This window comes from Sphaerospermopsis sp. FACHB-1094 (assembly GCF_014696195.1).
In the GTDB taxonomy this organism is placed as follows: domain Bacteria; phylum Cyanobacteriota; class Cyanobacteriia; order Cyanobacteriales; family Nostocaceae; genus Sphaerospermopsis; species Sphaerospermopsis kisseleviana.
This window is the reverse complement of sequence record NZ_JACJPT010000031.1, coordinates 1-50,490: the sequence shown is the minus strand read 5'-3', so window position 1 is coordinate 50,490 and position 50,490 is coordinate 1. Positions and strand designations below refer to the sequence as shown.

Sequence of the window (50,490 nt, the reverse complement as noted above, 5' to 3'; positions counted from 1 at the left end):
TGCACAGTTTTTAAGGTATACCCTTCAAAAATCTTGCACTTTCTTTCCTCCTGATCAGCCTCAAACCTTTGATTTACGAGTATTTTGGGTTTATTCAGCAAGCCCTAAATACTGGTGCTGATTAATAGCAGCTAAAAAGTTGACAATGCTGGAATTGGGCAACAAAATCTGCCAAAAAAATATCTACATTAGTAACAACTCTAAATATCCTTTCAGATAAAGAAATGCAAAACCAACCTCAAGACAAAGATAATCTGTTAACCAAAAGCCATGATCATGCGCCTTGGAAAAAAGCAGCGGCTTCTTTATCCTTGGTGTTGCTGGGATCAGGGATGACTTTTGCAGGAGGCTATTTAGCAAATAACCAACAGCAAGTGGCTGAAACTGCATCTAAACTAGCTGTACAAAGTGTAAACGCAGCGCCGCCATTACCAGGAAACACAGATCCGAATTTTGTGACTCAGGTTGTACAGAGAGTAGGACCTGCGGTGGTGCGAATTAATTCTTCCCGCACTGTGCAAAGCAGGATACCGGAAGAATTTAATGATCCGTTTTTCCGGCAGTTTTTTGGGTCAAGATTACCGCAAGGAGGAAACCGGGTAGAAAGAGGTGCGGGTTCAGGTTTCATCATAAGTGCGGATGGTCGTATTCTTACCAATGCTCATGTGGTTGAAGGTGCGGATAGGGTGACAGTCACTTTAAAGGATGGACGCACTTTTCAAGGTAAAGTAGTAGGAAAAGATGAATTAACTGATGTGGCAGTGGTAAAGATTGAAGCGAATAATTTACCGACGGTGACTTTGGGTAATTCTGATCAGTTACAACCGGGACAATGGGCGATCGCTATTGGTAATCCCTTGGGTTTAGATAATACTGTAACTACAGGTATTATTAGCGCCACAGGACGTTCTAGCAACCAAGTAGGTGTTCCTGATAAACGAGTAGAATTTATTCAAACCGACGCAGCAATTAACCCTGGTAACTCTGGCGGTCCATTGCTAAATGCTCGTGGAGAAGTGATTGGTATGAATACAGCAATCATTCAGGGAGCGCAAGGTTTAGGATTTTCAATTCCTATTAATACAGCAAAACGAATTTCTGATCAATTAATCACTACAGGTAAAGCGCAACATCCATATTTAGGCATTCAGATGGTAGGGATCACACCTGAGTTAAAGCAACGGATTAATTCAGATCCCAACAGTGGTTTAACTGTGAATGAAAATCAAGGAGTATTAATAGTTAGAGTTATGCCCGACTCACCCGCAGCGAAAGCTGGAATACGTGCTGGGGATGTGATTCAAAGGCTAAACGGTGAAGCAGTAACAGAAGCATCTGCTGTACAGAAAGCGGTAGAAAAAGCACAAGTGGGAGGGAATTTACGCTTAGATTTACGTCGCAATGGACAAAGTATTAATATCGCTGTTAGACCTGGAACTTTTCCCACAAATCTCCAATAATTAGAGTGGGCAGGAAGCAGGAGTTATTTATTTTGGATTTTGGATTTTGGATTGTTTTTGTTATCTCCAATCTCAGAGGATGTTGGAAAAGTATTAGAATTCATGGAGATACACCCAACCACCCTTACAAAGCAGGGCGTTTTCATTCTCTAAATTTGCGATCGCTAGAACCTTTTGACCATCAATATTTGGGCTTGTTTTTCATATTAATTAATCAAAAATTAGAAAAAAAAGCCTCTATTGACCTGTGGAAAAGGGTTTTGGGGAAATGATTTTGCAATTTACCCCCGACTTGGAAAATGCCCTGCTTTTTCAGGGGGATAATGGGGAATCTGCGGGTGTCAAATCCCACACGAAAAAGTTTTCAAACAACCTCTAAAATCTAAAATCTAAAATTATTTTGCCTCTTGTCTTTTGCCTTCTGTTACCTGTTACCTGTTACCTGTTACCTGTTACCTGTTACCTGTTACCTTTCCAAACAGATATGATAACTATTCAAAGAGAGGTGATATAGTAGGAAAAGCTAAGAGCAAAAATAGCTAAAAGCACAGGAATTATAGTATTAGATTCCAATTGGCGATTTTTGAGGATTTTGAAGCAAGATATGGGAATAATTACAGGCCAGAAAATGGTAGTGATTACAAACATAACAAAGGATAAAAATTTATCCTCTGGTGTATATGTAGGGTGAAGAAGGGAAAACTTTAACCAATTGGTAAAAAAATAGCAAGTCATTAGTAGGTAACTAATCACTAATGTTAATTGGATCTGGGTCACTATTTGCACTCCTAAATAATTTTTTGGTTCTGATTACTTCCTCTCATACATTTTGCGCCAAGTCTTTCACAATGGACAATTATCAATTGATAAGGTAGTTAGGATAGCAATTATACATATAAATGTTAATCAGCTATTCCTTTTTTGGTATAGCACAGGTCTAAAAAAGTGGCAAATAAAATGCAGCATCAGCTACATCCTCATTAGATGTACTAGAACCAGTTAATTTGGAACAGACAAAATAGCTGGGAAAATGCTGACCTCAAAATTCAGGAGTGAAGAGTCAGTAGTTAAAGTAATTAAATGGGAATTTAAAGTTGGGAAGTAGACGAAGACCGATAAGTATAACCGACTTGAGAATCTTTTTGAATGTACTGTTTAATACTGTCGAAATCAATGAAATAATCAGCCACATCAATCAGGCTATCACTGGTCATGCTTTGTAGGCCAATTACTTCTACTCTAGATCCCAAGCTGGTAACTGCATTGACAGCATAGGCTAAATCTCCATCTCCACTGACTAACACAGCAGTATCGTAGTAGGGAGCTAGAGTAATCATATCCACAGCAATTTCCACATTGAGATTGGGTTTTTTACCATTCTCGGAAACTGCAAGTATATCTTTGGTGACTACACGATAGCCATTGCGACGCATCCACAACAGAAACCCCTGTTGCTTTTCTTTGCTGGCATCAACACCAGTATAAAAGAAAGCCCGTAAAAGCCTAGAGGTTTGAGTTAAACGACAAAGTAATTTAACATAGTCAATTTCAATGCCTAGTTGCAAGGCACAGTGAAATAAGCTTAAACCATCAATAAAAATGGCTACTCTACCGCGATTAAGATCATCACCAATGCTCATATCGTTAATAGCCTCTTGTGGCTTGATATCTCGACCTTTGACAGTTGTTTTGATTGCAGTTGGTCCTTGCCAATGTGGTTTTTCTTTAAGTTCTTTATATTCGTTTGTTTTTTTGTGAAGATTAGTAAAATTCATTGATGCCTCAAGATTTTAAATTGGGATGTCTTTGATAAATTGCTATTATCTAGTATAGTCGCTGCTAAGTTCATAACCTTTGTAGTAAACTTAGCAAGAAACTCTCTCAAGAGAAGATTTGCAAATAAACTTAACTTACAGCAGAATTCATGAGTCAGTAGAGAAGTTTGGGCGGAATGTCTGTGCAGTAAGTAGTCAGGAGTAAACCAGGCTTGATACTGGATTTTGAAGGGAAATTTTCTAAAATTCTGTAGTTCATTTACCTGCACTGGTGTATTTGGACTTATGGCTGATATTGAAGTGATAACCCAGAATTTGGGAGTATTTCAAGATCCCTGTTGGCACAGGGACAAATATTAAAAAAATATTAAAAAATTGTGATCATTTCAGGTGGAAGTTACTTTTGTATTTTCGGTGTTTTCTATGGTAAGAGGCGTGAGGCCTTGTATGGTGAGAACAGAGCAATAAGCATGATGTAAAACGTAGTTGCTGACGCTGCCTAATAAAACTTCACTGATGCCAGTACGTCCCCTGCGACCGACTATAATTAAGTCAGCTGGCCAACTTAAAGCTAATTCACAGATCACTCGGCCTGCATCACCTACTGTTTGGGTAAATTCAGTTTTGACACCTGCCTTAATTGCCGTTTGAGTTAGCGATCGCATCCAATCTAGTCTATCTTGTTTTAGTTTATCCCAAGCTTGCATATATTGATTAATAGTTTCAGTATGCAAGGTAGGATAAATTGTTTCTGGTTGCAAAAATATGGGATTGATGTAAGGATCTTCTAAGGGGGATAGAACGTGAAGCAACATCATTTCTGCCTCACTTGCCTGAGCCAAAAATAGAGCTTGATCAAAAATATACTGACTTCTTTCTGAGTTGTCGAGAGCAACTAAAATTTTGTGAAACATAGTTAGTCTTCCTTGGGGAGTATTTTAAATCTATACCTATTGTGGTTTTTATCTGATATAACTTCGGCTATATTGGCCATGTTAATCAATTTTTGGGAAATATGCAGGAATAATAAATCATCAACTCGCTGAGTATCAATATTGTAAACTTGTTGTAAGAATTCAGGAGTCAGGAGTCAGGAGTCAGGAGTCAGGAGTCAGGAGTCAGGAGTCAGGAGTCAGGATCAGAATTTTTAAATCAGGAATTAGGAATGAACTGATTCGAGATTTTATAAGAAAATAGGCTGTATCTTTAACAGTGCAACAAGGATCACAAATTTAAAAGTTTTCTGTCTGTTACGAAGATTTACAAAAATCATAGGTAATAGTTAGGGGAAAAGATTGATTACCAATCACCAATTATCAGTTACCCATGCAAAATCCTTGCAGCTAAAATCCGAAATCCAAAATCAGTATCAGGAGGTGATGGTGATGGTGTTAAGATTTCGCAACCGTAAAGAAGCAGGAAAAATGTTAGCGCAAAATTTGACCGCTTATGCTAACGAAGAAAACTTGTTGGTGTTAGCTTTACCGCGTGGGGGTGTGCCAGTGGCGTTTGAAGTAGCGAAAGCTTTAAATGCACCTTTGGATGTTTGTATAGTGAGAAAATTGGGTGTACCTGGTCATAAAGAATTGGCAATGGGGGCGATCGCTTCTGGGGGAATAGGGGTACTAAATTCTGATGTGATAAATACGTTGGGAATAGATAAAGAAGCGATTCAGGCAGTTGCGGCTGAGGAGTTGCAAGAATTACAGCGGCGCGATCGCACTTATCGCGGGGATGCTCCACCTCTAAACGTCGAAAATAAAACTGTGATTTTGATAGATGACGGTATTGCTACTGGTTCAACTATGCGTGCTGCTATTGCGATTCTTCAACAACAACAACCTAAAAAAATAGTTGTTGCTATACCAGTTGCACCGACAAGCACTTATAAAGAATTGCAGTCAGAAGTAGATGAAATAGTGTGTTTGCAAATTCCAGAAATCCTCTCTGCGATTGGATTATGGTATGAAGACTTTTCCCAAACTACTGATGAGGAAGTGAGAGAAATTTTAGATTTACAGAGTGTAAACTTCCTCAATTAATGCTGCTAAATCTTTGTTTCTGCCATTATCAGCTGATTATTGATTACTGATAGCTGAATACTTACGATTTTAGATTTTACCAATCACCAATCACCAATCACCAATCACCAATTACCAATTACCAATCACCAATCACTTAAAAGGTTAAACCAATGAAAGCTCAAGAATCTGGGAATGTTTTAGAGCAAATAGTTACTATTGAGGTAGGACTACTAAGACTCAAAGGAGAATTAGTTGTACCGCCAGAAGCTCAGGGAATTGTTGTATTTGCTCATTGTAGTGGCAGTAGTCGCTATAGTAGCCGCAATCATTATTTAGCTCATTTGTTGCGTCAGCAGGAAGGATTGGCAACTATATTAATAGATTTATTGACGGAAGAAGAAGATGCAATTGATCAGCGTACTCAACATTTACGTTATGATATTAGTTTTCTGGCTTCGCGGTTAATTACCGTCACAGACTGGTTGTTTGAAAATACCCTGACTCGTGATTTAAAAGTTGGTTACTTTGGTGTAAATAGAGGTAGTGGGGCAGCATTTTTAGCTGCATTAGCTCGTCCGATGAATGTGGGGGCGATTGTTTGCCGTAGTGGTTATACTGATTTGGTAATTGAAAGTCTTGGTTATGTACAAACTCCAACTTTGTTGATTGTTGGTGGTCATGATTGTGCGATAATTGCTATGAATGAGGATGCAATAGTAGAAATTCCCACTCAGCATAAACAATTAGAAATTATTCCTGAAGCTAGTCACAAGTTTAGCGAACCTGGTGCTATGGAGGAAGTAGGAAGATTAGCGAGTCAATGGTTTAAATATTATCTTTCACCTGTTGAGGAAAAGGAATTGCATTTACACGCAATGTCGTTATTAATTGATAATTGACAATTGATAATTGATAATTGTTTCATTCAATGTTAAAAACCTCCCCTAAGTTCATTCCTCAATTAAATTCAATTATTTCACTTAGTCTCTGATTGAAAACACTTATAGTTAAGATTCAGCTAAGGAAATAAGAGTAAATCAATAGTTGATATAATTAATTGTTTTAATTTTCCAAATTCCAACCCAAGGCAGATGCTACTTGACCGGCTAATTCTAGAGGATTAAATGGTTTGGCGATCGCACTTTTCATACCTAACTGAGCATAGCGACGACGATCAGCGGCTTGAATTTTGGCAGTTAACAAAATCACAGGAATTTCTTTTGTATTTGGATTTGCTTGTAAATTTGCAAAAGCAGCAATTCCATCCATATCTGGCATCATGACATCTAGTAAAATAGCATCTGGTTGATGATTTTCTGCTTGTACTATTCCCTCTTTCCCAGAACTAGCTGTCAGCACTTCCCAACCTGCAACAGTTTCTAAACAAATTTTGGCTACTTCTTGAATATACTGCTCATTATCAACTACTAAAATTCGCTTTTTGTTCATAATTTCTATCCCCTGATAAATTTTGGATTTTAGATTTTAGATTTTAGATTTTAGATTTTAGATTGGGAATGTGAGATACTGATGTTGATTGTAACATCATTTTCCCGATCTGACTCTTGACTAATGATTATGGGTAATTCTTTGTAGCAGATCCATCACCCGTTGTTCAAATTCTTGGGTAGTAACTCTTCCTTTAGTCAAAAATTCTGTATGTCCTAATTTTAGTCGATGGCGTTCCGAATCATCCAAATCCTTAGCAGAATAAACAACTACGGGAATACTAAAAAGTTGATTATGTTGTTTTAACCAATCTACAACTGTAAAACCATCACTCTCTGGCAAGATTAAATCAAGAATTAGTAAATCAGGATTTACCTTTTGACTGAGATGAATAGCTTCTCTACCAGTTTTAGCCAGGAAAGTTTCAATATCATGTCTAGCAAACAAAGTTGCTAATAAATCTGCCAAATCATGATCATCTTCAACAATTAAAATCTTAACTTTGCGAGAAGGTTCAGATACAACTTTTCTCAAGGAATTTAACAGGGAATTTTCCTCTACTGGCTTGCTTAACCAATCAACAAAATTAGCACTGGGTTGATTATTTTTATTGGGTTTGTAGACACTACAAATCACAATTGGTATATCCTGAGTATCTGGACGTTTCTTTAATAGTGCCATTGTTTCCCAGCCATTCATACCGGGCATGACTAAGTCTAATACAATGACATCGGGATGTTGAGCAACGGCTTGAGCGATCGCCTCTTCACCACTATCTACTGTAATTACCCGATATCCCCCTTGTTCCAATAAGTTTTTTAATTCACTACGAATTACCGCATCATCATCACAAACTAAAACCAAAGGAGAATGCTGATTATTAATGATAATTTCTTCAGTTTCTTCAGTGGCTAAATTTTCTAATTCAAGTGTTTGATCAATCTGGCCAATTGGCAGTGTAAAATAAAAACTACTACCTTTGTTTAACAAACTTTTTACCCAGATTTGTCCGCCGTGCTGCTGTACAATACTCTTACAAATCGCTAACCCTAAACCAGTACCATCGTGGTTGCGTGAATCTGAAGAATCAACTTGTTGAAATCGTTCAAAAATACTATCTAACTTATCAGATGGTATTCCCCGTCCAGTATCTGTAACTGTCACCAGCACCTCATTTTCTTTTAATTCTGTCAGCAAGGAAACTGTAGCCCCAGATGTGGAAAATTTAATCGCATTACTCAACAAATTTGTTAAAGTTTGAATGATCCGATCCGGATCAGCCCAGAGTTTTACAGATACACTAGAAATAGATAATTTTACCCCAGCTTTATTGGCTAGAGGCTGCATAATATTCACAGCCGAGTTAATTAAATCTTCTGAATTACAAGTTTCCCGTTCCATTTTGACTTTACCCGACTCGATGCGCTCAATGTCGAGAATGTCATTAATTAATCTTACTAAACGCTCGGTGCTATCAGTGGCTATTTGCAACAAGCGTTTACCCTGTTCTGAATCTGTTGGTAATAAACCACTAGCTAACATTCCTAAAGATCCGTGAATTGATGTTAGGGGAGTACGCAATTCATGACTAACAACAGAGACAAATTCATCTTTCATTTTTTCCACTTGTCTACGTTCAGTTATATCTCGCAATATTACTGTGTAAACACATTCTTCACCCACTTCTAATTTAGAAATAGAAGCTTCTGCGGGAAATTCAGTACCATCTTTGCGGCAACCAAATATTTCTCTTCTTTCTCCCATTCTGCGAGCAGAACCTGAAGATTTACCAAAATCAGATACATGATGGCGATGTTGTTCAGCAAAGCGCATAGGTAAGAGTAAATCTAGTTTTTCTCCTAGCACTTCTTGAGCAGAGTAGCCAAAAATCTTTTCTGCACCTTGATTAAATAAAGTAATTTTTTGATTACTATCAATAGAAATAATGGCATCATCAGCTATACTTAAAATGCCTTCAAATCGAGTTTGAGAAATTCGCAGGGCTTCCTGTGTCCGTCGTCTTTCATCGAGTTGTGATTGTAATTGGTGATTAACAGTAATTAACTCGGCTGTACGTTCTGCTACTCTTAATTCTAGTTCGTCTTTAGCTTTGTGCAGTGCTAATTCTGTTTGCTTGCGTTGAGTAATATCACGAGCAAATATTTGGGCTGCTGATTGACCTTGGTAGGTGAGAGAAGCAACCACTATTTCTACATGAATTTTCCTACCGTCTAATCTGACAAACTTAACTTCATGCAAGGAAATTGATTGTTTATTGATTTGGATATTTTGCAGTTCTTTGTTCATTTCCCTGTGAAAATCGGGATGTACAAAGTCAATAAATTTCTTACCTAATAATTCTGCTGTTGATGTAACACCAAAAAGTTTCACTGTGGCACTGTTGACAAAGACAAATTTATCTGCACTGACAATCAAAATTGCTTCTGGATAAACTTCTACTAAATTGTGATAACTTTCCTGAATAAATCTACTTTGATTTTCTAGGTTATTAACTTGCTTGTTTCGATTTTGCGCCATTCTTCTTAACAGTTTCACCCGTTCTAATCTGTTAATAATGCGGTTAACTAGCTCCGATTCTATGATGGGTTTGCTGACAAAATCATCAGCACCTGCGCTAAAAACTTGATTCACTATTTCGACATCGTTATGGACAGTAAGAAATAAAATTGGTAGTTCACTACCTTGGGGATCATTGCGAATCATTTGACATAATTCAATCCCATTTGTACCAGGCATTTCTATATCTAAAATTAGCATATCTGGCTGGACGCTTTGCCAAGTTTGCCAAAAATGCAGGGTATAATTAAGTGGAATAATTTCCATTCCCCAAGGTGTAAGTAATGTTTGTAATAATGCTAAAATTTGTGGGTCATCATCTACGACTAATATTTTGGCTTTAGTGGTTGTTTGGTCTAATGGTTGTGGTAAATTTAAAGAATGTTTATGGTTATTATTATGGCAGGGTAGATTTTCCTGATTTTTGCTATCAATTTCTTGACGGAGTAATTTAACCCAATTTTTGAGATTGGTTGTATCACTTGTAGTTAGGGTTTTACCAGATTTGAGTAATTTCTCAATTTTTCTCGCTAATTCTGAACCATTAGGTAAACCAAAAGTGCCTAAAGATCCCGCTAAAGTGTGGGCTTCTTTAATAGCCTGTGATAGCGCAAGTGATGAATTTTCAGTTTGCACTTCTGAGTTTAAGCTTGAGTTTAAGCTTGAATTTACAATTTGTTGTACTGCCTGTTCTATGATAGTAACTTGTTCCTCTACCCGTCCACGAAATCGCTGCCAAATTGCCCCAATAGCTGTCAGAGTTTGCTGAGATTTTAAATTCCTTTTCTGATCCTTGAATACCCCTGTTTCTCCTGTTTCTTTGGTCTTTTTATTTCCCCTGTTTCCTAATTGCTTTTCTTCATCTTCCTGGGGTTTAAGACGATAACCAATACCATATACTGTTTCTACTAAATCGTGAGGCGCTCCCACTGATTTTAGCTTCATACGTAAACCTTTAATGTGGGTGCGAACGGCTTCTTCTCCCGGTGTGTCTTCATAGGACCAAAGATGCTCTAAAATCATGCCACAGCTAAAGACTCGGCGATTATTTCGCATCAAGAGTTCTAACAAAGCATACTCTTTTGGTGTGAGTGAGAGGAGATTCTGCTGATATATTACTTCACAACTACTGGGATCTAATCTTAAGTTACCCCATTCTAATACAGGTTGTGAAGCGATGCTTCCCCGTCTTAATAATGCCCTAACACGAGCTATAAGTTCTTCTTGATTGAAAGGTTTAACTACATAATCATCAGCACCTGCATCTAAGCCAATGGCTTTATCGTGAGAGCTATCACATCCTGTTAATAATAAAATCGGTACTTGCCGACCACTAGAGCGGATTTTCTTACATAAACTAATACCATCCATTTTGGGTAGTATAACATCTAAAAGAATTAAATCATAGTCGTAAGTTTCGACTAAATCCCAGCCTGCATCACCATCATTGGCCACTTCTACTGCATAATTTTGCTCAGTGAGAAAGGTGGTAAGTGCATAGGCATTTAACTGGTCATCCTCGATCACTAAAATCTTCATATTAAAAGCTTCCCTAATCTAGTAGCTTTAAAAGCTGGTAATAGTGGAAAACAACTTAATATTAAATTATGTTTTCCTAGATATAATTTAAACAAGTTTAACTCTATACATTAAATAGTAACATAGTAACATTGATGTAGAAATATAAATTTATATCAAGCTGAAAATATATATTCTGTAATAATTCGGTGCTAACAAGTCAGAATAATTGATAAATCAGTAGATGATGAAATATAAATTAAATATAAATTAAATATAAATTAAATATAAATTAAATATAAATTAAATATAAATTAAATATAAATACTAGCCTGTAAATTGCTTTGATTATCAGTAAGCATTCAGCTAACAGCCCTCAGTAGTCAGCTTTTTCAGGCTTACGCCAAACATACCTATTGGATACAGCAGATTGCAGATCAATGAGGCTTCGCCGTGAGCGTCAGCCGATAGAGTAGCGTGGCGTTAGCCATACGGTACAGAATCTAAATTAAAACCTATACACAAAGCCAGTTTTACTCCTGACTCCTGCTGTAATTAACCAATTTCTCAGATGAATACTGACTGAATTACCAATAATCCAGGACTTACGCAAAAGGGAACGAAAGTAGGGGTAATTCATGAATTACCCCTACGCAAGAATAAGGTTTTTAGTCATATCTTGCGTAAGTCCTATAATCTATCCTCACAAGTTCCTCAAATTGTTTGCCTATAAGCATAAGTGTAAAACCAAGTCACAGGGCAGGTGTGAAAAATTAACGAATTGTGAAGATTAGTGTCAAGAAATCCAAATGAAATAAACATATTTTGACTAACCAAGAATCTAGAAAGCAGAAAGAGCTATTTTCAATAATTGGCGAGCTAAGATGGGGGTAGCGATGTTTAACAAAATTTTAGTTGCATTGGATCGCTCGGACATGGGAAAGCAAGTTTTTGAACAAGCCCTGTCTTTAGCAAGGTTAACATCAGCCAAATTAATGCTATTGCACGTTTTATCACCTGATGAAGACGGCATTCATGATGTAATGGTTATTTCTCAGATGGATTACTATCCAGGCTGGGGTGATGACAGCATGAAAAGGTACTTGCAAAAGCTGGAAGTGCGTAAAGACGAGGGTTTGGAAATGTTACAAAAATTCTGCGCCCAAGCAAATTCTGAGAACATTAATACTGAATTTTCGCAAAATGTTGGTAGTCCGGGTAAAGTAATTTGTAACTTTGCCAAAGAATGGAATGCGGATTTGATTGTGATTGGACGACGTGGACTGTCTGGAATCACCGAATTTTTAATCGGTAGTGTTAGTAATTATGTTTTACATCATGCACCTTGTTCTGTGTATATTATACATTTTGAGGGAATAGGGAATAGGGAATAGGGAATAGGGAATAGGGAATAGGGAAGATTTTTAAATATTACCAATTACCAATTACCAATTACCAATCAATCAACAATTATCAATACTTATGAAAACTACAGATTCACCTCCTAAGAATCATCCGAGTGGAGATAAACGTTTGAAAATGTTGGACGCAACTATCAAACGGCATCAATATCAACAAGATGCACTGATTGAAATTCTCCATCGGGCTTCAGAATTATTCGGTTATTTAGAACTAGATTTATTGTTGTACATTGCCCACCAATTAAAATTACCACCCAGTCGGGTTTATGGGGTAGCAACTTTCTATCATTTATTTTCCCTTGCGCCCAAAGGTAAACATAATTGTGTAGTTTGTACAGGTACTGCTTGTTATGTAAAAGGCGCACAGGAGATTTTAACAAGTTTAGAAAATACCACCAAAATTAAAGCTGGAGATACAACACCTGATGGGGAAATTTCCCTGTTAACTGCAAGATGTTTAGGTGCTTGTGGTATTGCACCGGCGGTAGTTTTTGATGGTGCTGTTTTAGGAAATCAAACTTCAGAAACAGTTTGTGAAAAAGTGGGAGAATGGCAGAATGGAACTAAATGAATTATTAGAAATTGCCAGAATAGAACGTTCTCAGGCGAAACCTGTACAGATTCGTTGTTGTACTGCTGCGGGTTGTTTGTCTTCTGGTTCTCAAATGGTGAAAGATAACTTAGAAAAATCTGTAAAAGCTGCGTGTTTAGAGGATGAAATTCATGTTTCTGGTGTGGGTTGTATGCGGCTTTGTTGTCAAGGTCCTTTAGTTCAGGTGGATCAAGAAAACAACAAAGAAACGAAACTTTATGAACAAGTTACCCCAGAGGATGCAGCAAAAGTGATTGAGGCTGTACAGGGTAAGGAAACAGATTTAAAACAGCAAGATTTGAGCCAACCATTTTTTACTAAACAATTACCCATTGTGTTAGAAAATAGTGGTAAAGTTGACCCGGATAGGATTCAATCTTACATTGTGGAAAATGGTTATCAAGCCCTTTACCAAGTGCTAAGAGAAATGAAACCTACTGAAGTAGTAGAAACTATTACTAAAAGTGGGTTAAGAGGAAGGGGAGGTGCTGGTTATCCCACAGGTTTAAAATGGGCGACAGTGGCAAAATCTCAAGGTGAGAAAAAGTTTGTTATTTGCAACGCGGATGAAGGTGATCCGGGTGCATTTATGGACAGGAGTGTATTAGAAAGTGATCCTCATCGAGTATTAGAAGGAATGGCGATCGCTGCTTATGCTGTGGGGGCAAGTCAAGGTTATATTTATGTGAGGGCAGAATATCCCACCGCTATTAAAAGATTAGAAACTGCTATTCGCCAAGCCCAAAGATTAGGACTTTTAGGGTCACAAATATTTGAATCACCCTTTGATTTTAAAATAGAAATTCGTATTGGTGCAGGTGCGTATGTTTGTGGTGAAGAAACAGCATTAATGGCTTCTATTGAAGGTAAACGTGGTGTTCCTCACCCCCGGCCACCTTATCCGGCGGAATCTGGTTTATGGGGTTATCCCACCTTAATTAATAATGTAGAAACCTTTGCGAATATTGCACCAATTATGAGAAATGGTGCGGAATGGTTTGCGAGTATTGGCACAGAAAAAAGTAAAGGGACAAAGGTTTTTGCACTAGCTGGAAAAATCCGCAATACAGGGTTAATAGAAGTACCTATGGGGACAACTTTAGAGGAAATTGTTCAAGAAATGGGTGGTGGTGTTCCTGATAGTGGTATTGCTAAAGCAGTACAAACTGGAGGACCTTCCGGGGGATGTATACCTGCGTCAAAATTTGCTACACCTGTAGATTATGAATCATTGACTGCTTTGGGATCAATGATGGGATCTGGTGGGATGATTGTCATGGATCAAACCACAAATATGGTAGATGTGGCGAGATTTTTCATGGAATTTTGTATGGATGAATCCTGTGGAAAATGTATTCCTTGTAGGGTGGGAACTGTGCAACTTCATGATTTATTAGTGAAGATTGGTGATGGTAAAGCTGCACAAGCTGATTTGCAATTATTAGAAGAATTGTGTGACATGGTGAAATATACCAGTTTATGTGGTTTAGGACAGTCTGCACCAAATCCAGTTTTTAGCACTTTGCGATATTTTCGAGATGAGTATTTAGCTTTGATAATTGATAATTGACAATTGACAATTGATAGTTACTAATTGCAAAATCTAAAATTCGTATGACAGTAAAAACATTAACAATTAACGGGCAAATGATTAGCGCCCGTGAGGATGAAACCTTACTAGAAGCAGCACAGGAAGCGGGTATACATATTCCTACACTTTGCCATTTAGAAGGTGTGGGAGATGTGGGTGCTTGTCGTTTGTGTTTGGTAGAAATTGCTGGTATGAATAGACTTTTACCAGCTTGTGTTACCAAAGTTTCTGAAGGAATGGAGGTGAATACAAATAGCGATCGCCTCCAAAAATACCGCCGGACAATTATCGAAATGTTATTTGCCGAAGGTAATCATATTTGTTCTGTTTGTGTTGCTAATGGCAATTGTGAATTACAAGATTTAGCCATAGAAATGGGCATGGATCATGTACGTTTAGAATATCAAAATCCTAAACGTTCTGTTGATACTTCTCATGATAGATTTGGCATAGATCATAATCGTTGTGTGCTTTGTACTCGCTGTGTTCGTGTGTGTGATGAAATTGAAGGCGCACATACTTGGGACATGGCAGGTAGAGGATCAAAATCTCACGTAATTACTGATTTAAATCAGCCTTGGGGAACTTCTCAAACTTGTACTTCTTGTGGTAAGTGTGTAAATGCCTGTCCTACAGGTGCGCTGTTCTATCAAGGTTCTAGTGTGGGAGAAATGGTACATGATCGAGGCAAAATTGAATTTTTAGTCACTGCCAGAGAGAAAAAACAATGGAATGTTTAGAAGGTTGGGTATCGGGGAATATTTCCTACCAATTACCAGGAGGTAAAACCAATGTTAAACCGTATTGGCAACATCTTTTTACGGTTGCTATTCCTGGGGATATTGACAACATTGATATTCCTGGGTTTAGGAAGTTTCACCTTCCAGACTGCAATTGCTGTTGTTACGCAAATAGAAGAAACTCCAGGAGAAGTTCTTTATCGCTCACAAACAAAATTAGATGATCACTTAGGTAAAGTTTGGCAAGTTGTTTTGTTTAAACAAGTTTACTCTGGGCAAACATCTAATATTAATTTGCGCTTAGTTGGTTTTCCTGGTTCTGCGGAATTAATTCACCCCCAACCGTTAAGAATTACCTCAAAAACTGGTCAAATTTGGAACGCTCCTGATATATTTTTAGATGAAGCACCAGCGCCCACAATTGGTCAATATAATTTCACTGAAATATTGCCCCAATTACCGACCGAACCTTTAAATTTGGCAATACCTTTACCTGGTGCGAAGTCTATTGATATTTCAGTTCCAATTAATGTTGTGAAAGAATGGAAAATATTACTTACAAGTAACAAATAAAAAATAAAAAGGTACAAAGATGGATAAAATAAAATTAGCAACAGTATGGTTAGGTGGATGTTCTGGATGTCATATGTCCTTTTTAGATTTGGATGAATGGTTGATAGATTTAGCTGCCCAAGTTGATGTAGTTTATAGTCCCATTGCTGATATTAAAGAATATCCCGAAGGCGTGGATGTGGTATTAGTTGAAGGGGCGATCGCTAACGAAGAACATTTAGAATTGATCCACAAAATTAGGAAACGCACCAAAACAATTATTTCCTTTGGAGATTGCGCTGTTACTGGAAATGTAACCGCTATGCGTAACCCAACAGGAAATGCAGATGTGAGTCTGCAATTAGCTTATATTGAAGGTGCAGATGTTAATCAACAAATACCCCATTCACCTGGTATTGTTCCACCCTTAATTGATAAAGTTGTACCCGTTCATTACATAGTACCAGTTGATATTTATTTACCCGGTTGTCCTCCTTCAGCCCCTCGCATTCGTGCGGCACTTGAACCATTATTAAAAGGAGAAATACCAGTAATGGAAGGACGGGAAATGATTAAATTTGGCTAATAGTTGATAGTTGATAGTTGATAGGTAAACATCAAATTAATTACCCAATCACCAATCACCAATCACCAATCACCAGTCCCTATTTTTTAAGAGGTGAATTATGTTAAAAGCAGCAGATGTAATGACAAAAGATGTAGCAATGATTCGCGGTTCTGCTACAGTTAAAGAAGCAATTGATTTAATGAAAGCTAGAGACTGGAGGGCGTTAATTGTAGATCGTCGTCATGATCAAGATGCTTATGGAATTGTAACTGAAAGCGACATTGTTTATAAAGTCATAGCCTACGGGAAAGATACAAATAAAATCCGTGTTTATGAGATTATGACTAAACCTTGTATTGTCGTCAATCCCGAACTAGGTTTAGAATATGTAGCCAGATTATTTGCTAATTATCGTTTACATCGTGCGCCGGTAATTAGTGGCGAATTAATAGGAATAATCTCATTAACTGACATCTTAGCTGGTAGCAGTGCTTTAGAAAAACCCCATGCAATTTTGTTAGAACAAGAATTACAAGATGAAATTAGAAAAGCTCGTCTTGTTTGTTCAGAAAAAGGAATTAATTCCCCCGAATGTGCAGCCGCTTGGGATGTGGTAGAAGAAATACAAGCGGAAATAGCCCACCAACGGGCAATGAAACCTTTAAAAACAGCTTTTGAAGAATACTGTGAAGAGTTTCCAGAAACCGAAGAAGCTAGGGTTTATGATCTCTAGGTGATTGGTGACTGGGGACTGGGGACTGGGGACTGGGGACTGGTGACTGGTGACTGGTGACTGGTGACAGTGAATAGATAATTATTTATTCCCAATTCCCAATTCCCAATTCCCAATTCCCAATTCCCAATTCCCAATTCCCAATTCCCAATTCCCAAATAATATGAAAAAAATCGTTATTGATCCGGTTACGAGAATAGAAGGCCACGCCAAAATTAGTATTTATTTAGACGATGACGGTCAAGTAAATGATGCGCGGTTTCATGTGACAGAATTTCGCGGTTTTGAAAAGTTTTGTGTGGGTCGTCCTTTCCCAGAAATGCCTGGAATTACTGCAAGAATTTGCGGTATTTGTCCAGTAAGTCATTTATTGGCATCAGCAAAAACAGGTGATCAAATACTGGCTGTCACTATCCCCAAAGCCGCGACAAAATTACGCAGGTTAATGAATTTAGGGCAAATTGTCCAATCTCATGCTTTGAGTTTCTTTCACCTTAGCGCCCCAGATTTATTATTAGGAATGGACAGCGAACCAGCAAACAGAAATGTGTTTGGTTTGATAGCAGCCGACCCAGAATTAGCTAGAGGTGGTATTCGTTTACGGCAATTTGGACAGGAAATTATTGAACTATTAGGAGGTAAAAAAGTCCATCCTTCTTGGGCAGTTCCTGGTGGTGTCAGTGATCCTTTAACCCAAGAAAATCGCACTCATATTCAAAACCGCATTCCTGAAGCAAAAACCACGGTTTTAAATGCCATAGATTTATTTAAAGGTTTACTAAAAGATTACGAAAAAGAAGCGCAAACTTTTGGTAATTTTCCTAGTTTATTTATGGGTTTAGTGACTCCTGATGGTCTATGGGAAACATACGATGGACATATCCGCTTTGTTGATAGTGCAGGAAATATTGTTGCTGATAAATTAGATGCTGCTAATTATCCTGAATTTATCGGTGAAGCTGTGCAAGCTGATTCTTATTTAAAATCTCCTTACTATCGTCCTTTAGGTTATCCTGATACAAGCGATCATTGCCGTTTAGATAGTGGAATGTATCGCGTTGGACCATTGGCAAGGTTGAATGTTTGTAGCCACATTGGTACACCGTTAGCAGATAAAGAATTAAAAGAATTTCGCAGTCATGGAACTGGTACTGTTAAATCTTCTTTCTTTTATCACTATGCACGGTTAATTGAAATTTTGGCTTGTATTGAACACATTGAAATTTTACTGGATGACCCAGATATTTTATCAACTCGTTTGCGGGCGGAAGCTGGTATTAATCAATTAGAAGCTGTGGGTGTCAGTGAAGCACCAAGGGGGACTTTATTCCATCATTATAAAGTTGATGAAAATGGTTTGATGGCAAAGGTAAATTTGATTATTGCTACTGGTCAAAATAATTTAGCAATGAATCGTACAGTTGCCCAAATTGCCCGTCATTTTGTCAATGGTAGTGATATTCAACAGGGAATGTTAAACCGGGTAGAGGCTGGTATTCGGGCTTTTGATCCTTGTTTGAGTTGTTCTACTCATGCGGTGGGACAAATGCCTTTATTGATAGAATTGGTGAATAAAGATGGAAATGTGGTAAATCAAATTTGTCGAGATTAATTACATTATCTTATAGATCCCCAAATTCTTTGAGAATTCGGGGATCTTTTAGTTGTATAAAAAAAAGCGGCTGATATAGCCGCCTCAGTATGTATACTGTTATTCGCTCATCTTGATCCCCGCTTGCATTGGGTCAAAGTTGTGGGGAAAATGGGTGTTATGGTTACAGTCAGCATTCTCTAAATGGGTTCCCTGCAAGTCAGCTTGACGTAGATTCGCAGAAAACAACATTGCACCCCGCAAATCTGCATTCTGTAAATTAGCTTGACTCAAATCAGCGTAGCTAAGATCACAACCGCGTAAATTAGCACCGCTAAGGTTAGCTGTACTTAAATAAGCATAACTAAGATTAGATCCTTTTAAGTCAACATCTTGTAGATTAGCATCACTTAATTCTGCTCTTTCAAAGTCTCGTTTCCCCACTGCGTATTCTTTTACAATAGTAGCAGCACTATTAATTGGCTGTTGAAAATTGACTTCAGGCATAAAACAGCCTCACAACTTATCTAAATTTTTTTAACTGTCTTTATTCAGTTACCGCAATTGATTATACAACCAATAATCTATAAATCACATTTATTATTAACATAAGTTTGTGTTTGTTTTCGTGGAGTTTCTTCACAAATTCCTCAAGTTTTGATGCTATTTTAAAAAAAATTAATCTGTTGCTAACGAGAACAAAATTTTCCTTGGTATGAATAACCATTTGTATTAAGAACTTTTAATTTTCGTATAATTTCTTATGTTGTCAGGTTGAGATATTAGATAGGTGTGGGAACATTAAAGAAAATTAAAAACATAATCATAATATAGGATCAGCTTTTATGACACTAACTGAAAAATTCTCAAGTTATGCAGCTTTGAAACAAGGAGAGAACCTAGAGAAATGGGAGTATGAAACCGCAGAATTAGGTCGTCAAGATATTGAAATTGAAGTGACTCATAATGGTTTGTGTCATACCGATATTCACATGAGAGATAATGACTGGAATGTGAGTACATTTCCCTTAGTTGCTGGCTATGAAGTGGTGGGAAAAGTAACAAAAATTAAAGAAGATGTGACTTCATTAAAAATAGGCGATCGCGTTGGTTTTGGTTGGATTCGTAACTCTTGCAGAACTTGTGACGCTTGTTAATGTAGGGGCAAACCCCCGTGGTTGCCAAAAAACGTCCTTAATTTCATAACATATATGATAAAATGACTAATAGAACTTCAAGATTAAAAAGGAGAAGTTAGTGAAACAACAATTAGAACAACAACAGTCTAATAACTCGTTAAATCTTTATGAACAAGATTTTCAACTGTGGATTGAACAAACGATTAACTCCTTAGAAACCAAACAATTTAACTCATTAGATATTGAACATTTAATTGAGGAGCTTAAAGAGTTGGGGAAATCAGAAAAAAGAGCATTAGAAAGTAACTTAATGGTTTTATTGGCACATCTACTAAAACTGATGGTACAACATGATGCTCCTGATTCCATGACACAAAGTTGGTATCGTTCCATCATTGAACATCGTCAACGGATTTTAATTGCTCTGAAAAATACTCCTTCTTTGAAATCCTATTTAGAAACAGCATTAGAAAGAGCCTATCCTGACGGGCGTAATTTAGCCATTCAAGAAGGGAAAAAAGCCTCTTTTGGTGTGCGTATTCCTCCAGAAAATGAATATCCAAATATTTGCCCTTTTTCCCTAGAACAAATATTAGATCAAGACTTTTTCAATCTTCCTAACGAATAATGATCACAACAACAGTAATTGGTTATGGTAATGATTTACGTGGTGATGATGCCATTGGACAACGAATAGCAAATACTATTCAATCATGGCATTTATCCAATGTGAAATCCTATGGTGTTCATCAATTAACACCAGAATTAGCTGCAAATTTAGCCCAGACAAATATAGTAATTTTTGTTGATGCTGGTGTTAATTGCCAAACTGAGGATGTACAGGTAGAATCTTTATTACCAGCGATGGGTAAAGAAATAAATGGACATATATTGAATCCAGAATCATTGCTTTATTTGTCTCAATACCTGTATAATTATTGTCCAGAAGCCTGGTTAATTACAGTCCCAGGAGAGAATTTTGAATTGTGCGATCGCATTTCACTAACAGCACAAAAAGGCATTACCACTGCACTTTCAAAAATCATGCAAATTCTAGAACAAAATAACAATTCATGGATGAATTCAGAGTGAAAAATGGGTAATGGGTAATTGGTATAACTTTTAATCAAGAACTAATAACCAATGACTAATGACTAATAACAAATAACTGATTAAGGAGTAATTATGCAAGCATCTATCACACGAAACCCAGACAAAGCTTACGACATCTTACAAACTGAGAGACTAAACCCCTTAGACGCGATTTTTGCACCTCAAACCGTTGCTGTTATTGGTGCTAGTGAAAAACCTGGAAGTGTGGGTAGAACTTTACTTTTGAATTTAATTACAAATCCGTTTAATGGAACAGTTTTTCCTATCAATCCTAAGCACAATAGTGTATTAGGAATTAAAGCCTATCCTACTATTTTTGATGTTCCTGAAAAAATAGATTTAGCGGTAATTGCTACCCCTGCGCCTACAGTACCACAAATTATTACTGATTGTGTGCAAGCTGGAATTAAAGGGGCAATAATTATCTCGGCTGGTTTTAAAGAAGCAGGAGAAAAAGGAATAGCTTTAGAAAAAGAAATTCTCGACATAGCACACAAAGGAAAAATTAGAATTATTGGACCAAACTGTTTAGGAGTTATGAGTCCAATTTCCGGTTTAAATGCCACATTTGCTAGTAAAATGGCACAACCAGGAAACGTAGGTTTCCTCAGTCAAAGCGGTGCTTTATGTACATCAATTCTAGATTGGAGTTTACAGGAAAACGTTGGTTTTAGTGCCTTCGTTTCTATCGGTTCAATGTTAGATATAGGTTGGGGAGACTTAATTTATTATTTGGGAGATGACCCCAATACAAAAAGTATTGTAATTTATATGGAATCCATCGGTGATGCGCGTTCTTTTCTATCCGCAGCGAGAGAAGTAGCATTAACAAAACCGATAATTGTTATTAAAGCCGGTCGTACCGCAGCAGCAGCAAAAGCGGCCGCTTCTCATACAGGTTCATTAGCAGGAAGTGATGCTGTTTTAGATGCTGCATTTAGAAGATGTGGAGTATTAAGAGTTGATAGTATTTCTGATTTATTTGATATGTCAGAAGTATTAGCAAAACAACCGCGCCCCAAAGGGCCACATTTAACAATTTTAACTAATGCTGGTGGTCCTGGAGTCTTAGCCACCGATACATTAATAGAAAGTAAAGGCAAACTCGCACCAATTTCCCAAGAAGTCATTAATTCTTTGAATGAAATTTTACCACCACAATGGAGTCATAATAACCCGATTGATATTTTAGGAGATGCCGATCCTCAACGTTATACAAAAGCTTTAGAAATTGCAGCTAAAGATCCTAATAGTGATGGGTTATTAGTAATTTTAACACCCCAAGCAATGACAGATCCAACAAAAATTGCTGAGGAATTAAAACCCTATTCCCAAATGGCGAATAAACCAATTTTAGCTAGTTGGATGGGTGGGGAAGATGTGGCAGAAGGAAAACAAATTCTTAACCGTCAAGGTATTCCTACTTATGCTTATCCCGATACAGCAGCGCGGATATTTAGCTATATGTGGCAGTATAGCTATAACCTCAAGGGTATTTATGAAACTCCGGTATTACCAAGTTTAGAATGTGATATAAATACCCGTGATTGTGCATTGGTGGAAACCATTATTAACGATGCCAGAAAAGCCGGAAGAACAATTTTAACAGAGTTTGAATCTAAAGAAATATTAGCTGCTTATGGTATTCCAGTTGTCGCTGGAAGTATTGCTAAGAGTGCAGAAGAAGCAGTAGAATGTGCGGAGAAAATCGGTTATCCCGTGGTTTTAAAATTGTATTCCCAAACAATTACCCATAAAACAGATGTGGGGGGAGTACAGTTAAATTTGCGAAATGCCGAAGCTGTAAAAAGAGCTTATCATTTAATAGAAACTTCGGTATTACAAAAAGCCAAACTAGAAGATTTTTTAGGCGTAACCGTGCAGCAAATGGTCAAAACTAGCGGTTATGAATTGATAATTGGTAGTAGTTTAGATCCGCAGTTTGGACCAGTATTATTATTTGGTGCTGGGGGAGAATTAGTCGAGGTTTTCCAAGATAGCGCCATTGCTTTACCACCTTTAAATAGTACCCTAGCACGGCGAATGATGGAACAAACTAAAATCTACAAAGCTTTAAAAGGAGTGCGGGGTAGACAAAGTATAGATATGGCAGCTTTGGAGGAATTGTTAGTAGTATTTAGTCATTTGGTAGTTGAACAACCAGCGATTAAAGAAATAGATATTAATCCTTTATTAGCTATTCCTCCCTCTCCTGATCATCCTGGTGGTTTAATAGCATTAGATGGTAGAATAGTTTTACATTCTGCTGATGTAGGAGAAACGGAATTACCAAAATTAGCAATTCGTCCCTATCCTCACCAATATGTTAGTGATTGGACATTAAAAAATGGTACACCAATTACTATCCGTCCGATCCGTCCAGAAGATGAACCATTAATGGTAAAATTCCATAAAACACTATCAGAGGAAAGTGTTTATTTGCGGTATTTTCACATGGTTAAATTAAGTCAAAGAATAGCTCATGAAAGACTGACAAGAATTTGTTTTATTGACTATGATCGAGAAATGGCATTAGTCGCAGAACATCACAACCCAGAAACTCAAGCAACGGAAATTTTAGCCGTAGGAAGATTGAGTAAATTACATGGTAATGATGGGGCAGAATTTGCTATGTTGGTGAGCGATCGCTATCAATGTAATGGTTTAGGTACAGAGTTAGTCAAGAGATTAATAGAAGTAGGTAAAAACGAGAAAATATCCTCTATTTCTGCTGATATCTTAGCTGATAATTTAGGAATGCAAAAAGTATGTGAAAGACTCGGTTTTAAGGTGTCACATAGCAATGATGCAACGGTGTTAAAAGCTGAAATTGATTTGTAATCAGTCAGTATACTGTAGGGGTTTAGCATTGCTAAACCCTTACTATTTTTACTTCCTTAACACTCAAAGCTTACTAATATTTTTTTCTGTATCCTCTGTGTCTCTGTAGTTCGTTATTAAAAAAATATGCTGCAAAACAATATTAATCAAATTTGGCAAAATCTGGAAAATACCAAAACAGAAAAACAGCCATTTACCCAAGATGTAATTAATAACTTACCAGAACCAGTACAACGTTATTTCTTACACGCTATTACTCTGGGAACACCCTTAGCAACTGGTGTGAAGTTAAAAATGCAAGGTTATTTTCAACCTAGTAAAGATAAAAAATTACCCATGCAAGCTACAGAAATTTTAACTGCTAAAGGATTTGTTTGGCAAGCAGTAATGGGTAATAAATTTTTTAATATTAAAGGAGCAGATTATTATTATAATAATTCAGCAAAAGTAGAGTTTAAAATTTGGGGGTTAATCCCATTAGTCAAAGAAGAAAATCCTGATATTAACCGTTCTAGTATTGGTAGATTTGCAGGTGAATTATTCTGGTTGCCATCTGCTTTATTACCACAAAATCAGGTAAGTTTGCAAGCTATTGATCACAATACAATTCAAGCAACTTTCAATATTGAGGGTGAAACAGTTAATCTCACTTTTATCATTGATGAAAATGGTAGAGTTTTAGAAGTAAAATTACCACGTTGGGGAAATCAAACCACAGATAAAAGTTGGCAATATATACCCTTTGGTGGTACATTTTCTCAAGAAACTAGTTTTCAAGGTTATACTATTCCTTCCCAAATAAATGCAGGATGGTGGTTAGGAAGCGAACAGTATAATGGTTTTTTTCAAGCAAGTATTGAGGAAGCGGAATTTTTTTAAGTTGTTTTTAAGCATTTGGGAAAGTTTAGATGTTAAAATATTATCAAAGAGCCAAATTTATGGAAATGTAAATACTCAACTATGACTAAGATTATTTTAGAAGATTTAGATCCCATTATTATCGAGACTTTAAAAACTCGCGCCGAAAAACATGGTAACTCTTTACAGGCAGAAATTAAGACAATTTTACAACAGGTAATTCAAGCAGAAGCGGAAAAAATAAAAAGTTCCGAAGATGAGATAATTCAGCAAAAATCTGTTTTAATGCTGCAACAAATTGAAAATCATGCTCGTCTAAATGGTAAAGAAATTAATTCATTTAGCAATGTTGCCACCATCATAAATGAACCTGAATTACTAGAAATTAAAAATCAATTAAAAGAATTAAAACAAGAAATGTCTCTGGGGGAATTATCCATTAGAGAAGCAAGAGAAGAAGGAAGAAGATATTAATGTTATTTGTTTTAGATTGATCCGAATGTATAATAATTTTGATTTTAGATGTTTTTTTAAGAGCTTATTGGGGTAATTTCTCTAAAATCTCCCTCGTAATATTCGCCCTATATTCGTCGTTATATTCAATAAATATATCTAATGCTGTTTGTAAATTTACCCTCGCTTCTTGATCATTTTCCTGTAAGTGTGCCAATATACCTAAATTTTGATAAGTTAAGGCTTGAGAATAGCGATCACCATATTCGATATAGATAGCTAAAGCTTGTTGATAAAATTCCCGTGCTTGGGCATATTCTCGCATTTCTTGGGCTATATATCCCAAATTATGGTAGGTTCTAGCTTGAGAATATCTATCTCCATATTCGATTTTGATAGCTAAAGCTTGTTGATAAAATTCCCGTGCTTGGGCATATTCTCGCATTTCTTGGGCTACTATTCCCAACTGGTGGTAGGTACTAGCTTGAGAATAGCGATCGCCATATTCGATTTTGATAGCTAAAGCTTGTTGATAAAATTCCCGTGCTTGGGCATATTCTCGCATTTCTTGGGCTACAATTCCCAACTGGTGGTAGGTACTAGCTTCGTTATCATGATCATCTAATTCTTGATCAATTGTTAGACAGAGTTGATAATAGTTTCTAGCTGCTGAAAAATGCCGTAAATTCAAATAAGCATTACCTAATTTAAATAAAACATAACCTTCACCATTACGGTTTTCTAATTCTTGGGCAATATCTAACCCTTGTTGATAAAAATCAATCGCTGTTTCAAACTTCCTTTCCTCACTATAAGCATCACCAATTTTATTTAAAACCTGACTTTTAAAATTTACATCTGCTAATTTTTCCGCAATTTGTAAAGCTTCCTCTAAACATCCCCTCGCTATTTCCGGTTGATGCTGACTAATATAAGCTGTTCCCAACTCCAATAAAATATTCCCATACCTGCGTAAATTACCATCATTTACTTGCTCACAGGTAGGCTTATATTCCATTAATAAACGTTGTAAAATCCCAATCCTTTCTTGCTTTTCCGGTGGTTCTACTCTGTCAATTTTGATTTCAGCTTGCAGAGTTTGAGCAATGGCATTTTCTCTGGTTTTTTCTAAAGTTTTAAATCTAAACACACCAGAACGCCAAGCCCAAAAGTCAGGGGCAAATTTCGCTAATCTATTAATAGCGTAATCTGGTAAAATAAATAAAATAGGATGAGGTACGGTTTTTTTATAAGCATCCCGGACAAAATTTAAATCTTGTAAAACTGGCGGATATTCCCCAGAAAGACCAATAGATTTTTCTAAACCTTGAATAATTAATACTAACTTTTTATTTGCTTCTTTTTCAACTTTTGGCAATTCCTGAATAATTGCATCTCGTAAAAATCGCAAATTCGGATCGGGAAAATTGAGAGTTACAAACTGAACTTCCTGACATTTATAATCGGTTTTTAAAGCATTAATTAATAACTCTGCATCGGTAGGAAAGTTAATTTCAATAAATCCCAAAGTTAACTTTTCGGAAAAGTCAACGAAAGTCAACAATTCCGCAAAAATATCCTCATTCAAAGCGATAAATTGCCCCAATTCAAAATTAAAATCAGGCTGTAATTTCTGCCAGTGCTTGTCTGAAAAATTCATTTTGCATTACCACTGGGTTAGGATAATTCCATCGGTTATCACCGTTATATTCTAAAACCGAAGTATTAAACAGCATTAACTGTCCAATATCATCTTTACTCACATCTTTATTAATACAAACTTGCACTAACAATGGATAATGGTCATTGGGAATAAATCTTTCAAAACTAAATTGTTGTTGTTTGACAGCATAAACAATATCTTCAGCTTGAATTTTATCATGATCATTAGTGCTGGCACGTAAACAAGCAGCCCTCATAATTTGCATAAGTTGACGTACATGGCCACCACTAGCCTTTGCTAATTCTAGCAATTCATCACGGGAATTAAACACAGCATCAATATCTACCCTTTTTTCAATTAAACTAGCTAATGCCTCCAGTCCTGTTTGATTATCTTGTAAATGGGAACTTTGCCGATCAAATTGGTAAATATTCACCATTGGTACAATATGAGGATTACCATCAAACAAAGATAGGGGATTTTTTGGCGAACACAAAACCGAAATAGGAACTGTATAAATAATTGTACAATGCAGTTCTTGTAATTGTGCCGCATATTCAAAAAATAAATGATCTGCAACTCCAGGAGGAACACGATCTAAATTATCAAAAATAATTAGTAAACCCTTGTAGTCTGGATACTTTTTCCGCAATTTAGCATAAGCGTCATCTAGTAAAAGGTTAATATCTGCTTTAAGTCGAGAAATATCTTTTTCTAAAGTTTGACGAATAGACGTTTTTTGTTTATCAGATCCTTTAATCTGTGCCAATAACTTCACCATTAATTTAGCAATAAATGGCGCGTCTGCGCCCAAGCTGGCTTCTGATTCTACACTGACAGATTTTTCTACACTCTCTTCATTTTCTTGAGTAATTTCTTTAAACCAATTCTCAAAACTTTTTAATAGTCTTTCATCAAATTTTAAACCTAATTTCCGCAAAGTAAATTCAACTTGTTTAATGACTATTAAATATAAATCTGTGAAATTAGCATCATTAATATCTGTTTCTTCATTCACTTCTAAATAAATCACATGATAATTTTCCTCCCAGATATTTTGAATCCTTTTTAACTCTGTACTTTTTCCTGAACCACGATGACCGGTAAATAAAATAGTAGTGTAATTTCCAGCTTCCTGAAAATCCAAAATTGTACTTACACCCTTAACGGCTGAAGATTTTCGCACTGCTGATAAATCAACATAGTATTTTTCTATATCTGGACCTTCTAGCGGTTCTAAACTACAAGCATTATAAGCAGCTTTGAGAGTATTAGCACGTTGAAAATTAAGCTGATTCATAGATATTTTTATTGATTTTATCATATCAATATAATTTTACAAGCCTAATATCTTAGCCTATTTTTAAAATAAAAGCAATATAGCAATCTTGAATTAAGCTGTTGGACATTTAACTTGCATATTATCTAAAATTGAAACTCTTGTGGGGTGGGCATCCTGCCCGCCTTGGTGCAAATTAAAGGTTTAAGCTGATGTGCAGCTAAACTGTATAATTAAAAAACCTGAAGTTACAGTAGCACAAGCATCTTGCTTGTATTAATTATTCAAGTTAAAGGCACAACAAACAGCTTATTTATAAACACGAAAATACCCAACTTATTCAAGAAGTCAGAGATTTAAAAATATCATCATTTGTTATCCCTTAACTGAAAGGTATAGAAATATTGCCTTCAGGCTGATTTTGTCTATTTACTGGATATTTCATCCACTGATAAGCCACAAAAATCAACAATAACCCAATCAAAAATAAAAACACCATCAAAGCAATTTGATACCAAATAACTTGGGGTAAAAGTAAATCTAAAACTAGGTGGATTAAATTCATTACACCATAAAAAATAGTTAAGCCAAAATGAATAAATCGATAACGTTTATTTTCTGTAAATGTATTCCCAATAATTGCTAACATCGGCAATATAAAGAAGCCTAACATTAACCAAAAAATACCCGATACTTCATTAAGTGATGTTGCTGGTTGGGATTCTACTACATCTAACCCGTGAAATAATGGCATTAAACCCAACTGTGTATGAAACAACGTACCTAATAAAAAAACTATCCATAGATTAATAATTTTTTGTCTATAATTAATTGCCATTTTTCTTGCACAATTACTACATTTTATAACCAAATTTACGCAGTAAATCATGACGTGATTTTATATCCTCATTTCCTTCTACACCCTTGGGTAAAAATCCATCAATCACACCAATAATACCCCTTCCTTGTTCGGTTTCTGCCAAAATTACTTGTACAGGATTAGCAGTAGCACAATAAATATTGCAAACTTCTGGACATTGTTTAATAGCATTAAGAAAGTTTATCGGATAAGCATCTTTTAACACAATTAAAAAACAGTGTCCAGCACTTATAGATTTGGCATTTTTAGTAGCTACTGCTTGCAAAGTATGATCATTGCCAGCCATTCTAATTAAACAAGCGGCGGATGCTTCACAGAAAGCAATACCAAATTTAACCTGTGAGGATATTCCTACCATGATTTCATATAAATCCTCTACGGTTTTGATAAAGTGAGTTTGTCCTAAAATCAGGTTACAACCTACAGGAATTTCTAAAGTTACGGTTTTTAGTTCCATTTTGGGTTACAATTTGATTTGTTAAGTGTAGCAAAGTATCAGTTTATGGAACGTCAAGCATTGAAAGAAAAATTACAAGTATTAATTAAGGAACTTAAAAAACAGGATGATGGTTCTCCTATTACTAATTTAAAAATTGACCCAAAGAAAGCCGCAGAAATAGAAAGTTTAACAGTTGAATTAGAAAATCTCAATCCCCATCCTCAACCACTCCAGAATGCTATTAATTTATTAAATGGAGTCTGGCAATTACAATACTCTACAGCTAGAGAAATTCGCGCTTTGGATTCTCTCCCATTAGGATTAAGAATAGGTAAAGTATTTCAAGTAATTAATGTTGCTGATGCACAATTTTTTAACCTTGCTTATGTCAAACATCCCCTAAAATTTATCTCAGGATATGTAAAAGTAACAGCTAGATTTGAACCTGATTTAGCTCAATCTAACTTACCAGATAAGCGAATTAATGTTTATTTTGATAAACGTTATTTAGCGATTGATAAAATTATAGGTGTTAACACTCCTCAACTAAATCCTTTTAAAGTTGTAGATGCTAAAGGTCCCAAAGGTAGAGTTGCAACTCTGGATATTACTTACTTAGATGAAACATTAAGGATTGGTAGAGGAGGTGATGAAAGTTTATTTATTCTCCAGAAAGCTAATGATTTACCTGATTTACAGCAGATTTTTTGACAATCTGCACCCTCAAGGGACGCAGATTGTGGGTTCAAAGAGTCTACTTAGATTAGATTCCCAATTTTTCTAACATTGGTTTTGTGGAAACAATGTGACGTTCTAAACCCAGTAATTCAGGACTAACTCCTAAAGCCAAAGCAATTAATTGTGGTAAATGTAAAATAGGTAAACCTAATTTTTTACCAATCACCTTTTCTACCTCTGGTTGACGAGAATCTAAATTAAGATGACACAGGGGACAAGGTGTAACAATACAATCAGCACCACTTGATAAAGCTTCTTGAATGTGCATACCTGCCATTTGGAAAGATTCGGTAGTAGCATAGCTAGAGAGAGGCCAACCGCAACATTGGGTGCGTCCACGATAATATATGGGTGTTGCTCCTATAGCCCGAAACACATTTTCCATTGCTTCTGGTTGGAATGGATCATCATAGGGCATGGATTTTTGAGCGCGGAGGAGATAACAGCCATAAAAAGCTGCACACTTGAGTCCGCTTAACTTGCGGGTGACACGCTGGCTGATTTTGTCTAAACCATAATCTGTAACCAAAGCGTAAAGTAAATGTTTGACCTCTGTACTACCCCGATAAGGAGAACAACCTTCTTTTTCTAGTAAGCCATTGACTTGATGGAGATAAGCTGGGTTAGTTCCTTGGCATTGCTTGAGACGTTCATCAACATGACCAATCACACCTTGACAGGTGCTGCAATGAGTAAGAAGAGGTAGATTTAATTCTTCTGCTAAAGCTATATTCCGAGCGTTAACTGTATCTTCTAACAATTGAGAATCTTCTTTAAATGTACCAGAACCGCAACAAGCAGCTTTTTTAAGTTCAATGAGTTCAATACCCAAAGCTTGGGTAAGTGATTGAGTAGAGAGATAAAGCTCCCGACAAGCTCCTTGAGCAACACAACCGGGGTAGTAAGCGTATTTTAAGGTTTGAGATAGCATAAAATTAAGTTTTGTTTACAGGCGTAGCGATCGCCCTGGTAAGACAAATTTAGCAGTTTCATTATCTCCCAACATAAGGCAGGGGAGCAGGGGAGCAGGCGAAGCAGGGAGCAGGGGGAAATATTTGTATTTTCCCAATCACCAATCACCAATCACCTTTTTCTGATAACTGTACTCAGGAACACCCTTTCCGATAAGATGTATATGCTCAAAGCAAGATTGCCCATAGAGAGCAGATCATAGCAACTGGTTAAGGACTTTTATATATGAGTGAAACAAAAACTACTTTTGACCGGGTTAAAAAAGTTATCGTCGATCAACTAGAGGTTGATGAGGAGAAAGTTGTACCAAACGCCTCATTTACAGATGATTTAGGGGCTGACTCTCTAGATATCGTGGAACTGGTAATGGCTTTTGAAGAAGAATTTGATATTGAAATTCCTGATGAAGCCGCCGAAAAGATTTTAAAGGTTCAAGAGGTAGTAGACTACATCGAAAATCAATAACTTTGCTACATCTACCTTTTAAGTTGTGAGGGAAGGGGTATCAGGGACTGGGGAGTGAGAAATATTTGATTTTGAACTGTCCCTAATTTTGATACCAATTATCCTTCATCCCTCAGCCCCAGTCTTAATATTTTTCTACCTGCTGCTTTTTCGTCACCTTTAACTGAATCATGACAGACTATAAACGTAAACGCGTTGTTGTAACAGGTGTAGGCGCGATTACACCTATTGGTAACAATCCATCTGAATATTGGGAAGGACTGTTAAGCGGACGTAATGGCATAGACTACATCACAGCTTTTGATGCGTCTAAGCATGATTGCCGCATTGCGGGGGAAGTGAAGAACTTCGATCCGCATGAATACATGGAGCGCAAAGAAGCCAAGCGCACTGATCGGTTTGCCCAATTTGCGATCGCAGGTGCTAAACAGGCTATATCAGACGCACAATTAGTTATCAATGACCTCAACGCCGAGCAAATAGGTGTCATGATCGGTTCAGGCATTGGTGGCATTAAAGTATTAGAAGACCAGCAAACAGTCTATCTAAACAAAGGACCAGACCGCTGTAGTCCATTCATGATCCCGATGATGATTGCCAACATGGCAGCAGGATTAACAGCAATTCATACTGGTGCAAAAGGTCCAAACTCCTGTTCTGTGACAGCTTGTGCCGCTGGTTCTAATGCTATCGGTGATGCCTTTCGCTTAATTCAAAATGGATATGCCCAAGCAATGATTTGTGGCGGATCAGAAGCAGCCGTTACACCATTGTCTGTAGCTGGATTTGCCGCAGCCAGGGCGCTATCCACAAAAAATGATCCAGAAAAAGCTTGTCGTCCCTTTGACAAAGATCGGGATGGCTTTGTCATGGGTGAAGGTTCAGGAATTTTAATTCTGGAAGAATTGGAACACGCAATCAGTCGTGGTGCGAGAATTTATGCAGAAATGGTCGGCTATGGGATGACCTGTGATGCTTATCATATTACTTCCCCCGTACCTGGTGGTTTAGGTGCAGCTAGAGCAATGGAACTGGCACTCAAAGATGGTCAGCTGACACCAGAAATGATTACCTATATTAATGCTCATGGAACCAGCACCCCAGCCAATGATGTCACAGAAACGGCAGCTATCAAAAAGGCTTTAGGCGATTATGCCTATAAGATAGCAATTAGTTCCACCAAATCCATGACAGGTCATTTGTTAGGTGGTTCAGGAGGAATAGAAGCAGTAGCTACAGTTTTGGCGATCGCTAATGACCACATCCCCCCCACCATCCACTTGGATAATCCTGATGAGGGTTGTGATTTAGATTATGTACCCCACACCAGCCGCGCTCAAATCGTAGAGGTGGCTTTATCCAACTCCTTTGGGTTCGGTGGTCATAATGTCACTTTGGCGTTTAAGAAACATCGCTAATGGTGACTGGTGATTGGGGATTGGTGACTGGGAAAATACAAATAATTTCCCCCTGTTCCCCTGCTCCCTGCTCCCTGCTCCTCTGCCTCCTGCCTCCTGAAGTGACCCTGTGGAACATATTATATATATCATTCCCAGCTAAACCAAGGGTTTGGCATGACCAAATTATTAGCTCTATTCATCACCTAAAACTCAGAAGATCCCGCTTGTCCTTATGCTAGTAGGAATGGGATGATGTAAATTGTGGGATCACTTGATAATGAACCCAAAAACAGAAAGCTACAAAGAGTCCTAACCCGTCGTTAACAATAAAAAATTATGGCTGTTGCAACCAAATCCATCGAAGAACTTTGTATTAACTCAATCCGTTTTTTGGCTGTTGATGCCATAGAAAAATCCAAGTCGGGACACCCTGGACTACCTATGGGCGCTGCTCCTATGGCGTTTGTCCTGTGGAACTCCTTCATGCGGTATAACCCCAAAAATCCTAAATGGTTTAACCGCGATCGCTTTGTTCTCTCTGCTGGTCATGGCTCAATGTTGCAGTATGCCTTGCTGTATCTGATGGGCTACGATAGCGTTACCATAGATGACATCAAGCAATTTCGTCAATGGGGGTCTAAGACCCCAGGCCACCCAGAAAACTTTGTGACAGATGGTGTGGAAGTAACTACTGGTCCCTTGGGTCAAGGTATTGCTAACGCAGTTGGTTTAGCTTTAGCAGAAGCACATCTAGCAGCTAAGTTTAACAAACCCGGTGCGACAATTGTAGACCATTACACCTATGTAATTCTGGGTGATGGTTGCAACATGGAAGGTATTTCTGGTGAAGCTGCTTCTATCGCTGGACACTGGGGATTAGGTAAATTAATCGCCCTGTACGATGATAACCACATCTCTATTGATGGTTCTACCGATGTAGCTTTTACAGAGGATGTTTCTAAGAGATTTGAAGCCTACGGTTGGCACGTACTTCACGTTAAAGATGGTAACACCGATTTAGAAGGAATTGCCAAAGCGATCGAAACAGCAAAAGCTGTCACCGACAAACCCACCATGATCAAGGTGACAACCACCATTGGTTATGGTTCTCCCAACAAAGCAAATACTGCAGGTATTCACGGTGCTGCTTTAGGTGCAGATGAAACAGCATTAACCCGGAAAAACTTAGGTTGGGATTATGCACCCTTTGAAATTCCTCAAGACGTTCTTGATCACACCCGCAAAGCAGTAGAACGCGGTGCTGCTTACGAAGCAGACTGGAAAAAAACCTTAACTGAATACAAAGCTAAATATCCCCAAGAAGCGGCAGAATTTGAACGTTTCCTCAGTGGTGAATTACCAGAAGGTTGGGATCAAGTTCTTCCCACCTATACCGCCGAAGACAAAGCACAACCCACCCGCAAACACTCAGAAATCTGTCTCAACAAACTAGGGGTTGTTTTACCTGAATTAATTGGTGGTTCTGCTGACTTAACCCACTCCAACCTCACCGAACTCAAAGGTGCTGGAGACTTCCAAAAAGGACAATTCCAAAACCGTAACATTCACTTTGGTGTACGGGAACACGCAATGGGCGCGATCTGTAACGGTATAGCCTTACATCGCTCCGGTTTAATGCCCTACGGTGCAACCTTCTTAATTTTCACAGACTATATGCGGGCTGCTATTCGTTTAGCTGCGCTCTCTGAAGCTGGTTCAATTTGGGTAATGACTCACGACTCCATCGGCCAAGGTGAAGACGGTCCTACTCACCAACCCATTGAAACTTTAGCTTCTCTGCGTGCTATTCCTGATTTAACAGTAATTCGTCCCGCAGATGGAAATGAAACTTCTGGTGCTTACAAAGTAGCGATCCAAAAGTCTAAAGAAAATGCTTCCACTCTCTTAGCTTTCACCCGTCAGAACGTCCCCAACTTAGGTGGTACATCTGTTGATGGTGTGGCTAAAGGTGCATACACCATTGTAGATTGTGCTGGTACACCAGACATCATTTTAATTGGTACTGGTTCAGAAGTTAGCCTCTGTGTAACTGCTGCTGAGAAACTCACCGCCGAAGGTAAGAAAGTCCGCGTTGTTTCTATGCCTTCTACAGACTTATTTGATGCTCAAGATGCAGCTTACAAAGAATCTGTACTACCAAAATCTGTTACCAAGCGTTTAGCGGTAGAAGCTGGTTGCAGTTTTGGCTGGCATAAATATGTTGGTACTGAAGGCGATACCGTCAGTATTGATAGCTTTGGTGCTTCTGCTCCTGGTGGTACTTGTATGGAGAAATTTGGCTTTACCGTTGATAATGTTTTAGCTAAAGCTAAGGCATTGTTAGGTTAATTAACAACAGAATATTTCTCTAAATAGTTTGAAGGTGGGGTGAAAATCCTACCTTTTTTGTTTTTGTGATTTGCAATACGAATTGACACTCTGCGTTCTAAAGGAGCGCAGATTCTTGATTCAACGTTTTCATATTCATTATTGCCAAAATTACCAAAAAAATAGTCGGCTTCAGCCGACTTTTGTTATGAGACTGGGAATTCATTCCCAGACGGTTATTCATTTTCAAACGGTTATATCAATCATGCGATCGCATCATGTAGAGAAACTGATTCTAATAATCACATCATTGTAATCGAAATCTCCACCATCAGGTAAATCTTTAAAACCAAAGATGTTATTTCCTAACAAACGAATGTGATCTACTCCGTTATTTAATCCCAAATAAGGGAAATAAACTTGCGGATCATTGTCAGTATTATTATCAAGTAATTGGGATAAAGTACCATTGACAACTATCATGGGAGCTAAGATTGAACCAGTGGCAATGATGGCGCTATCTGTAAATTTACCTTGGTTATCCCCAGAGATAGCGACAGCAACAATGCTATTTGCTGTTCCTGTTCCTGGTCTAACCGCTACACTTTGGATTCCTGCGCCTAAACTAGAAAGATCAATTTGATTAATTTGTTGATTAATTTGTGTAAGATGCTGTGGATCTGAAATATCAACTACTTGCAGAACAGGTTTACATCAACTAATAATAATAAATCTGTTGGGTTGCATTTGATTTAACCCAACCTACAAATTACTATTATTAAAAACACCAGTATCAATAATAGCTTTGCACAATTTATCAATGACGGGGACTGAAACACTATTTCCAATTAGTTTCATCCATCTTGCTCGGGACTCTGGTAATTTAAAATCATGGGGAAATCCCTGTATTAAACAGGCTTCGCTTTTAGTAATTTTTCTAAATTCTCTTGGTTCATAAACTTCTTTGATGAATTTGTTTTTAAAATCATGATGATTTATAGCTACAATTGTTTTTAAGGTGATAAAATCATTTGTATCACTTGCCACTAAAGTTGGGAAAATATCAGAAGTTGGCAAAAAAATACGACTAACACCAAATAATCCTGTACTTATTTTCGTATTTTTAAAATCATAGCGAATTTCCACACACTCAATAATATGCTTTTGTTTGAGAGAATCAATTGTTTTTTGGATTGATATTTTTTCTAATTTAAACACTTTTTGTACTTTTAAAGTATCAATTATTATTTCTCCATTATTGGTAAATGAAAGCAGTATTTCTTCAGCTTGAGTCAAATTCTTAATATTATCTTTAATATTAGACTGTTTGATCATAAAACGATATTCTTCTGATTTGAAAATTTCTAATGTTACCAGTTCATCAATTTCTGGTTGTGTAATTGATGAATCTAGACTTTGAAAATGTGCTAATGATAATGGGTTTCCGTCTAATTGTCCGTAATTACTTTTGCGTCTGTTTTTAAGTAGTAATAAACAAATATTTTTCTGTCTTTCAGTAGTTTCAATAATATCCCATGAGTGTATTGTGGTATGACCATTTCTCAGGTCATTAAATAAAAAGTAATCATTAAATCCGTTGGTATGTGAAAGACTCATACTTTTAGAGGAAATAATATTACCAAATATATCTCTCTCAATAACCTGGTTATCTATTTTTTTCTCTGATGTAATACCTAATATATCGCCAAGTGTGCGTTTTTTATCTGTTGGTTTTGGTAAAGCGAACTTTTCTAAATACTCTTGTTTATGAAATCCAATTATATATACACGGATTCTATTTTGTGGTACACCATAATCAAAGGAGTTAATAACAAAATATTTAGCATAATATCCTGCTTTTGCTATTCTTTCTAGGATGTATGCTAAGGATTTTTGATTCCGAGGATCAACTAATCCTTTGACATTTTCAAAGATAAATGCTTTGGGTTGTGATTGTTGTAGTAAATAAATTGTATCGTTCCATAATTGTCCTCTATCATCATCAAAACCTAGATTTTTACCTGCAATTGACCAACTTTGACAAGGAACTCCAGCAGTTAATAAATCATGGGGTGGTAATTCTTTAATTTTGGTAATATCTCCTAAGTTATAACTAGATTCAATTTGAAAGTTATCACAATATGTATTTATGGCATCTTGATTTATTTCGCTAAATCCTAAACAATGACCACCATTGTTACTTAATGCCATTTTAAATCCACCAATTCCCGCAAACAGGTCAATAAAAGTAAATCTTATCTTCTGCATTTTATGTCTCTTATTCTCAATCAATTATTTTAAAAATCCTTCTTCAAAATCTTGAGGAGGTTCAATTCCTAAAAATTCTTTATAAATTCTTTCTTTGTAATCCTTACCTAATACATTAATTTCTTTAATGAAATTACTATAAGTACCTTCTCCTCCAATCAGTTCCCAAAATTCATCCCCTATTAACACTGATTCATCTTCATACATATTGAACCATCTCATAGGAAAAGTCCATTTATAATCTTCTTTTTTACCGTAAGGATTATATGGCAAAGCATAGTAGGCATAATCAACAACTGTTGGATTCATTGCTAAAAGCTTAAATAATTTTTCTTTACTTACTTTTGTTTGATCACTATTTGGTAATGGAGCTTTTAATTCAAAAGCATACCTTGTTCCATGTTCTTTGTTTTCTATAAAAATATCACACACAACACTTACAGGAATAAGTTGTCCACCTCCTGCCTTAATATATTTTAATTCTTGTTCCCAATTAGGTTTTATTTTTTCCTTACCTTTACTATGTTCTAATTTATTTAAAATTTCTTGAATCCTTCTTAAACTTTCTTGTCCAATTGTTCCGTTGATTGTATGTCCCATTTGACAATTACCATGAGCTTCTAAAGCAACTACTTGTGCAAGTTTTTCCCATACACTACCAAATGGAGTGACAAATCTTCTTTCAAAATGTGAACCTTTAAAAATTTCATCAGGTACTAAGGCTGCATACATAGGTTTACTTGAACGGTGATTTTCTTTAATAAAAGGATCGGTAATTAAAACACGCTCCATTACTCGTTCCATCATTTCAGATATGACATCTTTTATGGCTTTTGAAATTCTTTCCTGTTTATTCATGGCAATATTTTATACTTTTCTATTTTTCAAGGATGAATTTTTAACGTCCACCCATTAACCTTCATACAAACATGAAATCCTCTGGTAATTCTTCATCCAGATCAGTTTCCATTCCTTCTGTAAGCATAGATGCACGATGATATATTTCTTCTGTAAGTGGTTCAATATTACTGGGATTTTTTTTGATATCTCTAGCAAGGAAATTTAAAAACGCCTTGACAAAATAATGCTTTGCCATAGTTGGTGACAATATTCTATTCATTCCTGGTGTTTCTCCTTTTTTCTGATGAATAATTATGTACTTACTGGAACGATTTACACCAGTGCGAGAAGCGCGTATATTTTTGCGAACCCTCAGTTTCATGATTCTAATTCGTTTGTGTTGAGGTAATGATATTGATACATATATTCTTAATGATACCATATTTTTTAAAGACTGGGAATTAATTATGTAGGTTGGGTTGACGTAAGGAAACCCAACATCAACTAATAATAATAAATCTGTTGGGTTGCATTTCATTTAACCCAACCTACAAAAAAAGCTTATTTCTCAATTAGTTTATATAACGTCTTAAAGAAACAAGGAATATGATTTTCCACACTTCCATCTAGCTTTGAATAAAATTTACCAATTTCTAAAGATAACTGTTCTCTAAACTTATGTTCTGAATGAGGCCAATTATTATCAGGTAAAATTTGCTTCCAATATTCCTTAGATTTCACCAACATTAATAAAGCATTGATTAATTTATTTTTATCATCTGAACTTTGATAATTACAATACTCTTGATTCCATGAATATTGAAATTTATCTATTTCCACACCATCCAAATTAGGAAGATAACTAATTCTTTGAATTACCCTTGACCAATGAATTTGTAAATCTTTATCATCAGTCATATCATTAACCATATCTAAATAAATATTTTCTAAATTCACCAAATTTTCTTTATATAAAGGATAACTAACATAATGATTATCAAAAACTTCCTGAATACCAGGTGATAAAAAATAAGCCTCTTTATGAATTAAACCAGTTACCCAAATACGATGATGGTCTGTGTTAGATTCATTGATATTTCCTTGCTGATAAAGACTATAAAAAATATCTTCTGTATTTTTAAAACTGTAATCTTCCTCAATTTCAGCAAATTGAACATCTAAATCTACAATGGCAAAAAGTAGGTCAGGATTTAAAAATGATTGACTGCTATCAGCATTATGCAAATCTAAAATTTTAAAATATGTATTTAATACATCATTTCTATCACCACAATTAAAAAATTGCGGTCTATATTCTTTCCACCATGTAGGTACACAAGCATTATAAAAATTAGCATCTGGCATCTGTTCCATTTGCTTGTATAATTGCGGTGAACGTCTCCCTTGTACTTGGGAAATAACACCTTCACAAAGAATTACTATTCTATTTCTAATTCTTGCAGATTTAATAATATTTAAACAATGTTCTTTTAGTTCAGTTTCATTTAAACTCATATTTTGTTTTACATTAATTATTGAATTGTTTTTGATGGTAATTTTGGTTCTAATTCTTTAATATGAGCAGGTGTAACTGCTTGACAAATTTCATAGGAATGGGTAGCTAAAATATATTGATTAGTCGCACCCCATTCTTCTAAATCTCTTACTATTTGATATTGCCAATCTGGATGAAATGATATTTCTAATTCATCCATCAGAACAATTGCATCTTTGATATTATTATACTTTAACCACATATAAATACATAATCTTTTTAATTCTCCATGACTTAAATCTTCTGGATAAAGTTCTGTATCATCACCATCAATTTTAAAATTAATTCCAGATAAATCTGGTTGTACGTTAATTTTTTTATTGGTTAAAAGATTATTCAGTTCAGCTAATAGTTTTACATAATTATTACCATAATTTCCCTCTTGTTCTACAGCTTGTTTAAAATCTTCATCCCGTGCTTTTTTGAATGCTTCAATCAAAATATCTATTGCTAGAAAATCATAAGTAAAAAAGCCAGGTAATTTAGAATTAGCTGTTTTAATTTGTTGGTAATAGTTTGTTTGATTATTTTCCTGTTTTTTAAATAGAGATTTTCTGTTGTCTGGTTGTAGAAATAGGAATATTTGTGAAATATGAGCAGTTAGAAATATTTTGTCTGAAATGTTTTTAAAAAACTCATCTGCTTCATTTATATCATTAATGCCATCAAAAACACACATTAATTTTTCTTCCACATGATTAATCTCATTATAAATATCACATATATATACAACATTATTGTTTCTTAAAATTTCGTTTAGTAAATTACGATATTCTTGCAATAATGCTTTTACGTTGTTAATTTCTATTTGTATTTCTTGTATTTCTGCATTGATTGTCTTTTCTAATAATAATTCTTCTGGAGCTAATGATTTTTCAGCCCCATTCTTTGTAACTTTACGTTTTAAATTTAATAAGCCCATTTTTTTAGTTCTTATTTCTTGCTCTAAAGGTAATATATTTTCATGTATAAAATTTTCTTTATGAAAATTGCAAACTATAAAATTTTCCTTGTCATTAATAATCCCAGATTCTAAATCTTCTAGAGTAGTAAATTTTGTATTTACATAATCCATAACATCTTCCAAAACATATTTTCCATTACCTATAAAAAATTCTATTTTTACCGTCTTACTACCATCCCAAATATCAATGATAGCTAAAGTCCTTTTCCCAGACTCATCATTAACCTGAAAACCATAAAGTAAATTTTGAATAAACTCGACTCTATCAGGATTACCAGCACAGTGCAAAAGAACAAAAATCAACTGTAACAATGTACTTTTACCTCCTCCATTTTGACTACCAAGAGGAAAAATACGCGGAGTAAATTCCTTTTCAAAAGTAATATCTACATTTTTCAAAGCCCGAAAATCAGGTATTTGGATTCTTTGTATGTGCATAAATAAATTAATATATTGCTTTAACGTCACAAATTTATTATACCTATTATACTATCTTCCCAGTCTAAAATTACTTATCTTCTTCTTTCTTCCTTCGTGTCCTTCGTGTCTTCGTGGTTTAATAACTCCGTAAGTTGGGTTGACATAAGGAAACCCAACATCAGCCAATAATAAATGTGTTGGGTTGCATTTCATTTGACCTAATCTACAAATTAAATTATTGAAAAAAGTTAATTTTATCACCAAGCTACTAAGTCGTGATCTTGAATTTCAGGAGAATGTTCTATAAATTGATATTCATCTATGGGATATAAAGGGGTCATTAATTCCCAAATAATATTAGTTTCAGTATCCTTGACAACTGAATGTGATATTAATTTAGCTTTATCCCCTGCAAATTTAATAAGGTAGCCTGAAATTACTACCAAATTTTTATTTACAACCGAAAATTTCCTTGCTGTCGCATGGCAAGCATCATCCCACTTCAAATCATGAGGAGCTTTATATAGATTGTTGTCAGCAGTTAGTTCTCTTCTTATAGAGAAATTACTGTTATTTAGAGCAGCCAAAATTTCTTGGAGTTCACTTTTACTTGGTTGTCTAGTAGCAAAAGGAAATTCACCAACTATTTCAATGTTTGTAAAATTCATGGTTGTAAATGTCATGTTTGTAGTTGACAATAATATGATAGAGGATTGCAGTAGTTTATCAATATGTAGGTTAGGTTTTTTGAAATCAACCCAACCTACAAAAAACCTAACCCAAAACGAAATTCACCAACTTACCAGGAACAACGATCGCCTTCTTAATTTCCTTCCCTTCAATATAACGCTTCGCCACCTCAGACTCCCGCGCATACTTCTCCAACTCAACCTTATCTAACTGCGAAGGAACTTGAATAGCACCGCGAGTTTTACCCATAATTTGAATTACTAAAGTAATCTCATCAGCTATCAAAGCAGCAGGATCAAAACTCGGCCAATTTTCAATATGTACCGTCCCCTTATTCCCCAACAAATGCCATAATTCATCAGCAATATGGGGTGCAAAAGGTGCTAACATAATCACCAAAGTTAGAATCCCTTCCGCATAAATTGGCGAATTATTACACTTAGCATCAGTCAACGCATTACTTAACTTCATCAATTCCGAAATAGCAGTATTGAATTGATATTCTTCCTCCACATCTTCCGTAATTGCTTGAATCGCTAAATGAATCGCTCTCCTTAAATCTTTTTCCTCTTTACTTAACTTCTCCAAATCAGCTTGTTTCTTACAAACTCCCGCCGCAGCGTAATCTGTAACCAACCGCCAAACACGGTTTAAAAATCTAAATTGTCCCTCAACATCAGCTTCATCCCATTCTAAATCTTTTTCTGGAGGTGCTTTAAATAAAATGAACATCCGCGCTGTATCAATGCCATATTTATTAATCACATCTTCCGGTGCTACACCATTTCCTTTAGATTTAGACATGGTAGCATAAACCTTTTCTAAAGGTTCTCCAGTTTGCGGATCTACAGGATTATTAGCATTAACTAAATTTGAAGGAATCCATTTATCTTTACCGCTTTTTTTCGGGTTCATGTATGTTAAACCCTGTACCATTCCCTGAGTTAATAACTTTTGAAATGGTTCATCAAAATTCAACAAACCTCTATCTCTTAATACTTTGGTAAAGAAACGAGAATACAACAAATGTAAAATCGCGTGTTCAATACCGCCCACATATTGATCAACTGGCATCCAATCATTTACTCTACCACCATCAAAAATTTTTTCTGCATTTGTGGCATCAGTAAACCGCAAGAAATACCAAGAAGAATCAATAAAAGTATCCATTGTGTCGGTTTCTCTTTTTGCTGGAGTACCGCAACTTGGACAAGGAACATTTACCCAACTTTCTAAATGTGCTAAAGGTGAACCACCACGGCCACTTAATTCAATTTCTTCTGGCAATTGTACAGGTAAATCTTTTTCTGGTACGGGTACAATTCCACAATTAGGACAATGAATAACAGGGATAGGTGCGCCCCAATAACGTTGACGAGAAATTAACCAATCTCGCAAGCGATATTGTACTCTTTCTTTACCAAAACCTTGTTTTTCTGCATATTCAGTAATGGCTTTTTTTCCATCTACAGAATTAATGCCATTAAAGTCACCAGAGTTAATTAAAATTCCCGGTTCTGTGTAAGCTGATTTTATATTTTCATCTGCTCTAATTTCGGGAACAATTACCACTTTAATTGCTAAATTCTGCTCTTGGGCAAATTTGAAATCTCGCACATCATGGGCGGGTACTCCCATCACCGCACCTGTACCATATTCATAGAGTACATAATCTGCAATCCAAATCGGTACTTCTTCCCCAGTGAAGGGGTTGATAGCTTTCCCCCCGGTAGGAATACCCCGTTTTGGTTTGTCTTCTGCGGTTCTTTCTAATTCGCTTTGGTTGCTTACTTCTTTAATAAAAGCTTCTACCGCTGTTTTTTGGTCTGAAGTGGTGACAAGTTGAGTTAAAGGGTGTTCTGGAGCTAATACGACGTAGCTAACGCCATAAACGGTGTCGGGACGGGTAGTATAAACAGCGATTTTTTCATCTAAACCGACTATGGGAAATTCTAAATATGCACCAGTGGATTTTCCGATCCAGTTAGCTTGCATTACTTTAACTCGTTCTGGCCAACCAGGTAATTTATCCAAATCATTTAATAATTCTTCGGCATAATCGGTAATCTTTAAAAACCACTGCCGCAATAATTTACGTTCTACAATTGCTCCGCTACGCCAAGAACGTCCTTCACTGTCTACTTGCTCGTTTGCTAATACCGTTTGATCAATGGGGTCCCAATTTACAGCCGCTTCTTTTTGATAAGCTAAACCTGCTTCTAAAAATTGCAGAAAAATCCACTGTGTCCACTTATAATAATCGGGGGAACAGGTAGCCAATTCTGCATCCCAATCTAAGGATAAACCCAGACGCTTTAATTGCTGTTTCATCTGGTCTATATTTTTATATGTCCATTGGGCAGGAGGTACACCTCTATCAATGGCGGCGTTTTCTGCGGGTAATCCAAAGGCATCCCAACCCATAGGATGTAATACTCTATACCCTTGCATTTTTTTGAGGCGGGCGATTACATCTGTAATGGTGTAGTTACGGACGTGACCCATGTGTAAGCTACCAGATGGGTAGGGAAACATGGAAAGCGCGTAAAATTTAGGTTTGTTTGGGTCTTGATTGGTTTTATCTAATCCCAATTCTAACCATGTTTGCTGCCATTTTTCTTCAATTGCGGCCGGGGTGTATGATGCTTTTGGGGTGGACTCCACAATTAAAAACTCCTAATATTTTTCCTAGTTTCGCTATTGTGGCATAATCCTAGATATCAAGTCCGGCTAATTTATGCAGTAGTTATAGTTGTTCTAGACTTTTGATTAAGTCTTCCTTCTCCAAAACACGATCATACATCTCTGGTCTGATCTATCGGCTGTGAATGTCTTTCTTTACAGACAAAATGAACTTTACACTACAGCAATTATTTTTATACTACAGCATAGTGACTTTTTGGCTGAAGTGCTAAATGTATAAAAATTTTCTTAATCCCTCATCTACCTGTGCTTGTAAATGATTTGATAGCTGAAACTGTCACCTGTCACCTACTTCAATTTCCCATAGGCATAACGAGTTAAACTACCCTCATTCAGATTATTCCACGCATATATACCATCTCTAAAGGGTTTCCAAATTTCATAAACCGCTTTAAAATCTGCATCCTTCGCCGCAAACTCATCATACAAAGCAAAAGATTCTTTTTCCGCTGCTTCTAATATTTCCTGACTGTAAGCACGCACTTGTACCCCTGCTTTTAATAGTTTATCTAAAGCTTCACTATTACGTGCATCATAACGGGCTAACATTGTGGTATTTGATTGATAGGCGGCTGTTTCTAAAGCTGCTTGATATTGAGGAGGTAGCTTTTTCCACTCATCTAAATTAATTTGTACTTCTAAGGTTGGACCCGGTTCCCACCAACCAGGATAATAGTAATATTTAGCAACTTTATTTAAGCCTAATTTCTCATCGTCGTAGGGTCCTACCCACTCAGCAGCATCAATAGCGCCGGTTTGTAAAGCTTGGAATATCTCTCCCCCTGGAAGTGTCTGTACTGTTACCCCTAGTTTGGACATGACTTGTCCGCCTAAACCGGGAATACGCATTTTTAGTCCCTTGAGGTCATTCAGTGTTTTCACTTCCTTGCGAAACCATCCCCCCATCTGTGTACCCGTATTTCCCGCAGGAAATTGAATCACATTAAATTTACGGGCGTAAATTTCCTGAAGTTTGGCTAAACCGCCTCCTTCATATAACCAAGCGTTTTGCTGTTGGGCATTCAATCCAAATGGTACGGATGTTCCAAAAGCTAAAGCCTGACTTTTCCCAATGTAGTAATAAGCTGCTGTGTGTCCTGCTTGGACTGCACCTTGAGAAACCACATTCAGAACTTCTAAACCAGGGGCTATTTCTCCTGCTGCACGGGGTTCGATGATAAATTTACCATTGGTTAGGGCTTTGACCCGTTCTGCCAAAACCTGCGCTCCGCCAAAAATTGTTTCTAAGGATACTGGCCAACTGGTGGCCATTTGCCATCTAATGGTGGGTAGGTTGCTAGTGTCTGCTTGTCCTTTTGTAGCTGGGTTTGTGGCTTTTTGACAACCACCAACTATTGCCACTCCTGTAGCAGCGATCGCACTTTGAGATAATCTGTTAACAATAGCTCGACGTTTCATAACAGTTAATACTATTGACCTAAAATTAAGATATTCCCACAATATCATAATGATGCAACAATTCAGAAATTCCGATGAGATTTATTATTTCTGATAATTTTGTCAATTTCCCATCATTTCATATTAGTATAAAAATATTAAGTAATTTCTAACTAATATTTAACAGCTATGTTAGAAACTGTTTTGGCCAAGCCTAGCATTAAACTGCCACCCACCCAGGCAGAACTTCCTTGTGATGATGGTATCCCGATGGAGACACAAAGACATAAATTACAAATGGATATTTTAATTGATACGATTCAGCCTTGGTTAGATCAAAGGGCTGATGGATATGTAGGAGGCAATATGTTTGTCCACTACAGTTTAGCACAATTAAAAAATCAAGATTTTCGCGGTCCAGATTTCTTTGCTGTTTTAGGTGTGCCGAAAACAGAAAGATTATCTTGGGTGGTTTGGGAAGAGGGAAAACCGCCAGATGTTGTAATTGAATTACTGTCAGAAAGTACAGCTAATAATGATAAAAATGCGAAAAAATTGATTTATCAAAATCAAATGCGGGTATCTGAATATTTTTGGTATGACCCTTTTAAACCAGATGATTTTGCAGGTTTTGATCTAAATAGTGGTGTATATCAACAAATACCATTAAATGATCAAAAGCAACTGGTAAGTAAAGTCTTAAATTTGGCTTTAGTGCGTTGGCAAGGTAAGTATAGAGGTGTTGAAACAACATGGTTACGCTGGGCAACTTTGGATGGTGAGTTATTTCCTACTTCTCAGGAAATCGCAGAAATTGCAAAACAAAAAGCAGATGAAGTAGAACAAATTGCAGAACAAGAAAAACAACGTGCAGAACAAGAAAAACAACGTGCAGAACAAGAAAAACAACGTGCAGAACAAGAAAAACAACGTGCAGAACAAGCTGAACTGCAATTAAGAAAAGTTGCGATGAATTTATTACAGAATGGAATGTCTGTAGAACAAGTAGCACAGTTAACAAATTTGGATATTTTCGATGTGGAAAGATTGATTAATTAAATAGTAGGGGTTTAGCAGTGCTAGACCCCTACAGGACTGATAAATAGATTAAATATTGTGAAATATCATCTTGTAAAAAATTTTTTATAACTGAATTTTGAACAATATTTAAAGGAGGCAGGAGTTGAAAGGCAGGAGGCAGGAGGCTGTCTTAGTGGGGGATTTAAACCCGCCTCTAATCGTAGACCGCCCTTGCGGGTTCGCCAGTCACCTACAGAAGAAAACCTTCTTGCAGTGCTGGCTCACCAAATCACCAGATTATGGCGGTGGACTTAAACCCAAATGGGCGAGTCAAAAAGGCTTTATTCTTAATTCAAAAATTTTCCTTCTGCCTCCTGCCCTCTGCCTCGCCCGATAGCGCAGCGTGGCGTTAGCCATAGGGCAGTTAAAGTATTAACGTAAGTTGCTAGTTACAAATATTCAGGTTTATTTCTCGATTAGATCCCCCGTCACCCCCCTTAGAAAGGGGGAAATTAATCAAAGTCCCCCTTTTTAAGGGGATTTAGGGGGATCTAGAAGGCTTATGCTTATAGTTATAACTAGCAACTTGGGTTATTATTGAGACTTAATCCTGCATTCTCAATTCTTACCCTGAATTTATTATGTTCTATGCGTAACTCAAGAAGATTCACCTTCATCAGCAAGCTGTTAAAAGTATCCCAGTTTATTGACAAATGTGCTGATAAATTGGGATGGTTATCCAATTGGCTAGTTTTACTCACCATTGGCGTTGGTTTCTTTAATGTTGTCGCCCGTTATCTAGGGCGCTTCATCGGAGTGCAATTATCTTCTAATGCCTTATTAGAGCTACAATGGTATCTATTTTCTCTCACTTTCTTACTAGGCTTTGCGTACATTTTACGTCATGGCGAAAATGTGCGGGTTGATTTTCTCTATACTAATATGAGTGAAAAAAGACGCGCCTTAGTTGATTTTTTAGGAACAATTTTATTTTTAATTCCCTTTTGTTTAATTGGTATTTGGGTGACATTTAACCCAGTTTTACAGTCTTGGGGAAGACTAAGTGATGGTACTTGGGGAAATTGGGAAGTATCTTCTGATGCTAATGGTTTACCCCGCGCTCCCATTAAAACAATGGTTCCCATAGGTTTATTATTTCTGCTTTTACAAAGTATTTCTCAAACAATTAAATATGTAGCCGTACTATTAGGCTATGAAGAAGTAGCAGAAAAAATTCGTTTAGAAACTTCAGAAAATATCAATATTGAGTAGGTAAAATTATGGGTTTTCAATGGTTATCCATTTTCATGTTTGTTGGCTTTTTCGTTATCTTAATGAGTGGCTATCCTGTAGCTTTTTCCTTTGCCGGTACAGCCATTGTTTTTGGAATCATTGGTACAGCATTAGGGGCTTTTAATCCTGCCCGTCTCCTACTATTACCCAATAGTTGGTTTGGAACAATGTCTAATTTTACTCTACTAGCTATTCCGTTTTTTGTGTTTCTGGGTGCAGTATTAGAAAAATCAGGATTAGCGGAAGAATTATTAGAAACTATTGGCATTCTTTTTAGTCGTGTCAGGGGTGGTTTAGCCTTAGCAGTCGTTTTAGTAGGAACTGTTTTAGCCGCCACAACTGGAGTTGTAGCAGCTACGGTAATTGTTATGGGAATGTTATCTTTACCTGTAATGATTCGCTATGGCTATGATAAAAAATTAGCTGCTGGGGTGATAGTTGCTTCTGGTACTTTAGCCCAGTTAATTCCTCCAAGTTTGGTATTAGTAATTCTCAGTGATCAAATTGGTGTTTCTGTAGGAGATTTATTTTTAGGGGCATTAATTCCTGGTTTAATGTTATCTGGTTCTTATATTCTTTATATATTAGGATTAGCTGTTTTTAATCCAGAAAAAGTTCCCTTGATTCCTGCGGATGTGGAAATTCCTCAAGGTAGTCAATTAATTAAAAAAGTTTTTAAAGCAGTTATTCCCCCTATTTTCTTAATTCTTGCAGTATTAGGAAGTATTTTCTTTGGTGTTGCTACTCCCACGGAAGCAGGGGCAGTAGGTGCAGTTGGAGCTACTATCCTCGCAGCTTTTAATAAACGTTTGACTCCCCAATTAATTCGTGATGCGGCTCATTCTACAGCGGTAATTACTGCTTTAGTGGTAATGATTTTATTTTCTTCTTCAATGTTTAGTTTGGTGTTTGATGCTTTGGGCGGAAAAACTCTGATTACTGAATTATTAACTGGTTTACCAGGAGGATATTGGGGGTTTATAATTGTTAGTAATTTAGCAATTTTCGCTCTGGGTGTTTTTCTCGAGTTTATGGAAATATGCTTTATTGCTATGCCTTTATTTGTACCTGCTGCCCAAGCTTTAGATATTGATATGGTCTGGTTTGGTGTGGTAATGGCAATTAATTTACAAACTGCTTTTATTTCGCCACCAGTAGGATTTTCTTTGTTTTATTTACAAAGTGTTGCCCCTAAAGAGGTGAGTACATTTGATATTCATAAAAGTGCAATTCCTTTTATGATTTTACAGTTTATTGTTTTGTTAATTGTGATTAATTTCCCCCAAACTGTTCGCTGGTTAATTGATGTTTCCGCAACTACGGGAACTTGAAAAAATAGAAGCGGGGTGCGGGATGGGTAACAGAGGTAGGTATTTTACTTTATCGTGAGGGCAAGACAAGGAAGGACGGTGGACAAGGGGGTAAAAATGTGATTAAAAATTCAATTCTGGAAACTGTTCCCTGTTTCCTGTTCCCTAGCCTCTAACGATCACTTTTTCGGCAAGCCCTAACTAAGCAACCACAGTAATGAATGTTTTTGTATACGGTACTCTAAAACCAGTTCAAGCTAATTATCACCTGTGTGAACATAAAGTATTAACATCAAAAAAAGCGATCGCGTTCGGTAAAATATATGCTTTACCAATGGGATATCCGGCGATGACACTCGGAGATGAGAAAGTTTACGGTTATTTGTTGTCTTTTGCTGACTCCCAGATTTTACCCGCATTGGATGATCTAGAAGATTACCAGCCCACAAAACCAGTGTCATAAAATCTTTACACTAGGGTTAGTAGCTAGTTACTGTTTTCTTAACAAATACTAACAAATACTCACATTTACTGAAAATTTCCTGTCATCTTTTGCTTTGTGACAGAATTACAGTAAAATCACTGTATGCTACTAGGATTCAAAACCCAACTCAAAGTTAACAAGCAACAACGACTACTACTGGCGCAACACGCAGGAGTAGCCAGACACGCTTGGAATCAAGGGTTAGCACTGTGTCAACAGGTATTATTACATAACAAACTGCAACCAGAAGACAAAATCAAATTTCCCACAGCCATAGATTTACACAAATGGTTAGTAGCAGCCATTAAATCTACCCATCCTTGGTATTATGAAGTGTCTAAATGCGCCCCTCAATACGCATTAAGATATTTGTCAGATGCCTTTAA

At 36.6% G+C, this 50,490-nt stretch carries 48 protein-coding genes; 28 read left to right on the top strand and 20 right to left on the bottom strand.

Annotation, left to right across the window (positions count from 1 at the left end):
- Positions 1-224 precede the first annotated feature (224 nt).
- Both H6F47_RS12085 and H6F47_RS12080 read left to right on the top strand, forming a co-directional pair.
- A complete protein-coding gene (locus tag H6F47_RS12085) occupies positions 225-1,460 on the top strand; it encodes an HhoA/HhoB/HtrA family serine endopeptidase (RefSeq protein WP_190649329.1) in 1,236 nt (411 codons plus the stop codon).
- A 32-nt stretch (positions 1,461-1,492) separates the two neighbouring features.
- The gene (locus H6F47_RS12080) at positions 1,493-1,732 is read left to right on the top strand and encodes a hypothetical protein (protein WP_190346145.1); all 240 of its coding nucleotides are present in this window, start codon (positions 1,493-1,495) and stop codon (positions 1,730-1,732) included.
- 816 nt (positions 1,733-2,548) lie between these two features.
- On the opposite strand, the gene H6F47_RS12075 is transcribed toward H6F47_RS12080, so the two are convergent.
- Both H6F47_RS12075 and H6F47_RS12070 read right to left on the bottom strand, forming a co-directional pair.
- Entirely contained in the window at positions 2,549-3,235 is a 687-nt protein-coding gene (locus H6F47_RS12075) for an NYN domain-containing protein (protein WP_096571648.1), read from the bottom strand.
- Between the two features lie 386 nt (positions 3,236-3,621).
- Positions 3,622-4,149: a universal stress protein gene (locus H6F47_RS12070; protein WP_137666156.1), complete on the bottom strand. Its 528-nt coding sequence runs from the start codon at positions 4,147-4,149 to the stop codon at positions 3,622-3,624.
- 471 nt (positions 4,150-4,620) lie between these two features.
- On the opposite strand from H6F47_RS12070, the gene H6F47_RS12065 reads away from it, so the two are divergent.
- Together H6F47_RS12065 and H6F47_RS12060 are read left to right on the top strand one after the other, a co-directional pair.
- Positions 4,621-5,277 (top strand): phosphoribosyltransferase, encoded by a 657-nt coding sequence (locus H6F47_RS12065; RefSeq protein ID WP_190649335.1) that lies wholly within the window; start codon positions 4,621-4,623, stop codon positions 5,275-5,277.
- A gap of 152 nt (positions 5,278-5,429) precedes the next feature.
- Positions 5,430-6,158, top strand: coding sequence for a hypothetical protein (locus H6F47_RS12060; protein WP_190346144.1), 729 nt, complete (start codon positions 5,430-5,432; stop codon positions 6,156-6,158).
- 163 nt (positions 6,159-6,321) lie between these two features.
- On the opposite strand, the gene H6F47_RS12055 is transcribed toward H6F47_RS12060, so the two are convergent.
- Together H6F47_RS12055 and H6F47_RS12050 are read right to left on the bottom strand one after the other, a co-directional pair.
- A complete protein-coding gene (locus H6F47_RS12055) occupies positions 6,322-6,708 on the bottom strand; it encodes a response regulator (protein WP_096571652.1) in 387 nt (128 codons plus the stop codon).
- Between the two features lie 120 nt (positions 6,709-6,828).
- Positions 6,829-10,824 carry a response regulator gene (locus tag H6F47_RS12050; RefSeq protein WP_190649327.1) on the bottom strand — a complete coding sequence of 1,332 codons (3,996 nt, stop codon included), beginning with the start codon at positions 10,822-10,824 and terminating at the stop codon, positions 6,829-6,831.
- Between the two features lie 875 nt (positions 10,825-11,699).
- Here H6F47_RS12050 and H6F47_RS12045 point away from each other — a divergent pair.
- The 7 genes from H6F47_RS12045 (at position 11,700) to H6F47_RS12015 (ending at position 17,000) form a co-directional block, all read left to right on the top strand.
- Positions 11,700-12,197 carry a universal stress protein gene (locus H6F47_RS12045; protein ID WP_137666159.1) on the top strand — a complete coding sequence of 166 codons (498 nt, stop codon included), beginning with the start codon at positions 11,700-11,702 and terminating at the stop codon, positions 12,195-12,197.
- A gap of 88 nt (positions 12,198-12,285) precedes the next feature.
- Positions 12,286-12,795, top strand: coding sequence for a bidirectional hydrogenase complex protein HoxE (hoxE, locus tag H6F47_RS12040; RefSeq protein WP_137666160.1), 510 nt, complete (start codon positions 12,286-12,288; stop codon positions 12,793-12,795).
- Positions 12,782-14,386 carry a NuoF family protein gene (locus tag H6F47_RS12035; protein ID WP_190346142.1) on the top strand — a complete coding sequence of 535 codons (1,605 nt, stop codon included), beginning with the start codon at positions 12,782-12,784 and terminating at the stop codon, positions 14,384-14,386. Before hoxE ends, H6F47_RS12035 begins: the two co-directional genes overlap by 14 nt.
- Positions 14,387-14,430: 44 nt before the next feature.
- The gene (gene hoxU / locus H6F47_RS12030) at positions 14,431-15,147 is read left to right on the top strand and encodes a bidirectional hydrogenase complex protein HoxU (RefSeq protein ID WP_096571655.1); all 717 of its coding nucleotides are present in this window, start codon (positions 14,431-14,433) and stop codon (positions 15,145-15,147) included.
- Positions 15,148-15,198: 51 nt separating this feature from the next.
- Positions 15,199-15,720 carry a DUF3122 domain-containing protein gene (locus H6F47_RS12025; protein WP_096571656.1) on the top strand — a complete coding sequence of 174 codons (522 nt, stop codon included), beginning with the start codon at positions 15,199-15,201 and terminating at the stop codon, positions 15,718-15,720.
- A gap of 19 nt (positions 15,721-15,739) precedes the next feature.
- On the top strand, positions 15,740-16,285 hold the full coding sequence (locus tag H6F47_RS12020; protein ID WP_096571657.1) for an oxidoreductase: 546 nt from the start codon (positions 15,740-15,742) through the stop codon (positions 16,283-16,285).
- 100 nt (positions 16,286-16,385) lie between these two features.
- Positions 16,386-17,000, top strand: a complete 615-nt coding sequence (locus tag H6F47_RS12015; protein WP_190649324.1) for a CP12 domain-containing protein — start codon at positions 16,386-16,388, stop codon at positions 16,998-17,000.
- On the opposite strand, the gene H6F47_RS12010 is transcribed toward H6F47_RS12015, so the two are convergent.
- Positions 16,997-17,137, bottom strand: coding sequence for a hypothetical protein (locus H6F47_RS12010; protein ID WP_190649322.1), 141 nt, complete (start codon positions 17,135-17,137; stop codon positions 16,997-16,999). The two genes, H6F47_RS12015 and H6F47_RS12010, sit on opposite strands and share 4 nt — an antisense overlap.
- A 26-nt stretch (positions 17,138-17,163) precedes the next feature.
- On the opposite strand from H6F47_RS12010, the gene H6F47_RS12005 reads away from it, so the two are divergent.
- Entirely contained in the window at positions 17,164-18,612 is a 1,449-nt protein-coding gene (locus H6F47_RS12005) for a Ni/Fe hydrogenase subunit alpha (RefSeq protein WP_190346139.1), read from the top strand.
- A gap of 99 nt (positions 18,613-18,711) precedes the next feature.
- Here H6F47_RS12005 and H6F47_RS12000 read toward each other — a convergent pair whose 3' ends face one another.
- Positions 18,712-19,098: a pentapeptide repeat-containing protein gene (locus H6F47_RS12000; protein ID WP_190649320.1), complete on the bottom strand. Its 387-nt coding sequence runs from the start codon at positions 19,096-19,098 to the stop codon at positions 18,712-18,714.
- A gap of 338 nt (positions 19,099-19,436) precedes the next feature.
- On the opposite strand from H6F47_RS12000, the gene H6F47_RS11995 reads away from it, so the two are divergent.
- The 6 genes from H6F47_RS11995 (at position 19,437) to H6F47_RS27905 (ending at position 25,016) form a co-directional block, all read left to right on the top strand.
- Entirely contained in the window at positions 19,437-19,748 is a 312-nt protein-coding gene (locus tag H6F47_RS11995; RefSeq protein WP_190649318.1) for an alcohol dehydrogenase catalytic domain-containing protein, read from the top strand.
- 100 nt (positions 19,749-19,848) lie between these two features.
- Positions 19,849-20,358 carry a DUF29 domain-containing protein gene (locus H6F47_RS11990; protein WP_190649314.1) on the top strand — a complete coding sequence of 170 codons (510 nt, stop codon included), beginning with the start codon at positions 19,849-19,851 and terminating at the stop codon, positions 20,356-20,358.
- Entirely contained in the window at positions 20,358-20,822 is a 465-nt protein-coding gene (locus H6F47_RS11985; RefSeq protein WP_190649311.1) for a hydrogenase maturation protease, read from the top strand. The genes H6F47_RS11990 and H6F47_RS11985 overlap by 1 nt, the downstream gene beginning before the upstream one ends.
- Before the next feature lie 93 nt (positions 20,823-20,915).
- On the top strand, positions 20,916-23,684 hold the full coding sequence (gene acs, locus H6F47_RS11980; RefSeq protein WP_190649309.1) for an acetate--CoA ligase alpha subunit: 2,769 nt from the start codon (positions 20,916-20,918) through the stop codon (positions 23,682-23,684).
- 126 nt (positions 23,685-23,810) lie between these two features.
- A complete protein-coding gene (locus H6F47_RS11975) occupies positions 23,811-24,563 on the top strand; it encodes a DUF6544 family protein (protein ID WP_199291150.1) in 753 nt (250 codons plus the stop codon).
- An 81-nt stretch (positions 24,564-24,644) separates the two neighbouring features.
- Positions 24,645-25,016 (top strand): hypothetical protein, encoded by a 372-nt coding sequence (locus H6F47_RS27905; protein ID WP_228051886.1) that lies wholly within the window; start codon positions 24,645-24,647, stop codon positions 25,014-25,016.
- Positions 25,017-25,080: 64 nt separating this feature from the next.
- Here the strand turns inward: H6F47_RS27905 and H6F47_RS11965 are convergent, their stop codons facing one another.
- The 4 genes from H6F47_RS11965 to H6F47_RS11950 form a co-directional block, all read right to left on the bottom strand.
- Entirely contained in the window at positions 25,081-26,655 is a 1,575-nt protein-coding gene (locus tag H6F47_RS11965) for a tetratricopeptide repeat protein (protein ID WP_190649307.1), read from the bottom strand.
- Entirely contained in the window at positions 26,615-27,958 is a 1,344-nt protein-coding gene (locus H6F47_RS11960) for a P-loop NTPase fold protein (protein ID WP_096571664.1), read from the bottom strand. The genes H6F47_RS11965 and H6F47_RS11960 overlap by 41 nt, the downstream gene beginning before the upstream one ends.
- A 361-nt stretch (positions 27,959-28,319) precedes the next feature.
- A complete protein-coding gene (locus H6F47_RS11955) occupies positions 28,320-28,775 on the bottom strand; it encodes a hypothetical protein (protein ID WP_137666175.1) in 456 nt (151 codons plus the stop codon).
- A gap of 16 nt (positions 28,776-28,791) precedes the next feature.
- Positions 28,792-29,274, bottom strand: coding sequence for an adenosine-specific kinase (locus H6F47_RS11950; RefSeq protein WP_137666176.1), 483 nt, complete (start codon positions 29,272-29,274; stop codon positions 28,792-28,794).
- A gap of 45 nt (positions 29,275-29,319) precedes the next feature.
- Here H6F47_RS11950 and H6F47_RS11945 point away from each other — a divergent pair, with 45 nt between their 5' ends.
- Positions 29,320-29,967, top strand: coding sequence for a PAP/fibrillin family protein (locus H6F47_RS11945; protein ID WP_190649305.1), 648 nt, complete (start codon positions 29,320-29,322; stop codon positions 29,965-29,967).
- Between the two features lie 52 nt (positions 29,968-30,019).
- Here H6F47_RS11945 and H6F47_RS11940 read toward each other — a convergent pair whose 3' ends face one another.
- Entirely contained in the window at positions 30,020-30,925 is a 906-nt protein-coding gene (locus tag H6F47_RS11940) for a CoB--CoM heterodisulfide reductase iron-sulfur subunit B family protein (RefSeq protein ID WP_096571668.1), read from the bottom strand.
- Between the two features lie 266 nt (positions 30,926-31,191).
- Between H6F47_RS11940 and H6F47_RS11935 the strand changes: the two genes are divergently transcribed.
- The 3 genes from H6F47_RS11935 to tkt all read left to right on the top strand — a co-directional run bounded on the left by H6F47_RS11935 (position 31,192) and on the right by tkt (position 35,180).
- The gene (locus H6F47_RS11935; RefSeq protein WP_137666177.1) at positions 31,192-31,431 is read left to right on the top strand and encodes an acyl carrier protein; all 240 of its coding nucleotides are present in this window, start codon (positions 31,192-31,194) and stop codon (positions 31,429-31,431) included.
- Positions 31,432-31,601: 170 nt separating this feature from the next.
- A complete protein-coding gene (fabF, locus tag H6F47_RS11930; protein ID WP_137666178.1) occupies positions 31,602-32,849 on the top strand; it encodes a beta-ketoacyl-ACP synthase II in 1,248 nt (415 codons plus the stop codon).
- Between the two features lie 318 nt (positions 32,850-33,167).
- On the top strand, positions 33,168-35,180 hold the full coding sequence (tkt, locus tag H6F47_RS11925; protein ID WP_190649303.1) for a transketolase: 2,013 nt from the start codon (positions 33,168-33,170) through the stop codon (positions 35,178-35,180).
- 255 nt (positions 35,181-35,435) lie between these two features.
- On the opposite strand, the gene H6F47_RS11920 is transcribed toward tkt, so the two are convergent.
- Positions 35,436-35,642: a DUF4114 domain-containing protein gene (locus H6F47_RS11920; RefSeq protein WP_190649301.1), complete on the bottom strand. Its 207-nt coding sequence runs from the start codon at positions 35,640-35,642 to the stop codon at positions 35,436-35,438.
- Between H6F47_RS11920 and H6F47_RS11915 the strand changes: the two genes are divergently transcribed.
- Entirely contained in the window at positions 35,641-35,802 is a 162-nt protein-coding gene (locus tag H6F47_RS11915) for a hypothetical protein (protein WP_190649298.1), read from the top strand. The two genes, H6F47_RS11920 and H6F47_RS11915, sit on opposite strands and share 2 nt — an antisense overlap.
- Before the next feature lie 119 nt (positions 35,803-35,921).
- Here H6F47_RS11915 and dcm read toward each other — a convergent pair whose 3' ends face one another.
- From dcm to H6F47_RS11875, 8 genes are all read right to left on the bottom strand, one after another.
- Entirely contained in the window at positions 35,922-37,451 is a 1,530-nt protein-coding gene (gene dcm, locus H6F47_RS11910) for a DNA (cytosine-5-)-methyltransferase (RefSeq protein WP_242027383.1), read from the bottom strand.
- Positions 37,452-38,285, bottom strand: coding sequence for a TdeIII family type II restriction endonuclease (locus H6F47_RS11905; RefSeq protein ID WP_137668333.1), 834 nt, complete (start codon positions 38,283-38,285; stop codon positions 37,452-37,454). It lies immediately after the preceding gene.
- Between the two features lie 61 nt (positions 38,286-38,346).
- Positions 38,347-38,649: a type II toxin-antitoxin system PrlF family antitoxin gene (locus H6F47_RS11900; protein WP_137668334.1), complete on the bottom strand. Its 303-nt coding sequence runs from the start codon at positions 38,647-38,649 to the stop codon at positions 38,347-38,349.
- Between the two features lie 179 nt (positions 38,650-38,828).
- Positions 38,829-39,782, bottom strand: a complete 954-nt coding sequence (locus H6F47_RS11895) for a hypothetical protein (protein ID WP_190649296.1) — start codon at positions 39,780-39,782, stop codon at positions 38,829-38,831.
- Between the two features lie 17 nt (positions 39,783-39,799).
- Entirely contained in the window at positions 39,800-41,254 is a 1,455-nt protein-coding gene (locus H6F47_RS11890) for an AAA family ATPase (protein WP_347239082.1), read from the bottom strand.
- A gap of 209 nt (positions 41,255-41,463) precedes the next feature.
- Positions 41,464-41,874, bottom strand: coding sequence for a hypothetical protein (locus H6F47_RS11885; protein ID WP_190649294.1), 411 nt, complete (start codon positions 41,872-41,874; stop codon positions 41,464-41,466).
- Positions 41,875-41,980: 106 nt separating this feature from the next.
- Positions 41,981-44,560 carry a leucine--tRNA ligase gene (leuS, locus tag H6F47_RS11880; protein ID WP_190649292.1) on the bottom strand — a complete coding sequence of 860 codons (2,580 nt, stop codon included), beginning with the start codon at positions 44,558-44,560 and terminating at the stop codon, positions 41,981-41,983.
- 327 nt (positions 44,561-44,887) lie between these two features.
- A complete protein-coding gene (locus H6F47_RS11875; protein WP_096571682.1) occupies positions 44,888-46,018 on the bottom strand; it encodes a TRAP transporter substrate-binding protein in 1,131 nt (376 codons plus the stop codon).
- 168 nt (positions 46,019-46,186) lie between these two features.
- Here H6F47_RS11875 and H6F47_RS11870 point away from each other — a divergent pair, with 168 nt between their 5' ends.
- The 5 genes from H6F47_RS11870 to H6F47_RS11850 form a co-directional block, all read left to right on the top strand.
- The gene (locus H6F47_RS11870; RefSeq protein WP_190649291.1) at positions 46,187-47,056 is read left to right on the top strand and encodes a Uma2 family endonuclease; all 870 of its coding nucleotides are present in this window, start codon (positions 46,187-46,189) and stop codon (positions 47,054-47,056) included.
- 609 nt (positions 47,057-47,665) lie between these two features.
- Positions 47,666-48,289: a TRAP transporter small permease subunit gene (locus H6F47_RS11865; RefSeq protein WP_096571684.1), complete on the top strand. Its 624-nt coding sequence runs from the start codon at positions 47,666-47,668 to the stop codon at positions 48,287-48,289.
- An 8-nt stretch (positions 48,290-48,297) separates the two neighbouring features.
- Positions 48,298-49,641, top strand: coding sequence for a TRAP transporter large permease subunit (locus H6F47_RS11860; protein ID WP_137668339.1), 1,344 nt, complete (start codon positions 48,298-48,300; stop codon positions 49,639-49,641).
- A 196-nt stretch (positions 49,642-49,837) separates the two neighbouring features.
- The gene (locus H6F47_RS11855; protein WP_190346126.1) at positions 49,838-50,083 is read left to right on the top strand and encodes a gamma-glutamylcyclotransferase; all 246 of its coding nucleotides are present in this window, start codon (positions 49,838-49,840) and stop codon (positions 50,081-50,083) included.
- Positions 50,084-50,206: 123 nt separating this feature from the next.
- Positions 50,207-50,490: helix-turn-helix domain-containing protein (locus tag H6F47_RS11850; protein ID WP_190649289.1), on the top strand; the 284-nt coding region annotated here is incomplete at its 3' end.

Coding starts and splice junctions, on each gene's coding strand:
- H6F47_RS11865 (WP_096571684.1), top strand. CDS start 47,666: ATGCGTAACTCAAGAAGATTCACCTTCATCAGCAAGCTGTTAAAAGTA.
- H6F47_RS12015 (WP_190649324.1), top strand. CDS start 16,386: ATGTTAAAAGCAGCAGATGTAATGACAAAAGATGTAGCAATGATTCGC.
- H6F47_RS12065 (WP_190649335.1), top strand. CDS start 4,621: ATGGTGTTAAGATTTCGCAACCGTAAAGAAGCAGGAAAAATGTTAGCG.
- tkt (WP_190649303.1), top strand. CDS start 33,168: ATGGCTGTTGCAACCAAATCCATCGAAGAACTTTGTATTAACTCAATC.
- acs (WP_190649309.1), top strand. CDS start 20,916: ATGCAAGCATCTATCACACGAAACCCAGACAAAGCTTACGACATCTTA.
- H6F47_RS12055 (WP_096571652.1), bottom strand. CDS start 6,708: ATGAACAAAAAGCGAATTTTAGTAGTTGATAATGAGCAGTATATTCAA.
- H6F47_RS12025 (WP_096571656.1), top strand. CDS start 15,199: ATGTTAAACCGTATTGGCAACATCTTTTTACGGTTGCTATTCCTGGGG.
- H6F47_RS11920 (WP_190649301.1), bottom strand. CDS start 35,642: ATGATAGTTGTCAATGGTACTTTATCCCAATTACTTGATAATAATACT.
- hoxE (WP_137666160.1), top strand. CDS start 12,286: ATGAAAACTACAGATTCACCTCCTAAGAATCATCCGAGTGGAGATAAA.
- H6F47_RS11895 (WP_190649296.1), bottom strand. CDS start 39,782: ATGAGTTTAAATGAAACTGAACTAAAAGAACATTGTTTAAATATTATT.
- H6F47_RS11995 (WP_190649318.1), top strand. CDS start 19,437: ATGACACTAACTGAAAAATTCTCAAGTTATGCAGCTTTGAAACAAGGA.
- H6F47_RS11985 (WP_190649311.1), top strand. CDS start 20,358: ATGATCACAACAACAGTAATTGGTTATGGTAATGATTTACGTGGTGAT.
- H6F47_RS12005 (WP_190346139.1), top strand. CDS start 17,164: ATGAAAAAAATCGTTATTGATCCGGTTACGAGAATAGAAGGCCACGCC.
- H6F47_RS11900 (WP_137668334.1), bottom strand. CDS start 38,649: ATGAAACTGAGGGTTCGCAAAAATATACGCGCTTCTCGCACTGGTGTA.
- hoxU (WP_096571655.1), top strand. CDS start 14,431: ATGACAGTAAAAACATTAACAATTAACGGGCAAATGATTAGCGCCCGT.
- H6F47_RS11905 (WP_137668333.1), bottom strand. CDS start 38,285: ATGAATAAACAGGAAAGAATTTCAAAAGCCATAAAAGATGTCATATCT.
- H6F47_RS11860 (WP_137668339.1), top strand. CDS start 48,298: ATGGGTTTTCAATGGTTATCCATTTTCATGTTTGTTGGCTTTTTCGTT.
- H6F47_RS11870 (WP_190649291.1), top strand. CDS start 46,187: ATGTTAGAAACTGTTTTGGCCAAGCCTAGCATTAAACTGCCACCCACC.
- H6F47_RS27905 (WP_228051886.1), top strand. CDS start 24,645: ATGACTAAGATTATTTTAGAAGATTTAGATCCCATTATTATCGAGACT.
- H6F47_RS12045 (WP_137666159.1), top strand. CDS start 11,700: ATGTTTAACAAAATTTTAGTTGCATTGGATCGCTCGGACATGGGAAAG.
- fabF (WP_137666178.1), top strand. CDS start 31,602: ATGACAGACTATAAACGTAAACGCGTTGTTGTAACAGGTGTAGGCGCG.
- H6F47_RS11875 (WP_096571682.1), bottom strand. CDS start 46,018: ATGAAACGTCGAGCTATTGTTAACAGATTATCTCAAAGTGCGATCGCT.
- H6F47_RS12085 (WP_190649329.1), top strand. CDS start 225: ATGCAAAACCAACCTCAAGACAAAGATAATCTGTTAACCAAAAGCCAT.
- H6F47_RS11935 (WP_137666177.1), top strand. CDS start 31,192: ATGAGTGAAACAAAAACTACTTTTGACCGGGTTAAAAAAGTTATCGTC.
- H6F47_RS12075 (WP_096571648.1), bottom strand. CDS start 3,235: ATGAATTTTACTAATCTTCACAAAAAAACAAACGAATATAAAGAACTT.
- H6F47_RS11885 (WP_190649294.1), bottom strand. CDS start 41,874: ATGAATTTTACAAACATTGAAATAGTTGGTGAATTTCCTTTTGCTACT.
- H6F47_RS11855 (WP_190346126.1), top strand. CDS start 49,838: ATGAATGTTTTTGTATACGGTACTCTAAAACCAGTTCAAGCTAATTAT.
- H6F47_RS11960 (WP_096571664.1), bottom strand. CDS start 27,958: ATGAATCAGCTTAATTTTCAACGTGCTAATACTCTCAAAGCTGCTTAT.
- H6F47_RS12000 (WP_190649320.1), bottom strand. CDS start 19,098: ATGCCTGAAGTCAATTTTCAACAGCCAATTAATAGTGCTGCTACTATT.
- H6F47_RS12050 (WP_190649327.1), bottom strand. CDS start 10,824: ATGAAGATTTTAGTGATCGAGGATGACCAGTTAAATGCCTATGCACTT.
- H6F47_RS12070 (WP_137666156.1), bottom strand. CDS start 4,149: ATGTTTCACAAAATTTTAGTTGCTCTCGACAACTCAGAAAGAAGTCAG.
- H6F47_RS11975 (WP_199291150.1), top strand. CDS start 23,811: ATGCTGCAAAACAATATTAATCAAATTTGGCAAAATCTGGAAAATACC.
- H6F47_RS12035 (WP_190346142.1), top strand. CDS start 12,782: ATGGAACTAAATGAATTATTAGAAATTGCCAGAATAGAACGTTCTCAG.
- H6F47_RS12020 (WP_096571657.1), top strand. CDS start 15,740: ATGGATAAAATAAAATTAGCAACAGTATGGTTAGGTGGATGTTCTGGA.
- H6F47_RS11950 (WP_137666176.1), bottom strand. CDS start 29,274: ATGGAACTAAAAACCGTAACTTTAGAAATTCCTGTAGGTTGTAACCTG.
- H6F47_RS11945 (WP_190649305.1), top strand. CDS start 29,320: ATGGAACGTCAAGCATTGAAAGAAAAATTACAAGTATTAATTAAGGAA.
- H6F47_RS12060 (WP_190346144.1), top strand. CDS start 5,430: ATGAAAGCTCAAGAATCTGGGAATGTTTTAGAGCAAATAGTTACTATT.
- H6F47_RS11965 (WP_190649307.1), bottom strand. CDS start 26,655: ATGAATTTTTCAGACAAGCACTGGCAGAAATTACAGCCTGATTTTAAT.
- H6F47_RS11915 (WP_190649298.1), top strand. CDS start 35,641: ATGGGAGCTAAGATTGAACCAGTGGCAATGATGGCGCTATCTGTAAAT.
- H6F47_RS11940 (WP_096571668.1), bottom strand. CDS start 30,925: ATGCTATCTCAAACCTTAAAATACGCTTACTACCCCGGTTGTGTTGCT.
- H6F47_RS11955 (WP_137666175.1), bottom strand. CDS start 28,775: ATGGCAATTAATTATAGACAAAAAATTATTAATCTATGGATAGTTTTT.